A 56,230-nucleotide genomic window follows, 5' to 3' on the forward strand; every position below is an offset into this window, starting at 1 on the left:
CTGAACTTCACGGTGACCCGCTCGGCGCGCAGCAAGATCCGCCACCACTTCCGCGCGCAGGAACGCAGCGAGGCCCTCCAGCACGGGCACGACCTGCTCGAACGCTACCTGCGCAAGCGGCAGCTGGCCGTGCGGCAGCTCATGCGCACCAAGCTGCTGGAGGACGCCGCGCAGAAACTCATGGGCTCGCGCAACCCGGACGACCTGTATCTGGCGCTGCACGCCGGGAAACTCACGCCCAGCGCCGTGGGCAAGGTCCTGTCCCCGCAACTGGCGCAGGAACAGGCGTCCGGCCCCAGCCGCCGCGCGCCCGTCCCCAGGGCGCCCGAACCGGGCGGCGTGTACGTGGAGGGCTTCAGCACGAACACCAAGCTCAGCCAATGCTGCACGCCCATCCGGGGCGATCAGGTCATGGGCTACCTGACGCGCGGGCGCGGTGTGAGCGTGCACCGCATCGACTGCCCGAACATGATCCGCCTGCTGAAGGACGAGCCGGAACGCTGCGTGGCCGCCTCGTGGGAGGCCGGCACGCCGGGCAGCGTCCTGGTGGACGTGGACGTCATCGCGCCCGACCGCGCCGGGCTGCTCGCGGACGTGCTGGGCATCCTGGCGCGCGAGAAACGCAGCCCCACCAAGGTGGAGGCCGTGGTGGGCCAGGAGGAGATCGCCGTGATCCACCTGCGCCTGAACGTCGCCGGGCACGGCGACCTGGAGGGCATCCGCCGCGCGATTCTCACGGTGAAGGGCGTGCAGGACGTGATCCGCGTGGGCGGACGCAAACGCAACGGCGCCAGCGCGTAACCCGCCTCTGTCCCTGGAGGGCCGCCGGATACGACCGGGGGTCCTCCCCTCCGCGCCCTGACCTGCTGCTCTAGACTGCGCGCATGCCTCAATCCACGCCCGGCCCGCGCCCGGCCCCGCTGCTCCTCCTGCCGGACCTGGGCGACCTGCTGCGGCTGCACCCGCAGGTCAACGCGGCCACCGTCACGGAACTTCTCGCGCACCTGGGGGCCCGTGAGGTGCGCTGGGCGTCCGGCGCGGACGCGGACCACCCGCTGCGGGACGCCCTGCCCGCCGCCGGGATCACCCTGGACGACCTCCCGCTGCCCGACTGGGCCTGGGCGGACGCCGAGCATGAGCAGCTGCTGGGCTTCCTGAATCAGTACCCGCAGGGCCGCGAGCGGCTGCGCCGGGCGCAGGCGGCGGAACAGGCGCTGGCCGCCCTCGTCACCGCGCCGCTCGACCCGGCCCGGCTGCTGTCCCGAGCGTTCCTGGCCGAGGTGGAGGCCACCCGCGCGGAGGTCCGCGCCGCGCTGGACGAGGGCCCCGGCACCCGCTGGCGTCAGCGCCGCCTGGACGACCTTGCCGCGAGTCTGGACGGGCAGAGCGGCGTGACGCTGGTCCCGCTGGATGACCTGCCCGCGCTGCTGGAGCGCCTGCCCGGCGCGGCCCTGCCCGACCTCACCGGCTTCCAGCCGGGCGAGGCGAGCCGCCTGCGCGCCCTGGCTGACCGGGCGTGGCAGCTGCGCGACGAGGACGACCTGAACGCGCTGCTCGCCGCGCTGGACCGCGAGGCAGGCGACCGGGTCACGCCCCGCGCGGAACTGGACGCCGCCGCCGCCAACATTCACCTCGCGGTGGGTGACCTGCCCGGCGCGCGCGGGCGGCTGGAACGCGCCGCGCACGCCCTGGCCGACGGCCAGCCCCGCAGCCTCGCCGGTCTGGTGCTGGCCCGGCTGGGTCAGGTGCGCGACGCGCTGGGAGACCGGGAGCTCGCGCAGCGCACCTACCGCGCCGTGCTGGCCCTGAGCTACGCCCCGCAGGTGGCCCGCGCCGCCGCCGAGGACGGCCTGCGCGAGCCCTTCGCGCTGCACCTGACCTGAGTCGGTCAGCGCACGCGCTCCAGCCACCAGGCGGTCACGTCCAGCCGCCCGGCGTGCAGCAGGTGCGGCGCTCCGCTCAGGTCAAAGTGCTGGGCGGCGCCCAGGGTGTTCACGCGGATCTCGGCCTGCGCGCGCCGCAGCGGCCACGGCCGGTGGTGGATCTGTCCCCGGTACACCCGGCCGGCCGGATCGGCGCTGAACAGCCGCAGGCGATCCGTGAGCCACGCTTCCAGGCTGTCCGGGGCGGGGGAGAGGGGCGGCCCGACCGGGCGGTACGCGCCCGCGAACGCGCCGGGCCCGGTGCGCAGGTCGGTGCGGACGCTGGCGTAGCGCGTCACGCCCCCCTGCCGGTCCACCCACATGCGCGCCTGCCGGTAGGGCAGGTGGAAGAACGTGCGGGCCAGCGCCGCCGCCAGCGGCTGAGTCACGTCCAGCGAGTAGAACCACACGCCGCTTTCCCCGTTCACGCGGACATAGGTGCGCAGGTTCAGCTCCGGAAAGGCACTCAGGCCCGGCACGGCAGGCACCAGCCGGGGGGCCACGTCCGCCATCCGGAAGGGCACGACCCCCACGTACGCCTGCCCGTCACGGGTGTCGACCTCCACCCCGGGGGGCAGCGTGGCCTGCACCAGCGCCGGCGGCACCGGCCAGTGCATGAAACAGAGGTCCAGCCATTGCATCCGCAGTACCCAGGGCGTCATCCGGCCCAGTGCACCACAGCGGGCCCGCGCTGACCAGGGCCGCGCGGCCCGCATGTGAACTCCCGCAAGGGCAGCCCAACCCTGCGTGAATGCCGCCTTGGCCCTGCTATCAGGTGCCGCCTGTCTGCCTCTTCTAACCTGACGGCGTTCACCCCACGAGACGGTCCCCCGGCGTCCTGCCGGCACCCCGTGGGTCCACAGGAGGCACCACCATGACCATGAGCAACGAGAACGTCCTCGACAAACTGCAGTACCTCCTCGGTACCCTGCGCGACGGCCAGAAGGGATTCGCTGACGCTGCCGAGCACGCCACCGATCCCAGCCTCAAGAGCCTCTTCTCCGAGCGCAGCGCCCAGCGTGCCCAGCTTGCCAGTGAAGTCGAGGCCCACATTGGCCGCCTGGGCGACAAGCCCCGCGAGGGCGGCAGTGTCGGCGCCGCGCTGCACCGCACCTGGCTGAACGTCCGTGACGCCCTGACCGGCCGTGATGACACGGCTGTCGTCGCCGAGGCCGAGCGCGGCGAGGACGTGGCTGTCGAGAACTACCAGGACGTGCTGAAGGCCGAGGGGCTGCCCGCCGACGTGCGCAGCTTCGTCGAGGGTCAGTACGCCAAGGTCAAGGCCAGCCACGACCAGATCCGCGACATGAAGCGCAGCATGGAAGCCCGCTGATCGAGCGGCCCTGAATCCCAAGGAGGTCGCCCCCCGCGCTGCATGCGGGGGGCGACCTCCTTGGGGCTGCCTCAGTTGGTACGGCGGCGACGGCGCAGGCGCTCCATCGCGGAATCCAGGCTCAGGCGCATGCGCTCCAGGGCCTGCGCGAGGTCACCGATCTCGTCGTTGCGCTCGGCGCGCACCGGGCGGCTCAGGTCACCCATGCTGATGGCGTCGGCCACGCGCACGAGTTCCTCGATGGGCTGCACGACCGCGCGCGCGGCGCGCAGGGCCAGATAGGCCGCGATGGCCAGTGCCAGCAGCGACACGAACATCACCAGGAACAGCGTGCGTCGCAGCGCCGCCTGCGGCTGCCCGTTCTCCACGCCCACCGCGACGGTGTACAGGACGTTGTCCGCGTCGGCCTCGCTGGCCCGCTCGCTGCTCACGACGCGCCGGCCGTCCTTGCTCATCACCGTGATCTGCTGGACGATGTAGTTCACGTTCGTGACGGCCTGGTTGCTGGGATCGGCGGCCAGCTTCTCCAGCTTGTCCACGTCGTTGGCGGTGCCGCCCATGGTGCGCATCTCGGTGGCCTGATCGCGGTACAGCTTGGCGGGCGAGATGCTGTCCCTGAACACCGCGCTGTTGGGGTTCTCAACCAGCCAGTTGCTGACCTGCGCGTTCAGCAGGTCGCCCACCTTGGGCGTCTGGCTGGAGAAGTAACGGGAGCCGTCGCGGAGTTCCACCTGCACGAAGCCCACGCTGGAGTTGTTCACGAGGGCCTGCAGCTGCGGGTCGATGCTCTGGCTCCCGCGCGTCGGGTCAATGTTGCTGGCGACGGCCACCGCCACCGCCTGCGCGTTGCGCTGCACCAGATTCTGTTGCAGGTTCGGCAGGGTCAGGGCCAGCACGCCCAGCGTGAGCAGGCTGGAGACGCCCAGCGGCACCAGGGCGCCGACGGTCATGCGGTTGCGCAGGCTGCTGCGGCGCAGCTTGGGCTGCGTGTCCGTATCGGGCAGGGGCGACACGATCGGGCCCAGGCCGGCGCTGCTGGGCACGGCGGCGACCTCCGGGGTGGTGGGGGCGGGCGTGGCGTCGGTCAGGGTCAGGGCGCCGGTGAAGTCGGACCAGACGTCCGCCTGCTCGGCCGGTTTGTCCGGCGTGACCAGCGGCGCCCCGAAGGCCGCGGCGAAGGGGTCGGCCGGTTCCGGTGGGGGCATCAGGGCCGTGGCGGTCTCCGCGGCGAACGGCGAGGGGGTGCCGCTCGCCGTGGGGGGCGGCGCGCCGCCCCAGGCCGGGGGCATGAACTCGCCCGGCAGCGAGCTGGAGGGCGGCGCGGCGAACGGATCGGGCAGCGCGCTGCCCAGATCGACGTCCGGCCAGATGCCCGAGACCGACATGGGCGCGTCCGTCTGACTGGGCGCCAGGGGCGCGTCGTCCAGCCCGCTCTGCGGGGCCGGTCGGGTGGGCCCCAGGCCCTGGAAGGGCTCGCTGATCACGCTGGTTTCCTCGCGTACCTCTTCCAGGAGCACGTCGGCCCCGACCGACTGGAACAGGCCCAGCAGCAGTTCGGCCCGCGCCCGGCCGGTGGGTTTCATCAGGCGGCCGGTGCGGCGGTCGCTGAGGCGCTGCGCCTGCTCGCCGGTCAGGCCGAACCGGTCACGCAGCTGCTGCTCCAGTTCCGCTTTGCGTTCGGGGTTGACGGGCTGTCGAATGAGAACCGTGTACTTCATGGCTGTGCTCCAGGGGTCAGTGCGTCCAGGGACTGTGAGGGGGCAGGAAGAGGCGGGCGGACAGCGGGGGCGCGGCTCACGTCACGCCCCGCTCGCGCAGCAGCCGGGCGAACAGCTGCACGCGTTCAGGGGTCAGCTGACGGGCCAGGGCCGACAGGGTGGCGTTCAGGGTGGCGTGGTCACCCAGGTCGTCGAGGACCTCGTCGACCATGACGGCCGCCATGGGGCCCACCACGCCCGTCAGGCACTGGCTGATGCGCTCAGCCAGGTCGTCGCTGATGGGCAGGTCGCGCTGCGTGGCGCGCGCGATCCACGCGGCGGCGGCGTTCAGGCGTTCCTGGACGTCCGGGACGGTCATGCCGGCCAGCCGGGCCACCTCGGAGATGTCGCGCTGGCCGTCCACGTGGTGCATGACGCGCCACACGCTGAAGGGCAGCGGGGTGCCGTCCTGCAGTCCGTCCGGCCAGACCGGTGCGCTCACGGGGTCTCCAGGCCGGCCGCGGCCCACTCGGGCCGGTCACGCAGGTTCGTGATCGGCAGGTCCACCAGCCGCACGCCCAGCCGCGCGAGCACGCCACGCAGCGCGGCGCTCAGCGCGGGGCGGAATTCCTCCACGGGCACGTCGTCCTGCACGGTCAGGTGCCCGCCCTGCAGGGTCACGTCCTGCGCGAAGGGGTCCAGGCAGGGGTGCTGTTCGGCCAGACGGACCGTGACCTCCTGCCACGTGGCGTCCAGCGGGTGCGCGCCGTGCGTGGCGGCCAGCAGGTCCTGCCAGAACCGGAGCAGCCCGGCGCGGTTCGCTTCCGAATTCGGGGCGAACAGCCATGCGCCCGCGCCCTCGGCGGGGAGGTCGCCGGACACGTGCCGCCCGGCCAGCCAGTAACTGCAGGCCGCGCCGCTGAGCATCAGGCCGTGGTAGTGCTGGGCCTCGAGCACCGGGCGCGCGGCGGGCCACGCGGCCGGTGCGGGGCGGCCGTCCACGTCGCGGGTCGTCCAGAGCAGGTCGACCATGCGGGCCGAGAGCTCCGTGAGGCTGACGCGCGCGCGGGGCAGGCCCTGCATGACCGTGGCCCAGTTCACGGCCTGACCGGCGTGCGTGTAGCCGCCGAGCAGGCTGCCCTGATGCCACAGGAAGCGCGCCCAGCGTGGTCCCTGCCAGGCGTCGAAGGCGCCGGTGAAGCCCTGGCCCTGCCGGAGGGCGAGGTCGGCGGTGACTTCCGTCCAGGGGTAATGATCGGTGCTCAGGGCGCTGTAGACGGCGGCGTCCTGCGGGATGGGGACAGGATGCGTCAGTTTCGGGGGCGCGGTCGGGACAGTTGAATCAGGCATGCGACTTCCGGGTGAGGTCAGGACGAGGTGGCGATCCGAGTTCTGGCTGGACTCCTTTAGGGATACCCCATCATGACACCCGCTGGCGTCTTACGTGCCGCTTACAGCTGTAAAAAACCTCACTTGAGGGTCGCGCCGGGTACGCGGTGCGACGGCGGCGCCGGGGCCCGCCGAGGTCAGCGTGGGAGGACGCAGCAGGACGGAGGCCCGCTGGATGAGCAGCGGGCCTCCGGGAGCGGCAGATCAGTTCAGTTCGGTCAGCAGGTCCTGCACGCGGGCTTTCAGGTCCCCGCGGCCCTGGGGAGCGCCCAGCTGGTGCAGCCCGCCGTGGTACGCGTCGGGATCGCCGAACAGGCGCGAGAGCAGCTCGAATTCACGCTGGCTGCGCAGGCTGGCGTCGTCGCGGAACATGTTGACGTACTGGTCCTGGAAGGCCCAGTCGCTCAGCTGCCCGTCAAGGTAGGCGCGCATCAGGCGGCGGTAGGGTTCCACGTTGTCGTCGGTGGCGACGTTCGCCACGCCCTCACGGACCGGCACCTGGGCCTCGAACACCGGGGCCAGCGCCTGCGGGGTGATGTCCCAGTTGTTCACCTCGAACTGCGGCTCTCCGTCGCGGAACAGGATCAGCTGCGGGCTGTGGTGCTGGATGCCGGTGAGCTGCGCGACGTGGTTGCTTGCGGGGCGCCAGTCCACCACGCGGATGAAGCCCACGGGCAGGTCGTGGCGCTGCAGGAAGGTTTCCAGCACCCCGAAACCCTGCATGGTCTTGTGGCAGGTCCCGGCCTTGAACACGGCGGCCAGCGGGTACTCGCTGAGGAACTGATCCACTTCCTCGGGGGTGGTCAGGGGCACGAGCACCTGCGCTTCGTTCTGAGCGGCTTGCGTCATGCACCCAGCATAGCGCCCGCTTTAGAAAACGAAGTGAGGTGAGGCACAAGGCCCCCGCCCTCCTGCTGGGCGCCCCACGTCAGTCCAGCTGCCAGGCGTGCACCTTGAGGTGCCGCGCGCCCGGGTAGTCCTCGCCCGCGCCAAAGCGAGTCTGCGCCGCGCCGCGCCGCCCGGCCGCGTCCAGGCCCGCCGCCGCCATGCGCCCGAACGTCGCGCCGTTCACGCCTGCGTGGTTCAGCAGGGCGAGCACCTGTCCGCCCGGCGCCGTGACCCGCGCCGCCTGCGCCATCAGCCGCGCGTAGTCCCGCTCCGAGCGCCACACACCGGCCTTGCCGCGCGCGAAACTGGGTGGGTCGAGCACCACCAGATCGAACGTGTCCCCCCGGCGCTCCAGCCGCGCGAGCCACTCGAACACGTCCCCGAACAGGAAATCCGTGTCCGGGGCGCCCAGGCCACTCAGGGCGTAGTTCTCCTGACCCCACGCCAGCACCTTGCGCGACAGGTCCACGTTCTTCACGGCCGCCGCCCCGCCCAGCGCCGCGCTCAGGCCGAAGCCGCAGGTGTACGCGAAGGTGTTCAGCACCCGCCGCCCCCCCGCGTTCGCGCGCACCCAGGCCCGCGCCGGGCGGGCGTCCGTGAACACCCCGATGCTCAGGTCCGCCCCGGGGCGGATCAGGAGCGGCACCCCGGCCTCCAGCGCCGTCAGCTCGGGCCGCGCCTCGCCCCACACCGGGTCCGGGGGGGACAGGTCCTCGCGGGCCACGTTCGCCGCGTGCCGGGCCTCCACGGGCCGCCGCTTCAGGTACACCCCGGCCAGCCCCGCCGCCTCGCCGCAGGCCGCCGCCAGCGCCGCCTCGTCCGGCGGGCTCAGCGGCACGTACAGGCTGAGCACCCCGGCGTCCCCGGCGACGTCCAGCGTGAACTGCCCGCCCGTCTCGGTCAGGTGCGCGGCGCGGTACACGGTCGTGCCCGACGCGGGCAGCGCGGCGCGCGCCGCAAACAGGCGAGTCAGGTCAGGCAGGTGCAGGGGGTGGTACTCGGTCACACCCGAGTCTAGCGGCCTCACTCCTGAAACGGGCGCGGGCGGGGGAGAGGTCGTCCCCTCGCCCCGCCCGATCTCGGCGCCCCGCTGCCGGTCCTACGGCCGCCCGCCGAGCAGCCACCACACCAGCGCCGTCGCGACCGCCGTGACCATCCAGAAGCGCACCGTGACGTGCGTCTCGGGCCAGCCCACGTCGGGATGCTCGAAGTGGTGCTGGATCGGGGACATCTTGAACACCCGCTTGCCGCGCAGCCGGAACGACGCCACCTGAATGACCACGCTGAGGACCGCCACCACCGGGATGATCGCCGCGACCGGCAGCAGCCACACGTCCGCGTACAGCACGTACGCGCCCGCCGCGACCGCCCCGATCGCGTGGCTGCCCATGTCCCCCATGAACACCCGCGCCGGGTGCGCGTTGAACCACAGGAAGCCCAGCAGCGCCGCGACCAGCAGCGCACTGACCGGGGACAGCGCCAGCAGCGGCAGCAGCACGATGATCGCCACGCCGCCCAGCAGGCCGTCCAGGCCGTCGGTGAAGTTGAAGGCGTTCACGCTGCCCACCATGACCAGCGTGAGCAGGATCACGTCCCCCACCGGCCCCAGCCCGGGCACCAGTTCGTGCGAGGCGAGCGGCGCGGCGAAGTACGCGAAGACCAGCCCCACGATGAACTGCAGCGGGAACTTCTCGCGGGCCAGCAGTTCCTTCTTGCCACCCACCATGCGCGAGCGGACCTTGAGCAGGTCGTCCACCCCGCCGATCACGCCCATCGCCAGCGCCGCGAGCATGATGAGCAGTTCCCGGGGGCCGCCCGCGTGCCCGGTGAAGTACAGCGGGAAGAACACGGCCGTCATCGCCAGCACGAACGGCACCCCGCCCGCCGTGGGCGTGCCTTCCTTCTGCTGGTGCGCGGGGCCGTCCTTGCGGATCGGCTGCCCCCAGCCCCGCGCCTTGCTGGCACGGATGAACAGCCCCACCAGGAACCACGACAGCAGCGCCGTGACGACCATCATGGCCGCACCGCCCGGAACGCACTCAGTCTCGACATCTCAACCGGGGAGCCTACCACGCGCGTCCAGCGCCGCCGGCCCTGCCAGGGCCGCGCCGGCCTCCCGCCGCACCTGCCCGGCCAGGGGGAGGGCGCCGGCCCACTCCGGGAGGCGCAGCTCCTCCAGCAGATTCAGCAGGCCCAGCGCGGCGCCGGGCGTGCCGTCCAGACCGGGCAGGCACGCGCCCAGGTGCGCCGCGAGACCCGGGTAGCGCGCCTCGAAGCGGCGTTCCAATCCGAACGCGTCCGCCCAGCCCGGCGCGGGCGGGGTCGCGTCGGCCGCCAGCGCCAGCGCGTGCCCCAGCGCGTACACCTGCGTGAACTGCCACGCCGAGAGCCGCTCCCCGCGCCGGAAGCGCCGCACGCCCACGAGCAGGTTCGTCAGCGCCTCGCCCAGATGATGCGTCCGCGCCGCCGCGTCCAGCCGGGCCGTGGCTGTCGCCGCCGGCCGCCGGCGCAGCGGAAGGTCGCGCGGGGCGTCCGGCGCCAGCCAGACCACCCGCGCGTTCACGAACGACGCCCCCCGCAGCGCCGCCTCGTCGAACACCGCGAACTCGCCGTACACGCCACCCTCGAACAGCACCTTGAACCCGTCCGGCGTGTTCCGGAACGCCTGGACCAGCCCGTCCCCCAGCCAGCCCAGGTCCTCCAGGAGCGCCCGCACCTGACCGTCCCGGGCCACCACGAAGAAATCCAGGTCCGAGAACTGATCCATCCGGTCCAGTTCCGCCCCCACCGAGCCCAGCCCGAGCAGCGCCAGCGCCCGTCCGGACGCGGCCAGGCCGCCGGCGATGAGGTCCAGTCGGTGCAGCAGGGCGGCCACGGCGTCGGGCGAGGTCATGCCCCGTTGTAGCGCACCGTGGGCCTGCCCCCACCGCCGGATCAGTTCGCCAGGTAGCGGATGAAGTCCCGCATCTCGTTCACGCACGCTCCCGCGTCCTTCAGGGCGGCGCTGCCCGTCACGGTGCGCAGCACGCCCCGGTCGCTGAGGTACAGCTGACTGATGCGGTAGGTCTGGCCGGCCTGCTGGTAGTCGTAGGCGGCCAGCACGCCCCAGGCGCCGGCCCGGTCGACCGGCTGAGTCACCACGGCCCTGACGCTGCGGCCCAGGCTGCCCTGCAGTTTCAGGGCGAACGCGCGGGCGTCCTCGGCGTTCGTGAAGGTGGGAAAGGCCTGCCCGGAGCGCTCCTCGCGCATCAGGCAGGCGCCGCTGGCATCCGTCCAGTAGTTCGCGTCGCCATTCACGGGCGTCCAGCCGGTCAGGGGGACGATCAGGGCCTGCGCCGGGCACAGCAGCGCGGCCAGCACGGCAGCCAGTCGGGCGGGGAGGCGGCGGGTCACGCGGGTCAGTGTACCGAACACTTTATGGCAATCTTGCGGCATTTCTCATGCCATCAGCTGCCCATCAGATCAGTTCGGGGGCGGTGTAAGCAGCGGCTGACGGGATTCCAGACAGAAGACGCTCCGGGCACAGGAGAGGTGCTCCGTGCGCCAGCGTCAGGGCAGCCGCGCGCGGAGCCCCGCCCGCACCGCCGGCCACTCCGCGCGCAGCACGCTGAACATCACCGAATCCCGCGCCGATCCATCCGGCAGCACCTGATAGGCCCGCAGCACCCCCTCCTCGGTGGCCCCCAGGCGCCGCATGGCCCGCAGGCTGCGCTCGTTGCGGGCGTCCACCTTGAAGTGCACGCGGTTGGCGCCCAGCACCTCGAAGGCCCGCGCCATGACCAGTTCCTTGGCGTCGGCATTCACGCCGGTTCCCTGCGCCTCGGGCAGCAGCATCGTGCCGACCTCCACCCAGCGGTCGGCCACGTTCACCTCGCTGTAACTGACGCGCCCCACCACCCGCCCGGACGAGAGCGACCGCACCGCGAAGTTCACGCGGCGCGGCAGGGCGTTCAGCCGCGTCACGTACTCCCCCCACGCCGCCGGGGTGTTGGCCGCCGGGCCGCCGCGCGCCAGGAACCGGATGGTGTCGTCGGTGGCCCCGGCGCTCAGGTCGGCCCCGTGCTCGGGGTGCAGGCCCTCCAGGGTCACCAGCCGCCCGCGCAGGCTCGGGGTCTCGAACCACTCGGCGTCCGGGGCCGGCAGGGTGGGGGGAGTCGCGTCGCTCATGGTCCCACCCTACCCCTCAGCCCCGGTGGTAGGGTTCGCCCGCGCTGATCGTGCTCGCCCGGTACAGCGCCTCGGCCAGCACCACCATCGCCAGATCGTGCGGGAGGGTCAGCTGCCCCAGGCCCCACAGCAGGTGCGCCCCGGCCCGCAGGTCGTCGGTGTGCCCGTCCGGCCCGCCGATGGCGAAGGCCAGTTCGCCCACGCCCGCCACGCCCTGCGCGTCCAGGTACGCGCTCAGGCCCTCGGACGTGAACTGTCGCCCGCGCGGGTCGAGCAGCACCAGCGGCGCGCGCCCGGCGGCGCGGCGCACCGCCTCGCTCTCCAGGGCCTGGGTTTTGCCGGTCACGCGCGTCACCTGCACCTTGTGGTAGCGGCGCAGGCGCTTCTCGTACTCGTCCCAGCCGGCGCGCGCGTACGCCAGTTTCGGTTCTCCCACGGTGATCAGGTGGATTCTCAACTTGCCCTCTCCCTGCGGCGCGCGTCCTGATGCCGGACGTCCCGCCCGTACCAGTGTGCACCGAAGGCGCCCCGGTGCGCTTCAGGGCGCACCCCTCCACTCGCGCAGCCGGCGGCCGGCGGCCCGGTTCAGGCCCGGCGCCGCCGCTGTCCCCGGCTGGCCTGAAGGCCATTCAGGGCAAGGCCCGGCGCGAAGGCCAGGATGCCCAGGAGTCCCAGCGCTTTCAGGACCTCAGTAGAGGCATGTGGAAGGTGCCAGTGCGGGTGCCGGCCCGCTGCTCTCCCGGGCAGGTACCCACCAGGACGCGGACGCTGGAGGGGCGACGGTCTCCTCGGTGCCTCCGGCGCGGCCGGGCGGCGGGGTCTGCTATGCTCCGTTCTTGCGGGGGAATGTTCGGCCGCGCCTGGGCGTGAGTCCGGGTGAGGAAAGTCCGGGCACCGCAGGGCAGGATGCCAGCTAACGGCTGGTCGGCGAGTCAAGCGCCCACTGCGCGCGCCTGCGCGGGGGTGGCGGCGAAGCCGAAGGACAGTGCCACAGAAACCAGACCGCCACCTGCTGGCGTGCAGAACGTGAAGCCCCGGCGCGGGCGGGCAGGTGGTCAGGGTGAAACGGTGCGGTAAGAGCGCACCAGGCCCCCGGGAGACCGGGAGCGCTGGTAAACCCCATCCGGTGCAAGACCCGACAGCGCGCGAGGGCGGCCCGCCCGTTGACCGCCAGGATGGTCGCTTGAGGCGCGCGGCGACGCGCGTCCCAGAGAGATGGCCGAACAGCCACGTCAGTGGCGGACAGAACCCGGCTTACAGTTCCCCCGCACCACACGAACAGGCCGCCTCCGGGAAACCGGGGCGGCCTGCTTCCTGACGGGTTACTGCTCCTTCTTCACGTCCAGCGCCGCCAGCACGAACCCGGCGATCATCAGCGCGCCGCCGAGGGGCGTGACCGCGCCCAGCACCTTCACGCCGCTCAGGGCCAGCACGTACAGGCTGCCGCTGAAGACGGCGGCCCCGGCGAGCAGGAAGCCGGGCGCGCGGCGCTGACCGGGCTGGGTGCCCAGCGCGAGCAGCGCCAGCGCGGCGTACATCTGGTAGCGGGCGCCGGTCTCGAAGTTGGCGAGCATCGCGGCGTCCAGGCGGGGTTTCAGGCCGTGCGCGGCAAAAGCGCCCAGGGCGACGGCCAGCGCGGCCAGGATCGCGCCGCTTCTCAGGGTGCGGGAGGGGGTCATGCGGGCAGCGTAGCGGGTGGGCGCCGGGGTGGGTGTCCTGTCCGGCTGTGGGGCCCCAGTGGGAATCCGGGACCACCTGTGGGGGGAAGCGGGGGAGACGGTGGGAATCGGTGGTAAATCGTGGTGGTGGCTGTTACACTCGCCGCATCAACCGAAATGCGTTTAGCTCGTGTTCACGGTTGACCGTGACCGCCTGTCCGGCCACCTGGCGTGGTGGGAACGGGTGGGGACAAGAGGAGACGTGTGCCGTTTGGAGAGTACCCCTATACCATCGACGACAAGGGCCGAGTGGTCATGCCACCCGCGTTCCGTGACTTCGTGGAGGACGGGATGATCCTGACGCGCGGCATGGAGGGCTGCCTGTACGTGTTTCCGCTGTCAAGCTGGAAGCGCGTGGAGGAGCAGCTCGAGGGCCTGCCGCTCACGGACGCGCAGTCGCGCGCGTTCGTGCGGTTCTTCTACTCCGGCGCGAACAAGGCGCGACTGGACAACCAGAGCCGCGTGTCGGTCCCGCAGACCCTGCGGGCCTTCGCGGGTCTGGACAGCGAGGTGATCGTGGCCGGCGCGCCCGGCCGCCTCGAACTGTGGAATCCGGCGCGCTGGGAAGCGGCCATCACGGCCGTGCAGGACAACCCACCCCAATCCGACCTTCTCACGAACTTCGTGGCGTGATCCCCATGACTGACCCTGATTTTCCCACTGACCTCCCCGCCTCCCCCCACGGGGACGCGATGCAATCCGCCGCCGACCCGTTTGACCCCGACCTGACGCCCGGCGCCGCCGGGGACACCCTCTCACACGTGCCGGTCCTGGCCGCCGAGGTGCTGGAGATGCTCCAGCCCGCGCCCGGTAAGGTCTTCGTGGACGGCACGCTGGGCGGCGCCGGGCACACCGGGCTGCTGCTCGCCGCGGGCGCGACCGTGTACGGCATCGACCAGGACCCCTACGCGCTCAGCCGCGCGCGTGCCGCGAACCCGCAGGGCCTGACCGTCCTGGAAGGCAACTACCGCGACATGGCCCAGCTGCTCGCCGGGGTGGGCGTGACGCAGGTGGACGGCGTCCTGCTCGATATCGGCGTCAGTTCCTTCCAGCTGGACGACACGGGACGCGGCTTCTCGTACCACACCGAGGCGCCGCTGGACATGCGCATGAGCCAGTCCGGCGAGAGCGCCGCCGACGTGGTGAACGAGTACGACGCCGAGGAACTGGCGTCCATCATCTACGAGTACGGCGAGGACCGCCTGTCGCGCCGCATCGCGCGCGCCATCGTGGCCGCCCGTGAGCAGGCGCCCATCGAGACGACCGTGCAGCTCGCCGACATCGTCAAGCGCGCCTACCCCGGCTTCTCGAAAGGCATCCACCCGGCGCGGCGCACGTTCCAGGCGCTGCGCATTCACGTCAACGACGAACTGGGCGCCCTGCGCGACGGGCTCGCGGCGGCCGAGACGCTGCTGGCGCCCGGTGGGCGGCTGGCCGTCATCAGCTTCCACTCGCTTGAGGACCGCATCGTCAAGCGCTTCCTGCTGGGCAGCGAGGGGCTCGAAGCCCTCACGAAACGGCCCGTGGTGGCCAGTGAGGAGGAACAGTCCGGCAATCCCCGCGCGCGCAGCGCGAAACTGCGCGGGGCCCGGCGGGTGACGGCGTGAGGGCCTGGCCGAAGTTCGATCCGGACCTCACCCTGCCCACCTGGCGGGCTCGCGCCGTGCGGTACCTGCTGATCTACGTGGCGCTCGTCGTGGCGCTCGTCAGCGTGCGCGCCTCGACGAGTAACGTCCGCAGCCTGCTGCGCGAGGCCCAGGGCCAGGAACAGACCCTGATCACCCAGCGCGACAACCTGGCGCTGCAACTGCAGGAACTCGAGGCCCCGCAGCGGATTGGGGCGTGGGCGAAGGCCAACGGCATGCAGCTCTTCGCGGTGGCGCCCAAGGACACGGCGGACATCGCCGGGGTGCAGGCCGCGCCGGTCAGGTCGGCCCAGCCCCGCAAGGTGGAGGTGAGGACGCAGTGGAAGTGAAGATCCGGACCCGCTCGGCGCTGATGCGCCTGATCGCGCTCGCCATGTTCCTGACCCTGGTGTGGGCCTACGCGCAGCTGGAATGGGGGGCGCCGCAGGGCGTGCGGCAGCGGGCGGTGCAGGCGCGCGGCTCCATTCTCGCGGCGGACGGGCGGGTGCTGGCGACCAGCGTGAACGGCAAGCGGGTGTACCCGCAGGGCACGCTGGCCGGGCAGCTGCTGGGCATGATGGGCGACACCGAGGGTCTGGAGGGCCTAGAGGCGGCGTACAACGGCGCGCTCACCTCGGGGCAGAACCTCAAGCTGACGCTCGACACGCAGATCCAGGCGGCGGCCGAGGCGGCCCTGGCCAAGGCGGTGCCGGAACACGAGGCCGAATACGCCTCGGCGCTGGTACTCGAGACCCGCACGGGCCGCGTGCTGGCGGCCGCCAGCTACCCGCCCTTCAATCCGAACGAGTGGAGGAAATACAGCCAGGAGGCACGCCGGAACCGCCCGTTCCTGGACGTCTTCGAGCCGGGCTCCACCATCAAGGCGCTGGTGGTGGCCGCCGCACTGAACGAGGGGCTGACCACCCCGAACACGCTGTACAGCACCCCCATGAGCCGCTTCGTGGGTGGCCGCTGGGGCAGCCGCATCGGGGACGCGGTCGCTCATCCGTCCACCCTGACCACGCAGGGCATCCTGCGCTACAGCAGCAACGTGGGCATGAGTCACATCGTCGAGCACTTCGAGCCGAAGGACATGCGCGGGTACCTGTCGCGCTACGGCTTCGGGCAGGACGTGCAGATTCCGGTGATTCCCGCCGGCACCGGTCAGCTGCGCCCCCTGTCGGAATGGGGCGATCTGGTGCGCGCCACGAACGCCTTCGGGCAGGGCATGAGCAGCACGAACCTGCAGCTCGTCTCGGCCTTCAACGTGCTCGCCAACGACGGTCAGTACGTGGCGCCCAGACTGGTGGAGGGCGCGGGGGCGTGGAGCGGCGCGAGGTGCTGCGGCCCGAGGTGGCGCGCACCACCCGGCAGCTGCTGCTCAACGTGATCAACGAGGGCATCTTCTCGCAGGCCGGGATCAAGGGCTATGACCTGGCGGGCAAGACCGGGACGGCGCAGGTGGTCGTGGACGGGCGCTATTCCAGCACGGTGTACGACAGTGTGTTCGCGGGCTTCCTGCCCGCCGAGGCGCCGCGCGTGACGATCACGGTGATGGTCCACGGCGCGAAGGTGCGGCACCACGGCTCGCAGCTGGCCGCCCCGATCTTCCGGGAAATCTCGGCGCAGGTGCTTTCCGGGTGGGGCGCCGTCCCACATGCCCAGAACGAAGAATGAGTGTGCAGTGAGAGTCGGTGTGGAGCTGGCTGGCCGGTCAGCTGACATTGATAGCCCTCTCACCCTTTCTCAGTTCAGCAGCGTGATCTGACTTGCTATCTGACGCAGGCGCGACCCCCTGGGGGGTCGCGCCTCACTGTTTGGGTGCCAGGAGGCGACGTATACCGTGAGAAACTAAATGAGAGCATTAGAACTTATCTCATTTTCTATATGCCCATAAATTGAGAGAAAGTAGATTTATTTATACTCAGTCAAGAAAATAAACGTATTTATAATGAGTTAATAAATGTGAATATCTTAGAAAGTGCCCATAAATGGGCCGTACGCTCATGCCCAGGTTAAGCGAAGTCTTTACTCCTGACCCCCAGGTTTCGCAGCAGTGAAGTAGCAGAGAAACCGCGCAGCACAATGCCCCATCACCATCGCCAGGCACGTCCTCTGTCGTGCCTGACAGGAGAGTTCATGTTTCAAGCCATCCAGCGCCGCCTGCACGCCCTGATCATCGCCGCCCTCGGCCTTGCCGGCGCCACCCCCGCCCTGCCTGCCAGCACCGTCGCCACCGACGCTGTCCGCGACGCCCTGACCCAGACCGCCCCCAGCCAGACCAGCGCCCAGCAGGCCGCCCAGAGCCAGGCCGCGCAGAACCGCGCCGCCGGGATCGCCGCCACCCAGCAGGCCAGCGACACCGTCGCCTACACCCCCATCCGTGGCAAGACGGCCATCGCGCGCAGCACCGCCTACAACAGCACCCCCGGTCAGACGGACGCCACCCCCTACATCACCGCGACCGGCACCCGCACCCGCCCCGGCGTGATCGCGCTGTCCCGCGACCTCCTGCGCGTCTTCCCATATGGCACCCGCGTGATCATCGAGGACCTGAGCGGCAAGTACAGCAGCATGCTCAAGAACCGCGTGTTCATCGTCGAGGACACCATGGCCGCCCGCAAGACCAACTCCGTGGACGTGTGGATGCCCACCCGCAGCGAGGCCCTGAACTGGGGCGCGCGGCAGATCCGCATCACTGCCGTCCGCTGACGCGCGCCTCCCGGACCGCCGCTTCCAGCCTCGGGGGCGGCGGTTTCGCGTTGCGGCCCACGCCGGACAGCGGGTGCTATCCTCCCCTGTCATGACCTCCGCCCCCGATCGGACGCTCGCGTGGACGCTGGCGCTCGCGCACCTGCGCCGCCGCCGCACCCAGAACGTCCTGACCATCCTGGGCATCGCCGTGGGCGTCATGGCGCTCATCGCCGCGCTGAGCCTCACCAACGGCTTCACCCGCGCGCTGGTCAGCGCCACCCTGCGCGCCAGCCCGCATCTGAGCGTCACCGCGTACAGCCCCAGTGGCCCCAGCCCGGACCTGGAACAGGCGATCCGCGCCGACGCCCGGGTGCAGGCCTTCACGCCCTTCCTGGCGGACAAGGGCCTCCTGACCCGCCCGGCCAGTGACGGGCGCGCCGCCGGAGTGGACTTCACCACGCTGTTCGGGGTCGGCCGGGACGCCGCGCGGGTGCTGGATCTGCCCCCCGAGGAACGCCTGATCCTGGGCACCCTGAAAGACGGCGAGGTCATGCTGGGCGCCGCCCTGGCCCGCAGCGTCGGCGCGTTCAGCGGCGAGGAGGTGCGCCTCCTGAACAGCAGCCAGCGCCGCACCACCCTGAAGGTCCGGGGCGTGTTCCAGACCGGCAACTACCTGATCGACTCCGCCTACGCCTTCACGAACCTGAAGACCCTGCAGGCCGTGCAGGGCACGGCGAACATCACCGGCTACCAGCTGCGCCTGTTCAACCCGGACCTCGCGCCGCGCGTCGGGGACGACCTGACCCGCACCCGCGCGTACAGCGCGCTGCCCTGGCAGAGCCTGTACGGCACGCTGCTCGACCAGCTGGCCCTGCAGAAGCGGGTCATCGCGTTCGTGGTGCTGCTGATCGTGGTGGTCGCCGCGTTCGGCATCGCGAACGTCCTGACGCTGGCCGTGTTCGAGAAGACCCAGGAGATCGCCATCCTGCGCGCCATCGGCGCCACCCGCCCCCTGATCACCCGCGTGTTCCTGATCGAGGGCCTGATCCTGGGCTTCGGCGGCCTGCTGCTGGGCAACGTCCTGGGACTGGGCATCAGCGCGTACTTCACCGTGCGGCCCTTCACGCTGCCCGGCGACCTGTACTTCATCACCACCCTGCCGGTCGAGGTGAAATTCACCGACATCCTCGCCGTGAACGCCATCGGGCTGACCACCACCCTGCTCGCCGCGCTGATCCCCGCCCGGCGCGCCGCGAGCGTGGAACCCGGCCGGATCATCCGCTGAGCCGCGTCCCCACCGGGCGGATCGTCCGCTGAACCGCGTCCCCGCCCACCACGCGCCCCGCCCCGGGGCCCTAGCATGCAGGACATGGCGTACGACCCCCGCATCAGCTACGACCCCACCCGCAAACTGACCGACGGCGACGTCCTCCAGGCCAAACCCGACGGCTGGTGGGGCGATTCCGGCAAGCTCTACCGCGACTTTCCCTTCCAGCACTTCATGGAGGGCGTGGACTTCGCCGTGCGCGTCGCGCAGCAGGCCGAGGAGCGCGGCCACCACCCCGACATCCACATCCACTACCACTACGTCCGCGTGAACTACTACACGCACGACGCGGGCGGCGTCACCCAGCGCGACCTGGACGCCGCGCAGGCCCTGAACGACCTCGTCGCGGCCGAGGCGCCGGTCGGGAACACACCGGCTGGAGAGCCCTCCGCTTGAAGCTCCGCATTCCCGACGCGGACGTCCTGTGGGCCGACCTGCCCGACACGCGCCGCCACGAACAGGTCGTCACGGTGCAGCCCGGCGACCTGGACGACCTGCACCACGTGAACAACACCGTGTACCTCGCGTGGTGCGAGGACGTCGCCCGCGCCCACGCCCTGCGCCTGGGCATGGGCACCGACGCCCTGAGTGCGCTGGGCGCCGTACCTGTCGCGCGGCAGCACGTCATCACCTACCACCGCCCCGCGCTGCTGGGGGATCAGGTGCGGGTGCGCACCGCCCTGACCCTGCACGCCGGGGTGCGCAGCGTCCGCGCCTACGCCCTGGACCGCGTGAACCCCGGCGACCCGGCTGACGGGGTGCGCCTCGCGGAATGTCAGACCGAATGGGTCTGGGTCGATCCCGGCACCGGCCGCCCCAAACGCGCCCCGGCGCCGGTCAGCGCCGCCTTCGGCTTCGACGGCTGAGCGGCGCCCTCCCTGCGCTTACAGTGTCCCGGCCCGCAGCAGGATCGCGCGGGCCGGCGCGCCATCCACCTCGGCCAGCGGCAGGGGCAGGCACACCAGGTCGTACTCGCCGTCCGGGACCCCCTCCAGCTTCAGGCTCTCCAGGATGAACACCCCGGCGTCCCGGCACGCCGCGTGCCCCGGCAGGTCCTTGCTGGTCAGGGCGTCCACGCTGGGACAGTCCGTGCCGATCAGCCGCACGCCGCGCCGCGCCGCCTCCCGCACGAAGGCCGGGGCGAGGGCCGGGAAATCCTCCGGGAAGGCCGCCCAGTGCGCGGGCTGCCCGGTGCGCAGCAGCAGCCGGGGCGCGAGGGTCTCCGGCAGCCCCGCCAGCACGTCAGCCTGCACGGCTCCGTCCTGCGCCGTCACACCCAGCACCCGGCAGCGGCCCACGTACACGTCCAGCGGGACGTCCTGCAACCTCGCCCCGGCGTCGTCGTAATGCCACGGCGCGTCCACGTGCGTGCCGGTGTGGGTGCTCGTGCACAGCTCGCCGGTGTTCACGCTGTCACCCGCCGCGATCCGCGCGCCGGGACTTACCCGGAACGGCGCGTCTCCCGGCCAGTTCGGATGACCGGGCGTGAGGAGGCGGGAGATGTCGTGCGGGAAGGTCAGCATGCCCCAGGGTACCCGCCCGCCGCTTGTTTCACGCGGCGCTCATCCCTGACAATGCACGCATGACCCTGCGGACCCTCGGCGCCCTGTCCGTGGAGGGCGTCACCTTCCGGCGCGAGAAGGTGCTGCTGCTCCTCGCGTACCTGTGCCTGGAAGGCCCGCAGCCCCGCCGCCGACTGGCCGAGCTGTTCTGGCCCGACGCGACTAACCCCATGAACTCGCTGGCGCAGCACCTCGTGCACCTGCGCGGCCTGCCCGGCGCCCTGGCCGAGGACGGCCAGCGGGTCGCCGCCGCCATGCCCTGCGACGCCGCTCAGCTGCGCGACCTCGTCCGCCGGGGCCGCCACGAGGCCGCCGCCGCGCTGTACGCCGGGCCGTTCCTGGACGCCCTGACCATTCCCCTGGGCGCCGACCTGGAAGAATGGGTGTTCGACACCCGCGACGCCGTCGCGCAGGCGGCCCGCGCCGCCCTGACGACCCTCGGGGCGCAGGCCGCCGCGCACGGCCACGCGCAACAGGCCGGGGACCTCGCCGCGCGCGCCCTGACGCTGCCCGGCGCTCCACCCCCCGATGAACTCGACCTGCCGAAACTCCATCACCTCCTGAGCCTCGCCGGGCACCCGCTGGCCGCGCAGGTCGAACGGGACGCCCGCAGCCTCGGCCTGAACCTGAGCGCCGCGCCTGCCCCGGTCAGCGCCCCCTTCGCCGGACGGGAAGCCGAACTGGCCGCCCTGAACACCCTGACCCCCGGCCAGACCGCCTGGATCAGCGGGCACGCCGGCATGGGCAAAACGGCCCTGCTCGAAGCCCTCGCGCGCAGCGGCGGCTGGACGGTCCTCCCGGGCCGCGCCGAAGCGCCCTACGCCACCCTGAGTCCCCTGAGCGCCGCGCCCCCCACCCACCCGCAGGCCGCGCACGCCGCGCTGCGCGACCCGCACCTGCGCGTCGCCATCGACAGCTGGGACGCGGCGGACCCCGCCACGCAGGCCGCCCTGACCCACGCCGCCGCCGCGCGTCCCGGCGCGGTCATCGTGGTCACGTCCCGCCACCACCCGCCCTTCGACGTGGACCTGCACCTGAACCTCGGGCCGCTGACCCCGGACGACCTGCGCGCCCACCCGGAAGTGCACGCACGCACCGACGGGCACCCCGTCCTCGTCGGGCACGCCCTGCGCGGCCAGCCGCTCGACCTGCGCCTGGGCGCGCGCGTCCGCGCCTACCCCGACCCGGTGCGTGACACCTTCCTGCTCCTCGCCCTGCAGGACCAGCCGAACCTGCGCGCCACCCGCGCCGCCCTGAACCAGGACGCCGGCACCTTCGCCCGCACCCTGGCCTTCCTGACCACCGAGGGCCTGACCAGCGAAACCGGCCGCGTGTACGCCGCCGCCACCACCCGCGAGCACCTCAGCCAGATCCACGTGCACGCCGCGCTGCTGCACCTGCGCCTCGCCCGCGCGCTGCCCGAGGACGCCGCCTGGCCCCACTACGACCGCAGCCGCGACCTCTGGGAGGATCCCGACGAGACCCGCGCCGCCCACGCCGCCCGCCAGCACGCCCACACCCACCTCAGGCGCGGCTACCCCGGCCAGGCCGCCGCGCTGCTCGACACCCTGGCCCACCTGCCCACCCTGGCCGTCCCCCACGCCTGGGCGCTAATCGGCGTGGGCCGCTCCCAGGACGCCCTGACCCGCCTGAGCACCCTGAGCGCTCACGACCAGCAGGTCAGCGACGCCCTGGCCGCCCGCGCCGTTGCCCTGGTGTACCTCGGGCGTGCCGATGAGGCGGTGGCGCTGGCTGGGCAGATCAGCGGCCATGGCCCCGACGCCGCCCACGCCGCGAGTGTCCGCGCCCACGCCGCCCGCATGCGTGAGGAATGGGACGCCGCCCGCCGCCACAGCCAGATCGCCGCCGACCTCTGGAACCTCCACGGGGACGACGAGGCGCACCTCACCGAACTCGGCATGGTCGCCCGCGCCCAGGTCGGCCTCGGCGCAGAGCCCCACGCCGTCTTCACGCCGCTGCTGGACCGCGCCCGGGACATTCCCAGCGCCCGCAGCCGCCTGCTGCTGAACTACGTGATGCTGCTCGGCACCCTCGGCCAGCGCCGTGAGGCCGAGGCGCTGTACCCCGCCCTGATGCAGGCCCTCCACGAGGCCGGGGACACCTTCGGGCTGGCGAACGTCCACATCAACCGGGGTGTGGACGCCCACGAGAGCGGTGATCTCACGGGCGCCGCCGAACACTACCGCGCGGCCATCGCCCACCTGCGCGGCACCGGCAACACCCGCCTGCTGGGCGTCGCCCTGAGCAACCTCAGCGAGATCGACGGTGACCTCAGCGCGTTCGAGGACGCCCTGACCCTCCTGACCGGAGCCGGACAGCACGAGCTGGTCGCGCAGATCCGCCGCAACGCCCAGGTGCAGACCGCCCAGGTGCAGACCGCCCAGGTGCAGACCGCCCCCTGACCACCCCGAGCGCCGATCATGGGCCGGTCACGCCCCACCTGACAAGCTGACCCCGGAGGGACATCCATGCTTCGATCCGCGATCCACACCCGCCTGCCGGCCCTGCTGCTCCTGCTGGGCGCCGCGTACGCCCAGCCCAGTCCAGCTGCCGTCACGGCCGTCCGCCCCGCCGGGGTGTACCCGGCCGCCGCCGCACCCGGCGAGACCGCCTGGATCTTCGGGCTGAGCGGCGTCGCGCCGGAAGGGAAACTGAATGTCGGGGGACAGGCGGCCGAGTACCGCCTGGACCGCGCCAGCGGCTGGCTGGCCTTCCAGGTGCCGCAGCGTGCCGCGGGCGGGCCGCAGAGTCTTACACTGCGCGGCGCCCCGCAGTCCCTGAGCCTGAACGTCCTGACCGTGCCGCCCGGCACCGACGCCCTGGTGTACGTCCGCCCCGACGCCGCCAAGACCGTGCAGGCCGAGTACACCCGCCGCCTCCAGGCGCTGGCCGACGCCTGCGCCAGGACCTGCCCGGCAGAGGTGCAGGCGGTGCTCAACAGGCTGAGTGCCCAGCAGCCGCCCGCGCTGGCGCCCCTGGCGTCCCCCGCGACGGGCCAGGGCGCGCGGGTCGCCCCGCTTCCCACGCTGGCGACCCGCGCCCCCCTGGTCACCCTGACCACCCTGAAAGCGGCGAACCTGACCCAGCTGCTGAACCCGGCCGCGCGCCCCCCGGCCGCGCCCATCGATTCGATCTGCTCGGCCCTGGCCGGCACGGTCCCGACGGCCGGACTGCCGCTGGGTCAGGTCCTCACGCTGCTGGAGCTGATCTTCGCCGGTGACCTGCAGACCGACCCCACCCGCGTCGGCTGGCCCAATCAGGCCACAGACCCTCCGTACGCGAAGATGCCCCCGGCCCAGGTGCTCGCCCGCCTCCTGAACTTCAGGGGAGGCAGCGGCAAGGGCGTCACCATCCACGTCCTCGACACGGCCAGTGCCACCGAGGACCCCTTCACGTACAGCGGGCAGTACTACACCGTGACCTTCACGGACCGCCCCCACCACGGCCGCGCCATCGGGGAGATCGCGCAGGCCGTCGCGCCCGGCGCGGAGCTGGACTACCGGCAGGTGTGCGAGAAGGACGGCACCTGCTCCACCCTGAAGACCGTGCAGGCCCTGTGCGCCGTCGCAGCCGACGCGCGGCGCGGCGGACGGCACGTCGTGAACCTCAGCGTGGGCGGCCCGAACCCCACGCGCGGCCTGAACCTCGCGCTGCGCGAGGTGACGACCCTGGGCGTGCCGGTCGCCGCCAGCTACGGCAACCGTGACGACTGCGCCCGGCTGGTGCCCGGTGACCGCTGCAACCACTACCCCGCCGACTGGACGCGCGCCTACGAGTTCGGCCCGGCAGTCAACCTCGCGGCCCGCAGCCTGCGCGCCACGATGCTGTTCAGCGTCGCCGGGTGGGACGTCGCCACGGGACAGCTGGCCACCTACAACCGGGGCGTGGGCAACCCCGGCGTGCTCACCGAGGCGCCCAGCGTGCAGGCCCCCGGTGAATTCTGGCTGGGCGGGTACCCGTACTTCGGCACCAGCTTCGCCGCGCCGGTCGTGAGCGGCCTCCTCGCCAGCTGGATGAGCTGCCAGCCCGGCGTACCCCTGCTGCCGCTGATCACCACGCCCGGACAGGCGCCCATCGCGCCGAATGTCGTGAACGCCTGCCCCTGACCCAGGCAGGGGCGCCAGCCTCTGCTGATCCCGGATAGGGCCTGCCGGTTCCACTTGACCCCCCCGGCAGGTGTATCGCTACAATGGTCTATGAAACTTCTCACGTTCGGTGGCCTGCGGGTGGACAGCACCACCTACCGGCGCGAGAAACCCCTGCTTCTCCTTGCCTACCTGCTGCTCGAAGGCCCGCAGGCCCGCCGCCGCCTGGCCGACCTGTTCTGGCCGGACGCGGCGAACCCCATGAACTCCCTGGCGCAGAACCTCATCCGCCTGAGGCCCCTGAACGCCATCACGGAAACCGAGCAGAGGGTCGAGGCGCGCCTCCCGTGCGACGCCGCCGAGTTCCGCACCCACCACCGCGCCGCCCGCTGGACGGAGGCCTGCGCCGCCTACACGGGCGAGTTCCTGGCAGGTCTGCGCCTCGACCTTCCCCTGGATCTGGAAGAGTGGCTGCTCGACACCCGTGACACCCTGGGCAGCGAGGCCCGCGCCGCGCAGCTTGCCCTGGCCGACTACCACCACGCCCGCGCCGAACCCCACGCCGCGCACGCCCACGCCGAGCGCGCCTACCGCACCCCCGGCGCGCCCCCCTGCCCACCTGAGGACCTCACGCGGCTGTGGCACATCCTCGGCGGCACCGACCACCCCCTCACCCTGCACCTGCGCCGCGACGCGGACGACATCGGCCTGCGCCTCACCGCCCCGGCCCCACCCACCCCCGACCACACCCTTATCGGACGGCGCGCCGAACTCGACGCTCTGATCCGCCTGCCCACCGGCAGCGTCGCGTGGATCAGTGGCCCGCCCGGCATCGGCAAGACCACGCTGCTACGCGCCCTCACCCGGCACGGCTGGCGACTCCTCCCCGCCCAGGGGCAGGGGGGCCTGCCGCTCGCCACCCTCGAGCCCCTCAGCCCCCACCCGCTGAGCAGCGCCGCCGACGCCCTGAACCTCCTGCGCGACACCCGCCTCAAACTCGCCGTCGACGACTGGGAGGAACTGGATGACACCACACGCGCCACACTCACGCTCGCCGCCCGCCAGACGCCCGGCGCCACCATCGCCATCACCGCCCGCCATTCACCCGCCCTTCCCACCCCGCACCACGTCTCCCTGCAGACCCTCAGCGAACAGGATCTCCTGGCGCACCCCGGCGCGCACGCCGCCACCGCCGGTCACCCCACCCTCCTGGCCGGCTACCTGACTGGCGCCCCACCCCACCACACACTGGACGCCCACCTGAACCTCCTGGGTACCGACCCCCGCCGACTGTTCCTCGCGCTGGCCGCGCAGGAACCACCCAATCTGGCCGCCACCCGCGCCGCACTGAACCTCACGGCCACGGCTCTCACCCGCACCCTGGACACCCTGACGCGCGAGGGCCTGACCACCCCGGACGGCCGGATCCGCGCCCCCACTTCCGCCCTTCACCTCCTGGACGCCCAGCCCACCGAGACGGCCCTCATCCACCTCCACCTCGCGCGGCACCACCCCCGTGAGACCGCCTGGCCTCACTGGCTCGCCGCCCGCGACCTCTGGGAAGACCACGACCAGGCCGCCTGCGCCGCCGCTGCCCACTGGCACGCCGACCAGGACATGAAGAGGGGCTACCCAGCCAGAGCCGCCAGCGTACTGGAAGTCGCGCCGCAGACCGACGAGGTGAGATTGCTGCGGGGATGGGCTATGTTGCGCCTGGGTAAAACTATTATATTGGACGGCCTAGTCTCTTGTTTTGATGAAAAAAAACTTTCAGATTATGCTTATTTATCTCTAAAATCTGCACTTAATTATAAAATGGGAAATTATCACGAAGTGTTAACTCTTTCTGATAGATTGCCGTTTTCTAACTCATTGGATAGGGGCGTAATTTATTTTTATGCCGCCTGTTCCGCATTAAGACTTAATATAAAAGATAAAGCTCGACGTAGCTTGACAATATCACGCTCAATAGTCGAGTGTTCTGGATCTGATATTGATATTATCCGGGTAGATACATTAAATGCAATCTTAGAGAGTGATAAAAATGCTAATATACGAGATTTTTACTCTGAATTGCTTAAAAAATCAGCACTGTTTCCTATTGAGAGAGGGGTTTTATTGATAAATTTTGCTGATTATATATTTGATCATGAAGGGCCGAAGAGCTTTGGCATTGTTGAAGAGTATTATAGAGAAGCGGAGAAAATATTACATGGTTCTGGAAATGAAGAGGGTGCGGCTGCAGCGTTAAATTCATGGGGAGTCAGCGCTCATTTGTCCAATAGGATTACTTTAGCCGAAGAACTTTATAAAAAAGGTATTACCCTAATTAGGGATTCTGGCAATATCAGATTGCTTGGATTGCTAACTGCCAATCTAAGTGAAATAAGCGGAAATATTGAAAAGCTAGATGAAATATTATATTGCCTAAATTCTAGTGGTCATACAGCGGTTGTATCAAAAATTATAAATAATCTTGCCGATATAAGAATAAAGGAGTCGCTCTCGCACTAGGAGATCATATGAAAATTTTAAGAATTTGTGGAATTATACCTACTCTTGTTTTTCTTTTTTTAACAAATGCAAATGCATTTGGAATATATCCAAAAATAGTAAATATTTCAGAGTATACTGACACACCATTCTTTACTATCGCTTTAGAAGGTAATGAGATTGCGAAATTGCAGGATAGTAATTTATGGCTCAGGCTAGGTAACAAGTCGGTAGAATGTACAAAAGATGATCGCTTCTTTAGGTGGCAATGCCCTATACCTTCAAGTTCTGCATACGGTGAACAGGAAATTTTCATCCGCGCTGGAGCAACGGGCGCTGATATTGGAAGTAATAAAGTTACAATATTAGATAGGGCTGGAGTTTATTTATTGCTTTCCCCAGCTAAAGAGGATGATAAAGCTGGTGGCATTTTGAATTTTATTGATACTTTAGAGGCCAGAAAAATGCTATACGATAATGGAATTGGTGATTTCAAGCAGATACTGTCGCTTATGGGAGACACGATTTATGAAGATATAGACATTATTGACACTTATACTCCTAATTCAATTTATTTATATAAAAAATTTCATAACTCAGATAATATTTTTGGCGATCTTCCGCTTGAATGCAAGAGCAATATGACAAAAATAGTTGCAAAAAATCTAGGAAATTGGTTTTTTCAAGATAAAACTCCTGTTATTGATAACAATATACAGGCAGTTCCTACTAGGGAGCCTTGGGTTGGAGATGAAAGCGATATAAATCCTCTTAGAGTTCCTCGAGATGAAGGTAAGAAGTATAATAAAGCCATATTAAATTCTATGAATATTGGATTTGAAAATAAAAAAGATACAATGTATATTGAAAGTGATCCGGTTATAGAATATCCACTTGTTTTTATATTGGATACGTTTGATTCTAAATCAAATAATGATACATTTGATTTCGGCGGTGCCAGACGTCATGGAGAAATAATATACCGAATGATAGCTGAGATTAGCGGACTACCCTATAATAACATAATCGGCATAAATACATGCGATACCCGAGATGGTCAATGCGACATACGAAAAATTATCGATGGCATCTGTCAGGCAAGTATATATGCCGAAATGAACTATAAAGTTTACATAAACATGAGTTTTTCTAGTTATTTAGGAGGGGCTAGTCTGAGAAAAATTATAGACTTTGCTAAATTCCACGGCGTTAATATTATTGCCTCAAACGGAAATAATGATAGGTGTAATGGATATACTTATGAGCAAGTATGTCATCAGTATCCAGCTGATTGGTCTTACGACCAGAACAGTGGATTGGGAGGTAGATTAATCAGCGTAGGTGCTATACAGCCTACATATAATATTGGCGAAGTGAGAAGTTTTGCTCCATTCGATAGATTATTTCCTTCAATCAGGGCGAAATCCAAACCTGCGCTTCTTTACGCGCCTGGAGAGTATTTTGCGGATGATGATCTCACGTATTCAGTAAGGAGAATCGGCACGTCTTTTGCTGCGCCTTATGTTACTGCCATGTTGGTAAAGTGGGATAGTTTGAAGGATCGGCCATATAACTGTGAGCTGGGTAAAATATCTATGAATTTGAGTATAATTCTCGCCAACTATCCGGGAAACACAGAAAGTTGTAAATGATCATTAAAATAAATTGAAAAAATTTATCTAATATTTTATCGTCTGCATTGATATAACTGATACTTCAAAATTTAGATCTTCATCTAGCATTTTAATATTTAAAACCAATCAGTATAATTAGAGGTAACAGAATTGAAGGGGCTCACATCCCTGAGCCCCTTCAATTCTGGATGCTTGATTACACGCTGATTTCGGCGAAGCGCGCGTTTTCCTGGATGAAGGTCTTGCGCGGGGCGACGTCACTACCCATCAGGTTCTCGAAGACTTCGTTGGCGACGATGAGGTCTTCGATGCCCACGCGCTTGAGGGCGCGGGTTTCGGGGTTCATGGTGGTGTCCCAGAGCTGGTCGGCGTTCATCTCGCCGAGGCCCTTGAAGCGCTGGATGTCGTACTTCTTGCCTTCTTTGTTGGCGCGGGCGACGTGTTCCTTGAGGTCCTCGTTGGTGTAGAGGTACGTGCCTTTCTTTTCGCGGCCGATCATGATGCGGTAGAGGGGCGGCTGGGCAATGTACAGGTAGCCGGCCTCGACGACGGGGCGCATGTAGCGGTAGAAGAAGGTCAGGAGGAGGGTGGCGATGTGGCCACCGTCCATGTCCGCGTCGGTCATGATGATGATCTTGTGGTAGCGGAGGTTTGAAAGGTCGAAGTGCATGCGGTCGCCGGTGCCTTCGACGCCGGCGCCGATGGCGCCGATCAGGGCGCGGATCTCGGCGTTCTTGAGGATCTTGTTGAGTTCGGCCTTCTCGACGTTGAGGATCTTGCCGCGCAGCGGGAGGATCGCCTGGAAGCGGCGTTCACGGCCGCCCTTGGCGCTGCCGCCGGCGGAGATACCTTCGACGATGAACAGCTCGCTTTCAGCGGGGTCCTGCGAGGAGCAGTCGGCGAGTTTGCCGGGCAGGTCGTCGTTTTCCAGCGGGTTGCTGCGGCGGACGATGTCGCGGGCCTTGCGGGCGGCTTCTCTGGCGCGGGCGGCTTCGGCGGCCTTCTCGACGATGGTCTTGCCGACCTTGGGGTTCTCCTCGAGGAACTCGGCGAATTTCTCGCCGACGACGGCGTTCACGGCGGTCTGCGCCTCGCTGTTCAGCAGCTTGACCTTTGCCTGGGATTCGAACTGCGGGTCTTCCACCTCGACGCTGACGACGCAGTAGATCCCTTCGAGGAGGTCGTCGCCGCTGGGAACGGGATTGCCGTTCTTGATGAGGTTCTTGTCCTTGGCGTACTTGTTCAGGATGCGGGTGTACGCGGTCTTGAAGCCGGTCAGGGGCGTGCCGCCGTCGCGGGTGCGGATCATGTTCGCGTAGGTGAGGATGTTGTCGCTGGCGTAGGTGTTCGCGTGGATGAACGCGACCTTGACGTTCACGCCGCTGTGCTGGCCGGTCATGACGATGGGCTGGTCGTACAGCAGTTTGCTGTCGTCGGTGACGAGCGCGCGGGCGAAGTTGGCGATGCCGCCCTTCTCGTGGAAGGTCTCTTCCTTGATCTGCCCGGCGTGCAGGTCCACGCGTTCGTCGCGGATGACGATCTTCAGGCCCGTCAGGTACGCCAGTTCGCGCAGGCGGTTGCGGATGCGGTCGTAGTTGAACTGGTTGTCGAATTCCTTGAAGATGCTGGGATCCGGGTGGAAGCTGACGCTGGTGGCCCAGGTGACGTCCTTGGGCGTGGGGCCTTCGTCGCGCAGGGGTTTGACGAGGATGCCCTTTTCGAAGCGGACGTTGTGCAGGTGCCCGTGCTTGTTGACGGTGACGTCGAGGTAGAGGCTCAGGGCGTTCACGACGGTGCTGCCGACGCCGTGCAGGCCGCCGGAGACCTTGTACGCGCCCTGGCCGAATTTGCCGCCGGCGTGCAGTTCGCTGAAGATGACCTCGATGGCGGGGCGGCCCTTGCTCTGCATGATGTCTATGGGGATGCCGCGGCCGTTGTCGGTGACGGTGGCGGCGCCGTCGGCGTGCAGGATGACGTGGATCTCGGTGGCGAAGTTGGCGAGGCCCTCGTCGATGCCGTTGTCGATGATCTCGGTGAGGAGCTGGTGGTAGCCGTCGATGCCGGTGCCGCCCTGCACGTACATGCCGGGGCGTTTGCGTACGGCGTCCATGCCCTCGAGGACGCTGATGTCGGCGGCGGTGTACTCGGCGCTGGGGCCGGCGGTGGTGGCGATGTCTTTCACAGTGTCGTCGGTCTGGGTCATGTCACTCCTGGGGCGCGCCCGGCGGGGTGGCCGGGCGGCGCTGGTGGGTGGGGGAGAGGAGGGAGGCGCGCTGGGCGCGTCTTCTGTGTCTGTTCAGTATACTACCAGTGTTGAAAACGGTCAAATATTTTACGTAAATAGCGGAATAGTGCGCCGGGTATCGCCACGGGCACAACTTCACGAAAACCACGCTCGATACGCAGAAAACCGACCCCCGACCGCATGTGCCTGCGGGCGCGCGCCTCCCAGGCCCGCCTCAGGCGTCACAATGGGAACCCGAATGCTCCGCACCGCTCTCCTGTCCCTTCTGCTGCTGGCGTCTGCCGGGGCTGCGCAGGACGCCCCACCCTGCGCCGTCCCGTCCGGAGACCTGCCCACCCGGTCGCGCGTGGTGTTCGTGCTGGACACCAGTGGCAGCATGCGCGGCGCCGGGGACGGCCGGGCCGACATCTTCGGGCGGGTCAGGGCGCAGCTGAACACCTACGTGCGCGACACCCGCCCGGATCAGGTGACCCTGGTGACCTTCGACGCCGGGCTGCGCTCACGCCGCAGCTTCGAGCAGCCGGCCGGCAGCGCCGCCTGGAACGCCGCGCTGGGCAACCTCACCGCCGACGGCAGCAACACCTTCCTGTACCGCAGCGTCCGCGACGCCCTGAAGCCCCTGAGTGCGCGCGGGGGCGAGGTGACACAGGTGTTCGTCCTCACCGACGGGATCGACAACGACACCCGCGAGCCCGGCCGGGCCGTGAGCGCCGCCGACGCCCTGAACGCCTGGACCGACCGGGGCCCGCTCGACCGGCTGACCTACGTGGCCCTGGGGGCCGAGATCCCGCAGGACGCCCGCGCGGCCCTCCAGGGCAGCTCGTTCGCCAGTGGCCTGGTCCTGCCGGTCAACCGGGTGCCGGCGCTCAGCGGCGAGGGGCTCGAGGGTGGGCTGCGCCGGGTGGACGGGACGACGCTGGCCGCGCCGTTTCCGGCCGGCACGCCGCTCGCCCTGGCGAGCCGCGCGGCCGGGTTGCGCCTGGCGGCCAGCCAGGTGCAGGGCCGGGACGTGACCCTGACCGTCCCCGCCGGTCTGCCCCCGGGGACGGCCGCGCTGCTGTGCGCGCCCCCCGTGACCGGCCAGGGCTGGATCGCGCCCCGCGCCCGGCAGGTGCTGCTGCGACTGACGGGAGAACCGTTCAGGTGGCTCAACCCCGGCGCGGACCGTACCCTGCGGGGCGGTGAGGACGTCGCGCTGCGGCTGCGCCTGGCGCGCGGCGTCAATGCGGCCGGGCTGCGCCTGGGCGCCCTGCCCACCGGCCTCAGCGGCCGCCTGGACGCCCTGCCGGGGTCGCGGGAGGTCACCGTGCGGCTGTGGGCCACCCGCCCCCAGCCGCAGCTGTCGTTCACCCCGACCCTGCTGCTGCCCGGGGTGGGACCGGTGGCGTTGCCAGCGGTGCAGGGGCAGGCGGGCGGCCGGGTCGTGGCGGCCACCGCCGGCGCGGCCTCGTCTGCGGCGCCCTCGCTGGAGCGGCGGCTGCCGGGGCTGTGGTGGCTGGCGCTGCTTCCGCTGGCCGCGCTGCTCGCCTGGGTGGCCCGGCGCCGGCCCGCACCCCGGCCCGCCGTCCGGCCGGCGCCGGCCCGGCCGTTCCTGCCGGGGGTCGAGGGCATCGAGTACCGCGAGGACCGCACCCTGCACCTGGTCACGGCCGACGGCGAGGTCGCGGGCGTGCCCACGCCGCTGGGCGGTCCCTTCGATCTGGGGCAGCTCAGCCGCGTGCCTCACCTGAGCGGCCTGCGGGCCGAGCAGCACCGCGACGGCCTGAAACTTCTGCGCCTGCCGCCGGATCTGGACGTCAGCCAGGGCGCGCGGCTGCTGGCGGCGGGGGACATCGTGCGGCCCGGTACGCTGCTGGGGGTGGCGGTCGCGCGGCAGGTGCGCGCCCCGCAGCTGGAACTGGGTGGCCTGGCGGGCCTGGGGCTGCCGCTGGCGCTGCACGTCACCGGCGCGCACGTGCAGGTGCGCGGGCCGTACGGGGCGCACGCCCTGCACGTGCAGGTGCCGGTGGCGGACCTGGGTGAGCTGCTGGGCGCCCCGGCCCTGGACGGCCTGCGCGTGAGCCTGAGTGGCCGCACGCTGCTGCTGCTGGGCACCCCTGCTGGCGTGCGGCTGCGGGCCGCTGGGGACGCGCAGCCGGTCCGGATCGGCCAGCCCCTCCCCGCGCACGGCGTGCTGGACTTCGCGCCGGACGAGGCGGCGCAGGCCTGATCCGGCGCGGAGTGAGGCCGGGGGGACAGTGACGCCTCAGCCCGGCAGGTGTTCGGCCAGCCGGTCCCAGGTCTCGCTGATGCCCTGGAGCATGCCCATGTCCAGCACGGCCTGGAGGTCTTCCGAGCGGACGTACGTGGAGCGGCTGGTGACGCGGGTGCCGCCGGGGACGGCCTCGAAGGTCAGGTCGGTCAGCGTGGCGGGCATCTGGTCGTTCACGGCGCCCTGCTCGTCGCTGAAGTGGTCGGTGTAGGTCAGGCGGGTGGGGGCCCCGATGTGCTCGTACACGCCCAGGCCCCAGCTGTTCATGCCGTAGAAGTCGCCCTGCGCGGGGTCCTGGCAGGTCATGCAGTAGTGCCAGCGGCCGCCGGGGCGCAGGTCCACCGTGCAGTGGGTGAGGGTCCAGCCCCGCGGCCCCCACCAGTGTTTCAGGTGCTCGGGCTGCGTGAAGGCCGCGAACACCCGCTCGGGCGTGGCGGCGAAGGTGCGGTCCAGCACGAGGGTGCGGGCGTCTTCGATGCGGTGGTCGAGGGTGGCGGCGTGCGTCATGGGGAACCTCCGGGTTCGGTGGGGTCGGGATTGGGCTCTTCAGGGGGGAGGGTGCGCAGGTAGTCGTCGAGCCGGTCGAGCCGCTCCTCCCAGAGGGGGCGGTAGCGGGTCAGCCAGTCGTCGAGGTCGCGAAAGGGCGTGGGGCGCAGGTGGGCGACGCGGCGGTTGGCCTGGGGGTGCAGGTCGATCAGGCCGGCGCCCACGAGGACGCGCAGGTGCTTGGAGGTCTGCGGCTGGCGCAGGCCGAGGCGGTCAGCGATCTCGCCGACGCTGTGAGGCCGTTCGCGCAGGAGCTCGACGATCTGGAACCGGTGCGGGTCGGCCAGGGCGGTGAAGGTGTGGTGGTTCAAGCGGCGCGTGACCTCCTATTGAAGTGTTCTGTTCTGAACGTAGTATGCCTTAATCGGAATATTCCTGTCAAGGCATATAAGGAGCACAGCTGCGGGGCGACTCCACCCCCGTCCGGTGTCAGCTCAGGGATGCAGCTCTCCCGCGCCCGACGCGTGGGCGTCCGGCCCCTCGATTTGCACCGTGCTGTGCGCGACGCCGAAACGGGCCGCCACCGCCTCCACCTCGCGCAGCAGCCCGGCATCTGCCGACGGGGCCACCAGATGGGCGGTCAGGTTGTTAACGCCACCGGTCACGCTCCACACGTGCAGGTCGTGCACGTCCTCCACGCCGGGCAGGGCGCGCAGCTCGGCGCGCAGGGCGTCCAGATCCAGCCCGCGCGGCACGCCTTCGAGCAGGACGTTGACGCTGGCGCGCAGCAGCGCCCAGGTGCGCGGCAGCACCCACAGGCCGATGCCAGCGCCCAGCAGCGGGTCCACCCACGTCCAGCCGGTGAAGCGGATCAGCAGCGCCCCCAGGATCACGGCGACGCTGCCCAGCAGGTCGCCCATGACCTCCAGGTACGCCGAGCGCATGTTCAGGCTCTCACGCTGCCCCCCGGCCAGGATACGGGCGCTGATCAGGTTCACCACCAGCCCCAGCACCGCGACGATCAGCATGGGGGTGGCCTGCACCTCGACCGGCTGCGCGAAGCGCCGCGCGGCCTCCACGAGCACGTAGATGCCCACCGCGAACAGCGCCCCGGCGTTCACGGCGGCGGCCAGCACCTCCGCCCGGCGGTACCCGAAGGTGCGCCGCGCGTCCGCGGGCCGCGCGCCCACCCGCAGGGCCAGCAGGGACAGGCCCAGCGCCGCCGCGTCGGTCAGCATGTGCCCCGCGTCGCTCAGCAGCGCCAGACTGCCGGACAGGACCGCGTACACGACCTCCACGATCAGGAACCCGCCGGTCAGCAGCAGGGCCAGGGTCAGCTGCCGCGCGTTCGCGTTCGCGCCGTGGTTGTGGTCATGCCCACCGTGACCGGACGCGTGGGCGCCGTGATCATGCCCGCTATGGCCGTGCGCGTCATGCGCGTGTTCCGCGTGGTCGTGATCGGTGGCACCGCTCGTCATGACCCGAGGGTCGCACCCATAGGCCCACGGCAGATGCGACCCCCGTTCACGAGACCTGCACGCAGAACAGCCCAACGCCGGTTCAGTCCAGCACGGCCACGCCCCGCGCGGCGAGCGCCTGCGCGAAGGCGTCCGGGTCGGCGGGCGTCAGGTAGTACGGCGTGCCGCCCCGCTCGACGATCAGGCCGCCACGCGTGTTCGACGCGATGGCCTGCACGCTGCGGTACCCGGCCCCCGTGAAGGTGTAGGTCCCGGTGTAGTAGCCGGGCAGGCCCACCCCGCCCATCTTCAGGCCCAGCCCGCCGTCGGTGCGGCGCACGCGCAGCTCGCGGTACGGCCACTCGAAGGTGCCGGAAAAGCGACTGACACGCAGGCCCGTGTCGGTCAGGGTGTACGAGAGCCGCCGGGGCAGCTGCACGAACAGGGCGGCCAGCCCCACGCCCAGCAGGGTCAGCGCCACGCTGCCCGCCACCGGCAGGGGCTTGCCTGCGCCGTCGTCCGGCATCCAGGCGGTCACGATCAGGAGCAGAGGCGCCAGCCACACCAGCGCCCGGAACCAGACGGGCGAGGTGGGCGGCGCGGCCGACAGCGGGGGGGGCATACCGTCAGCTCCGTTCGGCGGCGGCGCGGGGTTTCCGGCCGGACGCCGGGGCGCCGCCCCACACCTGCGCGACGGCCTCCTCGACGCTCTTTACCCCGTTCGGGTGGCCGTCCAGGCCGGGCGGGACGATCAGGCGGGTGTACCCGGCGCGGCGGGCCTCCTCGGCGCGGCGGATGGAGGCGACGGTGGAGCGCACCTCGCCCGCCAGGCCGACCTCGCCGAACACGGCCACACTGTCGGGCAGGGCGCGGCCCACCACGGCGGAGTACACCGCCAGCGCCACCGCGAGATCCAGGCCCGGATCGGGCACCTTCAGGCCGCCCGCGAGGTTCACGTACACGTCCAGGCCGCCCAGCGTGAGGTCCAGGCGGCGTTCCAGCACGGCCAGGACGACGTCCACGCGGCGGGCGTCGAGGCCCACCACGACCCGGCGGGCGTTCGGGTACGGCGTCTTGCTGGCCAGCGCCTGCACCTCCAGCAGCATGGGACGCTGCCCGTCGATGGTGGCCGCGACGACGCTGCCGGGCACCCCGACGGGCCGCTCGGCCAGGAACGCCGCCGACGGGTTCTCGACGGCGATCAGGCCCTCGCCGCGCATCTCGAACACGCCGAGTTCACCGGCCTGCCCGAAGCGGTTCTTCACGCTGCGCAGCAGGCGGTACGACCCGACCGTCTCCAGGAAGACGGTGGTGTCCACGATGTGCTCCATGACCTTCGGTCCGGCGACCGTGCCGTCCTTCGTGACGTGCCCCACCAGAACGGTGGCGGTGCCGGTCTCCTTCGCGGCGCGGGTCAGCAGCGCCGTGCCGTCGCGGACCTGCGCCGCGCCGCCCGGCGCGCCGTCCCCCTCGACCGTCACGGTCTGGATGGAGTCCACGATGCACAGCGCAGGCCTGTGCTCGGCCATCAGCGCGGCGACGTGCTCGGCGCGGGTGTCGCGGGTCAGCTGGATCTCGGCCTTCACGCCCAGCCGGTCGGCGCGCAGGCGGATCTGCTCCAGGGATTCCTCGCCCGCCACGTACAGCACCGTGCCGCCCCCCGCCGCGACCTTATCCGCGACCTGAAGCAGCAGGGTGCTCTTGCCGATGCCGGGCTCCCCGCCGATCAGCGTGACGCCCCCGGCCACCAGCCCGCCGCCCAGCACCCGGTCGAGTTCCGGAATGCCGCTCGGCGTGCGGGGCTCCTCGCGGCGCCCCACCCCGGACAGCGGCGTGAGGCGGCCTCCTGTGATGCCGCCGTACGCCCCGCCACGCGCAGCGGCGGTCGTGACGGCAGGCACCTCTTCCTCGAAGGAGTTCCACGCCTGACAGTTCGGGCAGCGGCCCAGCGGCTTGGCGCTGGTGTACCCGCAACTCGTGCAGACGTAGGTGGTGCGGGCTTTAGCCACGCGCGCCGGGGCGGCCGTCCGCCCGCCAGTAGGTCCCGTCCTGCGTGGCGAGGTAGTCGCCGTCCACGAGTTCGGTCAGCAGGAAGCTGGGGTCTTCCAGGGTGCTGTGGTCAGCCAGGATCTGCTCGGCCTGCCCCTGGTCGTAGGACACGCCGGGCTCGAACAGTCCGGTGAGGTAGTCGAGAATGGCGAGCTGGTGCGCGCGGCGGCGGTCGCTGGGCCACCCGGTGATGCGGCCGTGTTCGTCCTGAAAATCGAGGATGCTCTTCGTCATCCCGCCATCGTAGCGGACGCGCGGCGGGTGGATGGTTCCCGCGCCCCGCATTGACGTGATCACGCCACAGGAGCGCACCCAACCCCTGGATCGGGAATCCGCGTATACCTGCTGCCGGGTAGTCCCCTGATCGGACGGCCACAGACCTCGGAGGCACGAACGTGACTCTCACCCTCATGGACGCCGCGACCACCACAGGCGGGAGTGTCGCCCCGAACCGTGGCGACTGGGACCACGACCGGGCAGTTCTGCGCGCAGGGAACGTGAAGCCCGGCCTGCCGTGGCCTGCCCCTACACCGGCCAGACGTAAATGGGCAGGAGGCCCCGGCCGGCGCCGGAGCCTCCTGCCGGACCCGCTTACGCCAGGATCTGGCGGGTGGCGGCTTCCTCGCCCTTCTCGAACTGGACGCCGTCCTGGCCGAGCACGACGCGGACTTCCTCGCCGTGGTTGCTGGCGAGTTCCAGCGCCAGGGGGTCCTCAATCTCCTCGCGGACCAGGGTGCGCAGCTGGCGGCTGCTGCCGACCGCATGCTTGGGGCTGCGGGACTTGAGTTTGCCGACCAGCCACGCGGCGATGGCGGGGTCGAAGGTGACGGTCAGTTCGCGGCTGGCGAGTTCCTCGCGCATCTCGCCCATGAGCTGCTGCGCGACCCGCACGAGTTCCTCCTCACCGAGGCTCTTGAAGCGGATGACCTCGTCCAGGCGGTCGAGGAACTCCGGGGTGAAGATGTGCCGCAGCGGCTGGTTGTTGTCCGGCGTGACGGGACTGAAGCCCACGGTGGGGTTCACGTTGAAGCCGGTGTTGCTGGTCATGATGATGATCGTGCGGCGGAAGTCCACGGTGCGGCCCAGACCGTCGGTCAGGCGGCCGTCGTCGAGGACCTGCAGGAAGGTGTTGTACACGTCCGGGTGGGCCTTCTCGATCTCGTCGAGGAGGATCACGCTGAACGGCTGGCGGCGCACGGCTTCCGTCAGGCGGCCGCCCTGCTCGAAGCCCACGTAGCCGGGGGGCGAGCCGATCAGTTTGCTGACCGAGTGGCTTTCCTGGAATTCGCTCATGTCCATGCGGATCAGGCTGCGTTCACTGCCGAACAGCGTGCGGGCCAGCGCCTTGGCGAGGTGGGTCTTGCCGACGCCGCTGGAGCCGACGAACAGGAAGCTCGCGGCGACGCGGGTGCGGCCGCCCAGGCCCACGCGGGCGCGGCGCAGCGCGGAACTCAGCGCGCGGATCGCGTCCGGCTGGCCGTACACCTGATCCTGGAGCTGCTGCTCCAGGTCGACCAGTTGCGCGGCGGTTTCCTCTGAGTAGATGCCGCCCATGGAGTTGATGACGCTCTCGATGTCCTCACGGGTCACGTAGGGCTCGCCGTCCTCGGTCTCCGCGACGGGCAGGCCGACACTCATGTTCAGGCGCACGCGGCTGGCGGCCTCGTCGATCAGGTCGATGGCCTTGTCCGGGAAGTTCCGGCCCGGCAGGCTGCGCTCACCGATGCGCACGGCCAGTTCCAGCGCCTGCTCAGGGATCTGCACGCCGTGGTGCTCCTCGTACTTGGGTTTCAGGCCGCGCAGGATCTGGAGGGTCTCGGCGGGGCTGGGTTCGAGCACGATGACCGGCTGGAAGCGGCGTTCCAGGGCGGCGTCCTTCTCGATGTAGCGGTGGTACTCGCCGGTGGTGGTCGCGCCGATCACCTGGATCTCCCCGCGCGAGAGGGCGGGCTTGAGGATGTTCGCGGCGTCCAGCGTTCCCTCGGCGCCGCCCGCGCCGACCAGGGTGTGCAGCTCGTCGATGAAGGCCATGACCTTCGCGTTGCGCAGCTCCTCGATGATCTGCCGCAGGCGTTCCTCGAACTCCCCGCGGTACTTGGTGCCGGCCACGACGCCGCTCAGGTCCAGGCTGACCAGCCGCACGTTGTGGAGGTTGGGCGGGGTGCGCTTCTCATGAATGGCGAGCGCCAGGCCCTCGACGATGGCGGTCTTGCCCACGCCGGGATCCCCGATCAGGACCGGGTTGTTCTTCGTGCGGCGCGTGAGGATCTGCGTGACGCGGCGGATCTCCTCGCTGCGCCCGATCACCGGGTCGAGTTTGCCCTCGCGCGCCCACTTCGTCAGGTCGCGGCCGTACTCGTCGAGGAACGGCGTGGCGACCGGCTTGGCGGGTTTGCTGCCGCTGCCCTCGCCCTGCGCCAGGATGCGCCAGCGGATGGTGTCCACGTCCTTGGTGAGTTCCTGCAGGATGCGGAAGGCCACGCCGTCACCTTCGCGGATGATGCCCAGCAGGATGTGCTCGGTACTCGTCACCTGGGCGCCCAGGGCGCGGGCCTCGCTGGACGCGAGTTCCATGACGCGGCGGGCGCGGGGCGTGATGCTGGGGGCGTCGTTCAGGCGGTTGCCCTCGCCGCGGCCGATGATCTCCTCGACGCGGCGGCGCAGGCCGTCCAGGGACGCGCCGAACTCCCCGAGGATGCTCGCGGCGGTGCCGCCCTCGCGCATCAGGCCCAGCAGGAGGTGCTCGGGGCCGACCATGGCGTGGCCCAGGCGGTTGCCTTCCTCGCGGGCGTAGTGGAACACGAGGCGGGCGCGGTCGTCGTATCGGTTCATGGGAACCCCCTAGGGAAAGCGCGGCAGGGGCGCGGTGAGCGGTGGCAGGGACAGAACGACTGTCGCGGGAGGAAGGAACGCGGAGCGGAACGGGGTGACAGCCTGAGTGTAGGGTAGCGCCGCCCCCTGGCGGAAGGCTGGGGAAACCTTACGATCTGCGCACACCGGATCCACACCCGGGACTGTAGCGCGGCGCCCCTGACGGGGGTCTTTCCTCGTCTGCGCGGCCTTCAGGGGCTGGGCTCCCGCTAGGCTGGCAGGCGTGAGCGACCACGAGCCCCCGACCGACCCCCGCGCCCGTGACGTGATCTTCGGGACGCAGCAGGCGCGCATTCAGCAGCGGCTCGACGAACTGGACCCGGATCTGGGCCGCTACATCCGCGACTTCGCCTACGACACGGTGTACGACCGCCCCGCCCTTGCGCTGAAGACGAAGGAACTGATCGCCTGCGCGCTGCTGGTCTCCCTGGGCAGTCCGCCGGAACTGCGCACCCACATCCGGGGCGCCCTGAACGCCGGCGCGACCGAGGCGGAGGTGCGTGACGCCCTGATGATGTGTGTGCCGTACCTGGGCTTTCCCCGCACGGTGGCGGCCTTCGAGGTGCTGCGTCAGCACCTCCAGGGCAGGGAGAGGGACGGCACGACACGACCGGCCCCCACAGGGGAGGCCGGTCAGGGTGAGGGAGAAGGTCAGTAGCTGGTCTTCAGGCCGACGCGGGCCTTGAAGACGGTGCCGGGGCGCACGAAGGTGTTGTCGAAGGTGCTGTACGAGCCGTCGTTGGTGGCGATGGAGTCGGTGTTGCCGTTGCCGTCGTCCGTGCGGATGGTGGACTTGAAGTAGTGGTCGACGCCCAGGTCGCCCACGAGGCTCAGGCCGCCGGTCAGGGCGTAGCTCACCATGACGCCCGCGCCGATGCCGAAGGCGTTGCTGCTGTAGGTGGTCGAGCCGAGGCTGCCGAAGTCCGCGACGCTGCGGAACATGCCGTAGCGACCGCCGCCGTACAGGGTGGCGTCTACGCCGGGGGTCAGTTCGCCCAGCCCGTAGGTGCCGTCGAGCGAGACGACGGTGTGGCTGCCGGATTCGCTGGCGCGGCCCTCGGCCTTGGCCTTGCCGAAGGTGTCGTTGGGTCCGGAGATGCCGGGCAGTTCGGGGCTGCTGTCGTTGATGGCGTCGGCGGCGCGGGTGTAGGCCACGCCGGCCTTCACGCCGACCGGGCCGGCCACGTTGGGGGCGTGCACGAAGAACTCACCGCTGAGGCCGCTGGCGTAGCCGCCGGTCAGGCCGAGTTCGATGCCGTTGAGGCTCTGGGCGCCCGCCGTGGCGGTGGTGGCGGCGACAGTCAGCAGGATGATGGGCAGCAGCTTCTTCATGAGTGGTAGCGTCGGGCCTGAACGTGAGAAGCTTCCCTGAGCTGCGTGACTGAAGATTAAGACGCCCGGGAGCATGAAGGTCTCATGTCGAAGATGAGAAGGGCGCGGTCGTCCTCCCGGTCGGGTGTGCCGCAGGCGGGCTTGCGGGTGGGGCGTCCCGATCTGCTAAACTTGAACTCAGTCCAATTTGGCATGCTGGGGCGACCGGCGTCAGCCGCCACCGCACCAGCCGTGAGTGCAGAACTCTTCCCGGAGGCTCCATGAACATCCTGATCCTAGTCCGCCAAGTACCCGACGCCGAAGCGCGCGTCAAGATCAACGCCCAGCAGGTCGACCTCGACGGCGCCACCCTCGTCATCGACGGGATGGACGAGTACGGCGTGGAAGAAGCCCTGCGCCTGCGCGAGAGCGGCGCGCCCATCGAGCAGATCATCGCGCTCGCCATCGGCCCCAAGCGCAACGAGGACGCCCTGCGCACCGCCCTGGCGATGGGCGTCGACCGCGCCATCCACGTCGAGACCGACGAGAAGTTCGACGCCGTGACCCTCAGCCGCGTCGTCGCGCAGGTCGCCCAGGCCGAGAACGCCACGCTGATCCTCGCCGGCGGCCAGGAAGCCGACTGGGACTCCCAGGCTCTGGGCGCCGCCAGCGCCGAACGCCTCGGCTGGCCCCAGCTCACCTGGACGAACGAACTGAAACTCGACGGGGACACCATCACCGGCCGCCACGACGTGGACGACGGCAACGAGAGCTTCCGCGCGACCCTGCCCGCGGTGGTGACCACCCAGCAGGGCCTCAACGAGCCCCGCTACCCCACCCTGCCGAACATCATGAAGGCCAAGAAGAAGGAACTCCGCAAGGACGATCCCGCTGGCTACGGCCTGAGCAGCAAGGTGCGCACGGTGAACGCCGAGATCCAGACCCGCGCCCGCCTGAACCGCATGATCGACGGCAAGGACGCCCAGGCCGCCGCCCAGCAGCTTCTCGACCTGCTTCGCAACGAAGCCAAGGTGATCGCATGATTCTGATCGTCGCTGAACACGCCGCCGGGAAACTGGCGAAAGCCACCCTGGAAATGGTCACCGCCGCCCGTGAGTCCGGCCGCGAGGGGCCTGTCACCCTGCTCGTGCTGGGCCAGAACGTCGCTGCTGTCGCCAACGAGGCCGCCGCCGTCGCCGATCAGGTGCTCGTTGCCGACCTGCCCGGGCTCGCCACCTACAACGCCGAGGTCTGGGCCGCCGCCACCACGCAGATCGCCCAAGAAGGCGAGGCGCATACCGTCATCATCGGCGGCAGCCGCTCGGGCCGCGAGTACGCGCCCCGCGTGGCCGTGAAGCTGGACGCCGCTTACCTCGAGGACGCCACCAAGCTCAGCAGCAACGGCGCGGCCCTCCAGGCGCAGCGCTACACCTACCTCGCCCGCGTGACCGAGACGGTCGAGGCCGACGGCACGGTCGTCGTGACCGTCAAACCCGGCTCCTTCGCGCCCGCCGCCCCCGCCGCCGCGGCCGGTGAGCAGTACGACGTCGAACTCACCCTGCCCGCCGCGCGCGTCGAGGTGACTGGCAAGAGCGTCGAGAAGAGCAGCCGCGTCGCCCTGACCGAAGCCGACGTGATCGTCACCGGCGGCCGTGGCGTGGGCAGCCCCGAGAACTTCAGCCGCTACGTCGAGGCCCTCGCGGACAACCTCGGCGCAGGTGTGGGCGCCACGCGCGCCGTCGTGGACGCCGGCTGGCGCCCCTACGCCGAGCAGGTCGGCCAGACCGGCAAGACCGTGCAGCCCAAGGCGTATATCGCGCTGGGCGTCAGCGGCGCCGTGCAGCACCTGAGCGGCATGGGCAAGAGCAAGAACATCATCGCCATCAACAAGGACGCCGAAGCCCCGATCTTCAAGGTCGCGGACTACGGCATCGTCGGCGACATCAACGAGATCGTCCCCGCGCTGATCGAAGCCAGCCGCAAGTAAACGGGCGTGGGCCCTGCGCCCACCGTTCCTGAAAGAAGCCCGCCTGCTGCGGGGGCAGCAGGCGGGCTTCGCGCCGTTCTGCTGACGCCCCACCACACCGCAGGTCACGCCCCGCCCATTGAGCGTGCCTTATGCCTCGGGGCCCCTGGGGCGGGCGTCCGTGACACTGGGGGCATGACGGACGTTTCGAATGGTGTGGTGGTGACGGGTGCGGCGCGGGGAATCGGCCGGGCGATCGCGGAACTGTACGCGGAACGGGGCTGGCGGGTCCTGAGTGCCGACCTGAGCCTCCCGCCGAACCTGCGCGGCCAGCGGCGCGTGAAGGCGGACGTGAGTACCGCCGCCGGGCGGGAACGGATCGTGCGCGCGGCGCGGGAGATGGGCGGCGTGCAGGTGCTCGTGAACAACGCGGCGTTCCAGGGCGCGCACGGCAGCGTGCTGGACGTCAGCGAGCGCGGCTGGGCCCGCACCCTGAACGTGAACCTGACCGCCCCGCTGCTGCTCACGCGGGCGCTGGTGGACCTGCTGCCGCGCGGCGCGGCCGTGGTGAACGTGGCGAGCGTGCAGGGCCTGTTCGCGGAGCCGGGCAACGCGGCGTACAACGCCAGCAAGGGCGGCCTCGTGAACCTGACCCGCGCCATGGCCCTCGATCTCGCGCCGCACGGCCTGCGGGTCAACGCGGTCGCGCCGGGCGCGATCAGCACCGAGGCAGTCCTCCAGAGCATCACGGAGAGCGACGACCCGGAGCAGACCCGGCAGGACTACGAGGACCTGCACGCCCTGCGCCGCCTGGGCACGCCGCGCGAGGTCGCGCAGGTCGTGTACTTCCTGGGCAGCGAGGAGGCCGCGTTCATGACCGGCTCGATCGTGCCGGTGGACGGCGGGATGACCGCGTCGTTCATGATGGCCGGCCGCCCGGTGTGACGGGCGGGCAGCGGGGCACGGCCAACACCGCACCCCCACGCCCCGCTGCCCGCCCTGGTCGTCCGTCAGATCGTGCGGCTGCGCCGCCAGCTCAGCAGGCCGATGATGAGCGTGAAGGCAATCATGCTCAGGACCGGAATGGTGAGGACAGTGTTCAGCGGTGAGTTCATGCCCCACACCGGCCAGGGCGTGCCGCACGACGCGCTGGGGTCGGCGGTGCAGGCGCGCAGGACGGGCACGACACCCCACGTTTCGAGGTTCTGGTACAGCGCGATCAGCACGCCGGTCCCGGCCAGAGGCAGGGCGTAGCGGCGCACGTGCAGGTCGCCGGTCAGGGCCGCGACGCCCAGGATGATGGCCAGCGGGTACATGCAGATGCGCTGGAACCAGCACAGGACGCACGGATTGAAGTGGCGGATCTCGCTGAAGTACAGGCTGCCCAGCGTGGCGATCAGGGACACGACCCACGCGGCGTACAGGCGGTTGTCGCGGCTCACGGCTTACTTCGCGGCGTCGATGGCGGCGCCGATGTCGGCGGCGGTGGCGTTGACCTGCTTGCCGTTCACGAACACGGTGGGCGTGCCGGTCACGCGGGCCTTGACGACCTGCGCTTCCATGGCGTCCACGCGGGCGGCGGTGGCGTCGCTGTCCAGGCACTCGGCGAACTTGCTCTGTTCGAGGGTTTCGAGGTTCCCGGCGAGTTCCTTCAGACGGCTCTTGGTGGCCCAGACGGTGTTCTCGTCGCCCTGCGCGCGGAACAGGATGGGCTTGAAGGCGTTGAAGGCGTCGTTGCCGCCCTGGTCGTACACGCACAGAGCGGCCTGGGCAGCGAGCTTGCTGTCGTCGGTGGGCAGGCCACGCCCCTCGGCCAGGAAGGGCCACAGCAGCGAGTACTGCTTGATCTTGCCGGTATCCACGTACTTCGTCTTCAGTTCGGGCGCGACGGTCGCCTCGAAGTTCTGGCAGACGGGGCACTTGAAGTCCTCGACGACCACGACGTCCACCGGGGCGCTCTCCTGCCCGGCGAAGGGGACGCCCTTGAGGTCGAAGGTGGCGATCCCGGCGGCGGGCTTGCCCTGCACGGCGAACACGGCCAGGCCGATGAGGACGGCGGCGATCAGCGTGCCGATCACCAGGAACATGCGGTTGGGGTTGCTGTTGGCGGTCATGGTTGGGGGCAGTGTAACGCGGGCCACGCGGGGCACGCGCCCTGATCCACATGAGAACGCCCCGGCGCGGGGCTCGGGGCGGCGGACGTGGGGTGCGTGACGTCAGGTCGTCAGGGCGGCGTCCCGTTGGGCGCGGGCGCGCAGGATCAGGCTCACGACGCGCCGCACGGCGCTGACCGTCAGGCCGATGATCATGGCGATCAGGGCAGTGCGCTGGAATTCCTCGGTGGTGGGGAGGGTCAGGCTGCCGTCCAGTTTGGTGGCAAACTTGCCCATGCCGATGATCACGCCCGCGTACAGCGCGGCGGCGAAGGGCAGCACGAACAGCCCGCCGGAGTGCTTGATGAGCAGTACGCCCGCCAGCGCCCCGCCCACCAGCGGCAGGATGACCGACCACTGCTCGGGCGGCGTGACGGGGCTGAAGTACCCCAGCCCGCCCAGCACCAGGGCCGCGTAGCCGTACCAGCCGTCGAACTCGTCCGCGATGATGGTCAGCGCCACCCAGGTCAGCAGGCGCACCGGCCACTCGCCGGGCGTCCACTGGAAGTACGCGAGCGCGGCCAGGGTGATCAGGCCGCCGAGCAGGTGCGCCAGGGCGCGCCCCGGCGTGATGCGGGGCGGTTCGAACTCCGGCAGGCGCGGGCGGCGGGCCCGGCGGGTGCGGGCCGGCGCGGCCGCCGGGGTGGGCTGGGGGGCGGGGGCAGAGTCGGGCGCGGTCATGCGCTTTCTTTCTTAGCACGCCCCTTGCGGGTGGGGGCCGCGCCGACCAGTTCCGGCTCCTCGGCGGCCACCTTCTTCGGGGCGCGTCTGGCCTTCTTCGGGGTCGTCTCAGCCTCGGCTGGCGCAGCGGTGGCGCTCGGCTGAGCCGTTCTGGACTGGGCTGTTCTGGGTTGGGCGGCCACGATGCCGGGCACGCGGCGCAGGTACTCGCCGGTGTGACTGGTGGGGTGCGCGGCCATCTCCTCGGGGGTGCCGGTGGCGACCACGGTGCCGCCGCGCACGCCGCCCTCGGGGCCCAGGTCGATGATGTGGTCGGCGCACTTCATCACGTCGAGGTTGTGCTCGATGATCACCAGGGTGTTGCCGCCCTCCACGAGGCGTTGCAGGACCTCCATGAGCTTGCGGACGTCCTCGAAGTGCAGGCCCGTGGTGGGTTCGTCGAGGATGTAGATGGTCTTCCCGGTGGGCCGCTTGCTGAGTTCGGTGGCGAGCTTGATGCGCTGCGCCTCCCCGCCGGAGAGGGTGGTGCTGGGCTGCCCGATCTTCATGTAGCCCAGGCCGACGTCGCACAGCAGCGTCATCTTGCGCTCGATGGCGGGAATCGCCTCGAAGAAGTTCTGGGCGTCCTCAACGGTCAGGTCCAGCACGTCGGCGATGGTCTTGCCGTTGTACTTGACCTCCAGCGTCTCGCGGTTGTAGCGCGCGCCCTTGCAGACCTCGCACGGGACGTAGATGTCGGGCAGGAAGTTCATCTCGATCTTCATGACGCCGTCGCCCTTGCAGTGCTCGCAGCGCCCGCCCTTCACGTTGAACGAGAAGCGCCCGGCCTGGTAGCCGCGCCGCCGCGCCTCGGGCGTGCGGGTGAACAGGTCGCGGATCTCGGTGAACACGCCCGTGTACGTGGCGGGGTTGCTGCGCGGCGTGCGGCCGATGGGGCTCTGGTCGATCTCGATGACCTTGTCGAGGTGCTCCATGCCCTCGATCCGGTCGTACCGGCCGGGCGTGGTCTTCGCGCCGTTCAGTTCGCGCGCCAGGGTGGCGTGCAGGATGTCGTGGATCAGGGTGCTCTTGCCGCTGCCGGACGGGCCGGTCACGACGGTCATGGTGCCCAGCGGAATGTCGATGGACACGTTCTGGAGGTTGTGTTCGCGCGCGCCGACGACCCGCAGGTCCCTGCCGTTGCCGCGGCGGCGGCTCTTTGGAACCTCGATCTTCAGTTCGCCGCGCAGGTACTTCCCGGTCAGGCTGTTCCGGTCCTTCTTCACCTGCTCGGGCGTGCCGAAGGCCACGACCTGCCCGCCGTGGACGCCGGCGCCGGGCCCCATGTCCACGAGGTAGTCGGCGTCCATCATGGTGTCCTCGTCGTGCTCGACGACGATCAGGGTGTTGCCCAGGTCCCGCAGGTGCTTCAGCGTACCGATCAGGCGGTGGTTGTCCTTGGGATGCAGGCCGATCGAGGGTTCGTCGAGCACGTACAGCACGCCGGTCAGGCCGCTGCCCACCTGCGTGGCGAGGCGGATGCGCTGCGCCTCCCCGCCCGAGAGGGTGTTCGCGGTGCGGTCGAGGCTCAGGTAGTCCAGGCCCACGTCCACCAGGAACTTCAGGCGGGTGCGGATGGCCTTCAGGATGGGCGCGGCGACCGCCGAGCCGAAGTCGTTCAGCACGTACTCGTAGTGGCGCGGGCCATGCGCGCGGGCGGTGCCGCCCAGGTGACCTTTCAGGAACGGCTCGATGCCCGCGTGGTCCAGCCCCCCGCCCTGCAGGGCACGGAAGAAGGTGTCGGCGTCCAGGACGCTCATGCCGCTCGCCTGGCTGATGTTCAGGCCCCCCACGCGCACTGCGAGGATCTCGGGTTTATAACGGGTGCCGCCGCAGGTGGGGCACGGCTGGAGTTCCATGAGCTCTTCGAGTTTTTCGCGCATGAAGTCGCTTTCCGTGTCGGCGTAGCGGCGCTCTAGGTTCGGGATGACGCCCTCGAACTCGGTCATGAAGCGCATGGTTTCCTTGCCCGCGCGGCGGTACACGACTTCGAACGGCGCGCCGGGGCCGCGCAGGATGGCGTCCTGCGCCTTTTTGGGCAGGTCGCGCCAGGGGGTCTTCACGCTGAAGTCCAGGTGCTCGGCTAGGGCCTGGAGTTTGTCCCAGTAGTAGATGCCGCCGCCGGTGCCCTTCTTGCTCCAGGGGAGGATGGCACCCTCGGCGATGGAGAGCTTGTCGTCGATGATCTGGTCGGGGCTGAACTCCTGCTTGCTGCCCAGGCCCGCGCAGTCCCCGCACGCGCCGTACGGCGAGTTGAAGGAGAACGAGCGGGGTTCGAGTTCCTCCAGCACGCTGCCGTGTTCGGGGCAGGCGAACTTCTCGGAGTACAGTTCCTCGTGCGCGCCGCCGTCCTCACCGGCATCCGGCAGCAGGACGCGCAGCAGGCTCTCGCCGCGGCGCAGGCCCAGTTCGACGCTCTCGGCGATGCGGCTGCGGTCGCCCTCGCGCAGGGTCACGCGGTCGATGACGACGTCCACGTCGTGCTTCTCGAACTTTTCCAGCTTCAGCTTCTCGGCTTCTTCCAGTTCGTACAGCGTGCCGTCCACGCGGACGCGCGCGAAGCCCTCGCGGCGCAGGTCGGCGAACAGCTTGCGGTACTCGCCCTTGCGGCCGCGCACGACCGGGGCCAGCAGGATGGCGCGCTTGTCGGGAAAGCCGGCCAGCAGGCGGTCGGTGATCTCGCTGGGGCTCTGCTTCTCGATCTTGCGGCCGCACACCGGGCAGTACGGCGTGCCGACACGGGCGTACAGCAGGCGGAGGTAGTCGTGGATCTCGGTGACGGTGCCCACTGTGCTGCGTGGGTTGTGGCTGGTGGTCTTCTGGTCGATGGAGATGGCCGGGGAGAGGCCCGTGATGCTCTCCACGTCGGGTTTCTCCATCAGGCCCAGGAACTGGCGGGCGTACGCGGAGAGGCTCTCGACGTAGCGGCGCTGGCCCTCGGCGTAGATGGTGTCGAAGGCCAGGGTGCTCTTGCCGCTGCCGGACACGCCGGTGATCACCACGAACTGGTCGCGGGGGAGTTCCACCGTGATGTCCTTGAGGTTGTGGGCCTTCGCGCCCTTCACGATCAGGTTGTTCTGCAAGGTGTGGCTCCTCGTGCGCGGCCTGGCATGGGTGCGGCGGGCCGCCGGAAAGTTACGTTGCGTGCGTAAGGTCGCCCCTGCGCTTCGGAAACGAGACAGTGTAGCAGGTCACCCCGGTATTCTGCTATGACCCTCGGCCTCATCCTTCATTACGGCAAGGTCAGCACGCGCACGTTCCCGTCGCGCGCACTCAGGTAGTTCAGCAGGCGGCCATCCGGGCTGACCGACCAGTCCGCCAGTCTCACCTGATCGCCCAGATCGCCCAGGGTCTTCCAGGCGTTCGCGGTCACGTCGTACTGCCGCAGCGTGTGCGGGCCCCCCGACGTGCTCAGCGGGATCAGCAGCAGGCGCGTGGCGTCCCGCCAGCGGTAAGAGCCGAACACGCTCAGTTCGCGTGGGCTGCCGCTGGCGGTCCCCTGCACCCACAGGCCGTTGCGGGCGGCACTGTCGAAAGCCACGGTATAAGCGACCTGCCGCCCGTCTGCACTGAGCGTCACCGAGCGGAAGCCCAGCGCGGTCCTGAGGGTGCGGCGCGCCCCTGTCCGGGTGTTCAGGGTGAACAGGTCGCGGTCGCGCGCGGCGGCAGTGGCCTTGCCGCTCAGGAGCAGGGTGGTGTCGTCCAGCCAGCCGTGAATGCTGCCGCCGGGTAAGGTCGCCACCAGCCGGGGTGCGCCGAATACGTCCGCGACGAACACCCGCGTGACCCGGCGGTCGTAGTTGCCGCTCGTGTCGCTGCGGGCGTAGGCCAGCCGCGTCTCGGCGCGGGTCCACACGACGTCCGCGCCGTAGGTGGGCAGCGTGAACCGCCGCCCGTCCGCGAGGCGTTCCAGGGTGGTCGCCTCGCCCGCGCCGGGCCGCACCGCCCACCGCAGGGCTGGGGAGAAGAACGCCACGCTGGAGAAGCGCCGCGTCACCGCCCCGCCGGTCGCCGCCACCTGATAGATACCGGTCGAGCCGCGCGCCGGGGGACCATCCAGAAACAGTAGAGATCGCGAGTCCGGCGTCCACACCACGCCGGGGCAGCACTCGCCCCCCAGGACCACGCGGGACGGCAGCGTGGCGGCCTCCACCGCACCGGACAGCAGGGCCGCGAGGGCCAGCGCGGCGCGCCTCACCTCGCTCCTCCTGGGGCGGGCGGCCAGGGCTGGCGGTACTCGTTCAGCAGCGCCCCGCCCCGCAGCGCGGCGGGCTGCGAGTCCGGCGTCTGCCAGCGCCGGGGACGCTCCAGGTCGTACTCATAGCCGCGCCCGAAACTCCCGGCCAGCGCCAGCGAATTCCAGTCCGCCGCGATGAACGGCAGCGGGTTGAAGAAGCGCTGGTGCGAGCGGTCGCGCAGTTCCAGGTGCAGGTGCGGGGCGCTCACGCAGGTGCCCTGCGAGTCGCCGCTCTCCCCGATGACCTGCCCGCGCGCCACCCGCTGCCCCACCCGCAGGCTGGAGCGCACCCGCAGATGACCGTACAGGCTGGACAGGTTCCCGGCGTGATCCACGACCACGTTGTGCGGCGGGCTGCCGTGCGGGCCGTCCACCTCGGCCACCACGCCGTCCCCGATGGCCCGCACGGGCGTGCCGCACGGCGCGCTGAAATCCAGGCCCGCGTGGATGCCCTGGAGGTTCCCGTACGTGCTGCGCCGCTGCCGGTACGCACCGGTCGTGTTCCCGTAGCCCTGCCCCAGCATCCAGGTGTCCGGACCCGGCGGCCCTGAAAAGGGCAGGCTGAACTGCGCCCTCGCAGGCGCGACGGCACTCAGGGGCAGCGGCGCGGCGTAATGGGCGAGGGCCACGCCGGTCAGCGCGGCAGCCAGGAGCAGGAATCGGCGGGCAGCCATACCCGATGCTGCCCGCCGCACCCGCGCATCAGGGTAGGCGCGCCCACCTTCTGCCCTGCCCGTTCCTTCAGGCTTTGCGCAGCAGGATGCTCTTGAGGTACAGGCTCTCGGGGACGCTCAGGAGGTGCGGGTGATCGGCGGGCTGATAGGTCACGTCGAGGACCTCGGCGTCGGTGTTCGCCTCGGCGGCGGCCACGCGGGCGGCGTCAAGGAGGTCGTCCACGCGGATGTAGTGCGCGCAGGTGCTGATCAGCAGGTGCCCGCCGCCCTCCAGCATCCGCAGGGCGCGGGCGGCGCCGTCGGTGAAGATGCGTTTGGTGCGGGGCACGTCGTCGCGCCGTTTGGCGAGGGTGGGCGGGTCGAGGACGATCGCGCCGAAGGTGCGCTTCTCCTTGACCAGCGCGTCGAGCTGTTCGATGGCGTCGCCCCAGCGCACGCCGACCTGCACGCCGTTGCCGCGCGCCGCACCCTCCAGCGCGCCCAGCGCGACGCTGTCCTTGTCGATAGCCACCGCTTTTGCGCCCGCCTTCGCGGCGTGCAGGCTGAAGCCTCCGGTGTACGAGTACACGTCGAGGAAGCCCGCGCCGGGCTGCACGAACGTGCGCATCAGGCGGCGGTTGTCGCGCTGATCGAGGAAGAACCCGGTCTTCTGCGCGTCCATCGGATTGAAGTGCAGCTTCAGGTCGTCCTCGAAGAACTCCACGCGCTCCGGCACGTCGCCCCAGAGGGTGCCGGTCACGAGGTCCAGGCCCTCCTTGCGGCGCTCGCCGGTATCGCTGCGCTCGTAGGCACTGGTGGCGCCGGTCTCCTCGCGCAGGGCCCTGACGATCAGGTCGCGGTGCCGCTCGACACCCGCGTTGCGCAGCTGCACGCCCAGCGTCCCGGCGAACTGGTCGGCGATCACGCCGGGCAACCCGTCCGCCTCGGCGTGCAGGACGCGCATGGCGTCGGTGTTCACGATGCGTCCGGCGCGGCGGGCCAGGGCGGCCTTCACGCGGGCGCGGTAGAACTTCAGGTCGATGTCCTCGTCATTCCAGGTCAGCAGGCGCAGGGGGGTCCCTCCCTGCGGGTTGAAGTAGCCGCGCGCGATCACCTTGCTGGAGTCCGGGCCCTTGACGTTCACGACCTCGCCGGGCTGGATACCGTCGTCGGCGCGGGCGATATCGCCGCTGTGGCCGAAGGGATAGCGGCCCGCGATGCGGCGCACCGCCTGGGGTTGCAGGGTCACGGTGGGAGACTTCTTCATCAGGGCAGGGTACCAGAGGCCCGCCAGCGCATGACCGCCGCCCGGCCCGTTCCCTCACCCCCCGGCGTGGCCGCGCGGGCCATACTGCCCGGCGTGATGCCCCGCGCTGCCCGTCCGCTGCTCGCCCTGCTGTCCTGCACCCTGATCGCCGGGTGCGGCCTGATTCCCACGCCCAGCGTGGACGTGAAGGATGCCCGCCTCGACCTGCCGTCCAGCGGCGCGCTGAGCGGGAAGGTCGTGTACCTGCAACGGGACAGTCTGGCGGGCAGCAGCGTCCCGGCGGCGCTGCAGCAGATCACGGTGCGCGGGGTCGCCACGTACCGTACGGGCGGACTGGGCACGCTGCGCGCGGTGGACATGTACGTGCGGACCGACCTGACGACGCTGCCCGCGACCTGCACGAGGTACGCGGCGACGCCCACCGCGCCGGGCATGGTGGTGTGCGAGGCGGCAGGCGAGTCGGTGCAGGCGATCGGGCAGCTGACCCTGACCGCCGGGCAGGGCGCGCCGTTCACGCTGGGCGGCCCGGCGCTGGACGCGGCCGCGAAGGCCGGGCACGGGTTCTTCGGGATGCGCTTCGGTGACGGGCAGAGTGTCTTCGGCGACACGCTGGACCTGACCGGGATGAAGGCCAGCGCGCGCCTGTAACGCGCCGCAGGGGTGGGCGGCCCCCGCTTCATGAAGGGGGATGGTGACCGGCACCCCGAACCTTGCCCGTCCTTTGCCGTAGCTTCAGGCGTGCCTCACAATGTCCGCGTTCGCCTGCTGGGCCTGGGCGTGGCCCTGCTCCTCTCCCCGGCCGCGCACGGCAGTCCCGCCACCGACCTGTTCGACGCGGCGACCCGGCAGGTGCAGCGCAACTACTTCGGCTGGGCGACCGGCGACCTGAACGGCCTGACCCGCCAGTATGCCGATGCCCTGACGCAGCGCTGTGCGCCGCAGGGCGACAGCTGCTCCTTCGACACCGGCCGCGCGGTGCTGGGTGACCTGTTCAAGGCCTTCGGGGACGCCCACACGAACGTCCGTGACGCCGAGGGCGCCGAGCGCCTGCGCGAGCAGCAGCTGAACCTGGCGGTGCCCCGCACCGGGGCCCGGGTCGTGCGGGTCGAGGGCGGCCTGCTCGTCGCCGGGGTGACGCCCGGTAGTCCGGCCGAGGGGGCGGGCCTGCGCGAATTCGACCTGATCACCACCGTGCAGGGCGAGGCGGCCGGAAAACGCGGCGGTGAGGACGCCCCGGTCGGGCCGAAGGAATTCGTGCGGCTGGAACGCGCCGCGCAGCCCATCCAGGTGACGGTGCGCCGCGCGGGCAGTCCGGAGCTGGCCCTCACGCTGGGCAGCGCCGAGTTGCAGGCCCGGGACGAACCCACGCTGTCCTGGGTGGGCCCGCAGAACCGCACGGCGCTGATCCGCTACCCGACGTTCCTCCCGGCCGACGCGGCGGCGCTGTTCGTCAAGCGGGTGCAGGAGGCCCGCGCGGGCGGCGCGCAGGCGCTGGTCGTGGACCTGCGCTTCAACGGCGGCGGAAGCCTCGCGCAGTGCGTGGCGGCGGCCAGTGTGTTCACGCCCGTCGAGTACCGCATGCAGTCGCGCGGGGGCGGCAGCGTGTACCGGGGCGCGGACGGTCAGCTGGTCCTCATGAACACCCCGCGCCGCCCGCCGGGGCCGCCGCCCCCGCCGCTGTGGGCCGGGCCGACGGCGCTGCTGGTCGGGCCGAACACCGCGTCCTGCGCGGAGGTCTTCACGTTCTACGCGCAGCGCGCCGGGGCACTCGCGGTGGGCGAGGCGACCAAGGGCGTGCAGAACAGCGGGGTGAACTTCATGCCCCTCCCGGACGGGGGGGTGGTGTCGGTCACGATCCTGCGGGCCTTCGGGCCGGACGGCGCGCCGCTGCCCGAACGGATCACCCCTGACGTCACGGCCCCCACCGACCTCGACCTGCTGACGACGGCGGGCCGCGACAGCACCCTGGAGGCGGCGCTGCTGCGTCTGCGGGACGCGCAGGGGCTGCACCCGGCCGAGCGGTAGGTCAGTGCAGCATGAGGGCGGGACCGCGCCTGGACGCTGCCCCGGCGCGGCCCCTGGCGGGCGGGTGCCTCAGCGGCTCCAGCGTTTCATCAGGGTCACGAGGCGCTGCGGGGTGACGTTGCGGTACTCTACGTCGCCCATCCGCACGAGCGGCGCGTCCTCCGGGGCGACGGCAGGGCCGCACTGCGAGAGGCTCAGTTCCACGTTGCCGTCGGCCGTGACCATGCCGGGACTGATACGCAGGGCGGCCCAGACGGCGTCGAGCAGGTCTTCGCGTTGGTCGATACTCAGGTGTTCGGTGCAGATTTCCAGGCGGGTGACGGGCACAGCGGGGGGCCTCCTTCAGGCCGGGTCACTCTAGAGCATTTCCGCGCTGCCCGGAGAGGCCCCGCCGGCCCAGCGGCGCTCCGCAGCGCACCCCTGTCATTCGGCTGTTCCGGGGGAGGCGGGCGGCGCGGCCAGGGCCAGGAAGTTCCGGACGATCACCGACCGCTCCAGCCGCTGCGACGCCAGGGACAGCGTCACGTGCGGCCCCCCGCCCAGCAGGTCGCGGTACACGCAGCCACGCAGGTGCAGGTGCCGCATCGCGGCAGGCACCAGCGACACCCCCAGGCCCGCCGCGACCAGACTGACCACCGACATCATCTGCGGGGCGGTCTGCCCGGGCCGCGCCTCGAAGCCCGCCGCGCGGCAGGCCGCCAGCACCGCGTCGTGCAGCGCCGGGCCCACCGCGCGCGGCGTGAGGATGAACGGATCGTTCCGCAACGCCGCCAACGCAATGGGGTCGGCGGTCGCCGCCGGGTGATCCTCGGGCAGCACCGCGACCAGCTCACTCCAGGCCACCTCGGTCACGCGGAACTCCTGCGCGTAGTCCGGGGTGGCCCGCACGAACGCCGCGTCCAGCACGTGCGCGCGCAGGTCCGCCACCAGCGCCTCGGTGTTCTTCTCCGTCAGGGTCAGGCTCACCTGCGGGTACGCGCGCCGGAACGCGCGGATCACGTCCTGCACCGCCGGATCGATCCCCGCCGCGCCCGTGAAACCCACGCGCAGCGCGCCCGTCTCGCCCCGCGCGGCCCGCCCGGTCTCGACGGCGGCGCGGTCGAGCTGCGCGGGAATGTCCGCCACCGCGGCCCGGAAGGCGTGGCCCGCCTCGGTCAGCTCCACGCCGCGCGGCGTCCGGTGAAACAGGGTCGCGCCCAGGTCGCGTTCCAGCGCGCGGATCTGTGCGCTCAGGGGGGGCTGCGCCATGCCCAGCCGAGCGGCGGCCCGCGTGACGTTCCCCTCCTCCGCGACGGTCAGGAAGTAGCGCAGCTGCCGCAGTTCCATACGCGCAGCATATGGCGACGCCCCGCCGCGCGTATTAGAAGTCTGACGGGAAGCGGCCTACAGTCGGTGGCATGACCGTCCTGAGCCCCGCCCACCCAGCCCCGACCCCGACGGGCGCGCAGGTGCGGCGCGGCACACCCGAGTACCGCCGGATCGGCGCGGCGCTGTTCCTCACGGGGTTCAGCGCCTTCTCACTGATCTACTGCGCGCAGCCGCTGCTGACCGCCTTCACCCGCGATTTCCACGTGACACCCGCCCAGAGCGCCCTGAGCCTGTCCCTGACGACCGGGTGCCTCGCCGTGTCCATCCTGATCATGAGCGCCGTCGCGGACTCCTTCAGCCGCCGCCGCGTCATGCTGACCTCGCTGCTGGCCGCCGCGCTGCTGAACGGCCTAGCGGCACTCGCCCCCACCTGGAACCTGCTGCTGCTGTGCCGCGCGCTGGAGGGCCTCGCGCTGGGCGGCGTGCCCGCCGTCGCCATGGCCTACGTCGCCGAGGAGATCCACCCCCGGGACCTCGGCGTGGCCATGGGGCAGTACGTGGGCGGCACCGCGTTCGGCGGGATGATGGGCCGCGTCTGCATCGGCCTGCTGGCGGGCGTCACCTCCTGGCACGCGGCGCTGCTCGTCATGGGTGGGCTGGGCCTGCTCAGCGCCGC

At 69.8% G+C, this 56,230-nt stretch carries 53 protein-coding genes, 1 other RNA gene and 1 pseudogene (2 of these 55 cut by a window edge); 24 read left to right on the forward strand and 31 right to left on the reverse strand.

Annotation, left to right across the window (positions count from 1 at the left end):
- Together AUC44_RS05360 and AUC44_RS05365 are read left to right on the forward strand one after the other, a co-directional pair.
- Positions 1-801 carry the 3' end of a RelA/SpoT family protein gene (locus tag AUC44_RS05360; RefSeq protein WP_062159698.1) on the forward strand. The gene continues 1,464 nt to the left of window position 1, outside the view, so only the last 801 of its 2,265 coding nucleotides appear in the window; its start codon lies off the left edge, out of view; the stop codon is at positions 799-801.
- Between the two features lie 83 nt (positions 802-884).
- Positions 885-1,883 (forward strand): hypothetical protein, encoded by a 999-nt coding sequence (locus AUC44_RS05365; RefSeq protein WP_062157719.1) that lies wholly within the window; start codon positions 885-887, stop codon positions 1,881-1,883.
- A gap of 5 nt (positions 1,884-1,888) precedes the next feature.
- Here AUC44_RS05365 and AUC44_RS05370 read toward each other — a convergent pair whose 3' ends face one another.
- The gene (locus tag AUC44_RS05370; protein ID WP_231724542.1) at positions 1,889-2,539 is read right to left on the reverse strand and encodes a YqjF family protein; all 651 of its coding nucleotides are present in this window, start codon (positions 2,537-2,539) and stop codon (positions 1,889-1,891) included.
- 257 nt (positions 2,540-2,796) lie between these two features.
- Here AUC44_RS05370 and AUC44_RS05375 point away from each other — a divergent pair, with 257 nt between their 5' ends.
- On the forward strand, positions 2,797-3,255 hold the full coding sequence (locus AUC44_RS05375) for a PA2169 family four-helix-bundle protein (RefSeq protein ID WP_062157720.1): 459 nt from the start codon (positions 2,797-2,799) through the stop codon (positions 3,253-3,255).
- Positions 3,256-3,326: 71 nt separating this feature from the next.
- Here AUC44_RS05375 and AUC44_RS05380 read toward each other — a convergent pair whose 3' ends face one another.
- The 10 genes from AUC44_RS05380 to AUC44_RS05425 form a co-directional block, all read right to left on the reverse strand.
- The gene (locus AUC44_RS05380) at positions 3,327-4,973 is read right to left on the reverse strand and encodes a HAMP domain-containing protein (RefSeq protein ID WP_062157721.1); all 1,647 of its coding nucleotides are present in this window, start codon (positions 4,971-4,973) and stop codon (positions 3,327-3,329) included.
- Positions 4,974-5,049: 76 nt separating this feature from the next.
- Complete coding sequence (locus tag AUC44_RS05385) at positions 5,050-5,454, reverse strand: DUF8082 domain-containing protein (protein WP_062159700.1); 405 nt, start codon at positions 5,452-5,454, stop codon at positions 5,050-5,052.
- Positions 5,451-6,302 (reverse strand): hypothetical protein, encoded by an 852-nt coding sequence (locus AUC44_RS05390; protein WP_062157722.1) that lies wholly within the window; start codon positions 6,300-6,302, stop codon positions 5,451-5,453. Before AUC44_RS05390 ends, AUC44_RS05385 begins: the two co-directional genes overlap by 4 nt.
- A gap of 243 nt (positions 6,303-6,545) precedes the next feature.
- Positions 6,546-7,190 (reverse strand): monothiol bacilliredoxin AbxC, encoded by a 645-nt coding sequence (gene abxC, locus AUC44_RS05395; RefSeq protein WP_062157723.1) that lies wholly within the window; start codon positions 7,188-7,190, stop codon positions 6,546-6,548.
- A 79-nt stretch (positions 7,191-7,269) separates the two neighbouring features.
- The gene (locus AUC44_RS05400) at positions 7,270-8,235 is read right to left on the reverse strand and encodes a class I SAM-dependent methyltransferase (RefSeq protein WP_231724543.1); all 966 of its coding nucleotides are present in this window, start codon (positions 8,233-8,235) and stop codon (positions 7,270-7,272) included.
- 93 nt (positions 8,236-8,328) lie between these two features.
- Positions 8,329-9,246: a phospho-N-acetylmuramoyl-pentapeptide-transferase gene (locus tag AUC44_RS05405; RefSeq protein WP_062157724.1), complete on the reverse strand. Its 918-nt coding sequence runs from the start codon at positions 9,244-9,246 to the stop codon at positions 8,329-8,331.
- Between the two features lie 36 nt (positions 9,247-9,282).
- Positions 9,283-10,122: a hypothetical protein gene (locus tag AUC44_RS05410; RefSeq protein ID WP_062157725.1), complete on the reverse strand. Its 840-nt coding sequence runs from the start codon at positions 10,120-10,122 to the stop codon at positions 9,283-9,285.
- Positions 10,123-10,163: 41 nt separating this feature from the next.
- On the reverse strand, positions 10,164-10,622 hold the full coding sequence (locus AUC44_RS05415; protein ID WP_110829143.1) for a hypothetical protein: 459 nt from the start codon (positions 10,620-10,622) through the stop codon (positions 10,164-10,166).
- A gap of 156 nt (positions 10,623-10,778) precedes the next feature.
- On the reverse strand, positions 10,779-11,396 hold the full coding sequence (locus tag AUC44_RS05420; protein ID WP_062157727.1) for a GNAT family N-acetyltransferase: 618 nt from the start codon (positions 11,394-11,396) through the stop codon (positions 10,779-10,781).
- 16 nt (positions 11,397-11,412) lie between these two features.
- Positions 11,413-11,853 carry a 23S rRNA (pseudouridine(1915)-N(3))-methyltransferase RlmH gene (locus AUC44_RS05425; RefSeq protein WP_062157728.1) on the reverse strand — a complete coding sequence of 147 codons (441 nt, stop codon included), beginning with the start codon at positions 11,851-11,853 and terminating at the stop codon, positions 11,413-11,415.
- 381 nt (positions 11,854-12,234) lie between these two features.
- Here AUC44_RS05425 and rnpB point away from each other — a divergent pair.
- An RNA gene (gene rnpB / locus AUC44_RS05430) (RNase P RNA component class A) lies at positions 12,235-12,669 on the forward strand.
- A 49-nt stretch (positions 12,670-12,718) separates the two neighbouring features.
- Here the strand turns inward: rnpB and AUC44_RS05435 are convergent.
- Complete coding sequence (locus AUC44_RS05435; RefSeq protein ID WP_062157729.1) at positions 12,719-13,075, reverse strand: DUF423 domain-containing protein; 357 nt, start codon at positions 13,073-13,075, stop codon at positions 12,719-12,721.
- Between the two features lie 243 nt (positions 13,076-13,318).
- Here AUC44_RS05435 and mraZ point away from each other — a divergent pair, with 243 nt between their 5' ends.
- From mraZ to AUC44_RS05475, 8 genes and pseudogenes are all read left to right on the forward strand, one after another.
- Positions 13,319-13,747, forward strand: coding sequence for a division/cell wall cluster transcriptional repressor MraZ (mraZ, locus tag AUC44_RS05440; RefSeq protein ID WP_062157730.1), 429 nt, complete (start codon positions 13,319-13,321; stop codon positions 13,745-13,747).
- Between the two features lie 59 nt (positions 13,748-13,806).
- The gene (gene rsmH, locus AUC44_RS05445) at positions 13,807-14,721 is read left to right on the forward strand and encodes a 16S rRNA (cytosine(1402)-N(4))-methyltransferase RsmH (RefSeq protein ID WP_062157731.1); all 915 of its coding nucleotides are present in this window, start codon (positions 13,807-13,809) and stop codon (positions 14,719-14,721) included.
- On the forward strand, positions 14,718-15,089 hold the full coding sequence (locus AUC44_RS05450) for a hypothetical protein (RefSeq protein ID WP_062157732.1): 372 nt from the start codon (positions 14,718-14,720) through the stop codon (positions 15,087-15,089). Before rsmH ends, AUC44_RS05450 begins: the two co-directional genes overlap by 4 nt.
- A pseudogene (locus AUC44_RS05455) lies at positions 15,080-16,416 on the forward strand (peptidoglycan D,D-transpeptidase FtsI family protein). The gene AUC44_RS05450 and the pseudogene AUC44_RS05455 overlap by 10 nt, the downstream one beginning before the upstream one ends.
- 462 nt (positions 16,417-16,878) lie before the next feature.
- On the forward strand, positions 16,879-17,451 hold the full coding sequence (locus tag AUC44_RS05460; RefSeq protein WP_062157733.1) for a 3D domain-containing protein: 573 nt from the start codon (positions 16,879-16,881) through the stop codon (positions 17,449-17,451).
- Positions 17,452-17,542: 91 nt separating this feature from the next.
- Positions 17,543-18,718, forward strand: a complete 1,176-nt coding sequence (locus AUC44_RS05465; protein ID WP_062157734.1) for an ABC transporter permease — start codon at positions 17,543-17,545, stop codon at positions 18,716-18,718.
- 84 nt (positions 18,719-18,802) lie between these two features.
- Complete coding sequence (locus AUC44_RS05470; protein ID WP_157445182.1) at positions 18,803-19,156, forward strand: 4a-hydroxytetrahydrobiopterin dehydratase; 354 nt, start codon at positions 18,803-18,805, stop codon at positions 19,154-19,156.
- Positions 19,153-19,626: an acyl-CoA thioesterase gene (locus AUC44_RS05475; RefSeq protein WP_062157736.1), complete on the forward strand. Its 474-nt coding sequence runs from the start codon at positions 19,153-19,155 to the stop codon at positions 19,624-19,626. Before AUC44_RS05470 ends, AUC44_RS05475 begins: the two co-directional genes overlap by 4 nt.
- Before the next feature lie 18 nt (positions 19,627-19,644).
- Here the strand turns inward: AUC44_RS05475 and AUC44_RS05480 are convergent, their stop codons facing one another.
- Positions 19,645-20,283, reverse strand: a complete 639-nt coding sequence (locus AUC44_RS05480; protein WP_062157737.1) for a cyclase family protein — start codon at positions 20,281-20,283, stop codon at positions 19,645-19,647.
- Positions 20,284-20,342: 59 nt separating this feature from the next.
- Here AUC44_RS05480 and AUC44_RS05485 point away from each other — a divergent pair, with 59 nt between their 5' ends.
- From AUC44_RS05485 to AUC44_RS16140, 4 genes are all read left to right on the forward strand, one after another.
- Positions 20,343-22,745 (forward strand): ATP-binding protein, encoded by a 2,403-nt coding sequence (locus AUC44_RS05485; RefSeq protein ID WP_062157738.1) that lies wholly within the window; start codon positions 20,343-20,345, stop codon positions 22,743-22,745.
- 66 nt (positions 22,746-22,811) lie between these two features.
- Positions 22,812-24,449, forward strand: coding sequence for a S8/S53 family peptidase (locus AUC44_RS05490; protein WP_062157739.1), 1,638 nt, complete (start codon positions 22,812-22,814; stop codon positions 24,447-24,449).
- A 90-nt stretch (positions 24,450-24,539) separates the two neighbouring features.
- Positions 24,540-26,942: a hypothetical protein gene (locus AUC44_RS16445; protein WP_157445184.1), complete on the forward strand. Its 2,403-nt coding sequence runs from the start codon at positions 24,540-24,542 to the stop codon at positions 26,940-26,942.
- Positions 26,943-26,950: 8 nt separating this feature from the next.
- Positions 26,951-28,573, forward strand: a complete 1,623-nt coding sequence (locus tag AUC44_RS16140; protein WP_082689146.1) for a S8/S53 family peptidase — start codon at positions 26,951-26,953, stop codon at positions 28,571-28,573.
- A 178-nt stretch (positions 28,574-28,751) separates the two neighbouring features.
- Here the strand turns inward: AUC44_RS16140 and AUC44_RS05510 are convergent, their stop codons facing one another.
- Positions 28,752-30,758 (reverse strand): DNA gyrase subunit B, encoded by a 2,007-nt coding sequence (locus tag AUC44_RS05510; RefSeq protein ID WP_062157743.1) that lies wholly within the window; start codon positions 30,756-30,758, stop codon positions 28,752-28,754.
- Between the two features lie 280 nt (positions 30,759-31,038).
- Here AUC44_RS05510 and AUC44_RS17230 point away from each other — a divergent pair, with 280 nt between their 5' ends.
- Entirely contained in the window at positions 31,039-33,009 is a 1,971-nt protein-coding gene (locus AUC44_RS17230; RefSeq protein WP_062157744.1) for a vWA domain-containing protein, read from the forward strand.
- Positions 33,010-33,045: 36 nt separating this feature from the next.
- Here AUC44_RS17230 and AUC44_RS05520 read toward each other — a convergent pair whose 3' ends face one another.
- From AUC44_RS05520 to AUC44_RS05550, 7 genes are all read right to left on the reverse strand, one after another.
- Complete coding sequence (locus tag AUC44_RS05520; RefSeq protein ID WP_062157745.1) at positions 33,046-33,558, reverse strand: SRPBCC family protein; 513 nt, start codon at positions 33,556-33,558, stop codon at positions 33,046-33,048.
- Entirely contained in the window at positions 33,555-33,908 is a 354-nt protein-coding gene (locus AUC44_RS05525) for an ArsR/SmtB family transcription factor (protein WP_062157746.1), read from the reverse strand. Before AUC44_RS05525 ends, AUC44_RS05520 begins: the two co-directional genes overlap by 4 nt.
- Positions 33,909-34,031: 123 nt before the next feature.
- Entirely contained in the window at positions 34,032-35,015 is a 984-nt protein-coding gene (locus AUC44_RS05530; RefSeq protein WP_082688961.1) for a cation diffusion facilitator family transporter, read from the reverse strand.
- An 82-nt stretch (positions 35,016-35,097) separates the two neighbouring features.
- Positions 35,098-35,616 (reverse strand): PH domain-containing protein, encoded by a 519-nt coding sequence (locus AUC44_RS05535; protein WP_062157747.1) that lies wholly within the window; start codon positions 35,614-35,616, stop codon positions 35,098-35,100.
- 4 nt (positions 35,617-35,620) lie between these two features.
- Positions 35,621-37,003 (reverse strand): DNA repair protein RadA, encoded by a 1,383-nt coding sequence (radA, locus tag AUC44_RS05540; RefSeq protein WP_062157748.1) that lies wholly within the window; start codon positions 37,001-37,003, stop codon positions 35,621-35,623.
- Positions 36,996-37,277 carry a DUF2087 domain-containing protein gene (locus tag AUC44_RS05545; protein WP_058977178.1) on the reverse strand — a complete coding sequence of 94 codons (282 nt, stop codon included), beginning with the start codon at positions 37,275-37,277 and terminating at the stop codon, positions 36,996-36,998. The genes radA and AUC44_RS05545 overlap by 8 nt, the downstream gene beginning before the upstream one ends.
- A gap of 357 nt (positions 37,278-37,634) precedes the next feature.
- A complete protein-coding gene (locus tag AUC44_RS05550; protein ID WP_062157749.1) occupies positions 37,635-39,875 on the reverse strand; it encodes an ATP-dependent Clp protease ATP-binding subunit in 2,241 nt (746 codons plus the stop codon).
- A 262-nt stretch (positions 39,876-40,137) separates the two neighbouring features.
- On the opposite strand from AUC44_RS05550, the gene AUC44_RS05555 reads away from it, so the two are divergent.
- The gene (locus AUC44_RS05555) at positions 40,138-40,572 is read left to right on the forward strand and encodes a carboxymuconolactone decarboxylase family protein (RefSeq protein ID WP_062157750.1); all 435 of its coding nucleotides are present in this window, start codon (positions 40,138-40,140) and stop codon (positions 40,570-40,572) included.
- On the opposite strand, the gene AUC44_RS05560 is transcribed toward AUC44_RS05555, so the two are convergent.
- Complete coding sequence (locus tag AUC44_RS05560; protein WP_062157751.1) at positions 40,566-41,246, reverse strand: hypothetical protein; 681 nt, start codon at positions 41,244-41,246, stop codon at positions 40,566-40,568. The genes AUC44_RS05555 and AUC44_RS05560 overlap by 7 nt on opposite strands.
- Before the next feature lie 260 nt (positions 41,247-41,506).
- Here AUC44_RS05560 and AUC44_RS05565 point away from each other — a divergent pair, with 260 nt between their 5' ends.
- The 3 genes from AUC44_RS05565 to AUC44_RS05575 all read left to right on the forward strand — a co-directional run bounded on the left by AUC44_RS05565 (position 41,507) and on the right by AUC44_RS05575 (position 44,136).
- Positions 41,507-42,268 carry an electron transfer flavoprotein subunit beta/FixA family protein gene (locus AUC44_RS05565; RefSeq protein ID WP_062157752.1) on the forward strand — a complete coding sequence of 254 codons (762 nt, stop codon included), beginning with the start codon at positions 41,507-41,509 and terminating at the stop codon, positions 42,266-42,268.
- Positions 42,265-43,212 carry an electron transfer flavoprotein subunit alpha/FixB family protein gene (locus AUC44_RS05570; RefSeq protein WP_062157753.1) on the forward strand — a complete coding sequence of 316 codons (948 nt, stop codon included), beginning with the start codon at positions 42,265-42,267 and terminating at the stop codon, positions 43,210-43,212. Before AUC44_RS05565 ends, AUC44_RS05570 begins: the two co-directional genes overlap by 4 nt.
- A 174-nt stretch (positions 43,213-43,386) precedes the next feature.
- The gene (locus AUC44_RS05575; protein WP_062157754.1) at positions 43,387-44,136 is read left to right on the forward strand and encodes an SDR family NAD(P)-dependent oxidoreductase; all 750 of its coding nucleotides are present in this window, start codon (positions 43,387-43,389) and stop codon (positions 44,134-44,136) included.
- 65 nt (positions 44,137-44,201) lie between these two features.
- Here AUC44_RS05575 and AUC44_RS05580 read toward each other — a convergent pair whose 3' ends face one another.
- The 7 genes from AUC44_RS05580 to AUC44_RS05610 form a co-directional block, all read right to left on the reverse strand.
- Complete coding sequence (locus tag AUC44_RS05580; RefSeq protein WP_062157755.1) at positions 44,202-44,633, reverse strand: disulfide bond formation protein B; 432 nt, start codon at positions 44,631-44,633, stop codon at positions 44,202-44,204.
- Positions 44,634-44,636: 3 nt separating this feature from the next.
- Positions 44,637-45,305: a DsbA family protein gene (locus tag AUC44_RS05585; protein ID WP_062157756.1), complete on the reverse strand. Its 669-nt coding sequence runs from the start codon at positions 45,303-45,305 to the stop codon at positions 44,637-44,639.
- Between the two features lie 102 nt (positions 45,306-45,407).
- Positions 45,408-46,025 (reverse strand): hypothetical protein, encoded by a 618-nt coding sequence (locus tag AUC44_RS05590; RefSeq protein ID WP_062157757.1) that lies wholly within the window; start codon positions 46,023-46,025, stop codon positions 45,408-45,410.
- A complete protein-coding gene (gene uvrA / locus AUC44_RS05595; RefSeq protein WP_062157758.1) occupies positions 46,022-49,147 on the reverse strand; it encodes an excinuclease ABC subunit UvrA in 3,126 nt (1,041 codons plus the stop codon). Before uvrA ends, AUC44_RS05590 begins: the two co-directional genes overlap by 4 nt.
- A gap of 149 nt (positions 49,148-49,296) precedes the next feature.
- The gene (locus AUC44_RS05600) at positions 49,297-50,262 is read right to left on the reverse strand and encodes a TolB family protein (protein WP_231724544.1); all 966 of its coding nucleotides are present in this window, start codon (positions 50,260-50,262) and stop codon (positions 49,297-49,299) included.
- Entirely contained in the window at positions 50,259-50,975 is a 717-nt protein-coding gene (locus tag AUC44_RS05605; protein WP_062157759.1) for a M23 family metallopeptidase, read from the reverse strand. The genes AUC44_RS05600 and AUC44_RS05605 overlap by 4 nt, the downstream gene beginning before the upstream one ends.
- A 67-nt stretch (positions 50,976-51,042) precedes the next feature.
- On the reverse strand, positions 51,043-52,221 hold the full coding sequence (locus AUC44_RS05610) for a class I SAM-dependent rRNA methyltransferase (protein ID WP_062157760.1): 1,179 nt from the start codon (positions 52,219-52,221) through the stop codon (positions 51,043-51,045).
- A 93-nt stretch (positions 52,222-52,314) separates the two neighbouring features.
- Between AUC44_RS05610 and AUC44_RS05615 the strand changes: the two genes are divergently transcribed.
- Together AUC44_RS05615 and AUC44_RS05620 are read left to right on the forward strand one after the other, a co-directional pair.
- The gene (locus AUC44_RS05615) at positions 52,315-52,869 is read left to right on the forward strand and encodes a hypothetical protein (RefSeq protein WP_062157761.1); all 555 of its coding nucleotides are present in this window, start codon (positions 52,315-52,317) and stop codon (positions 52,867-52,869) included.
- Positions 52,870-52,959: 90 nt separating this feature from the next.
- Positions 52,960-54,246, forward strand: a complete 1,287-nt coding sequence (locus AUC44_RS05620) for a S41 family peptidase (protein WP_231724545.1) — start codon at positions 52,960-52,962, stop codon at positions 54,244-54,246.
- Positions 54,247-54,315: 69 nt separating this feature from the next.
- On the opposite strand, the gene AUC44_RS05625 is transcribed toward AUC44_RS05620, so the two are convergent.
- Complete coding sequence (locus AUC44_RS05625; RefSeq protein ID WP_062157762.1) at positions 54,316-54,573, reverse strand: NAD(P)H-dependent oxidoreductase subunit E; 258 nt, start codon at positions 54,571-54,573, stop codon at positions 54,316-54,318.
- A 96-nt stretch (positions 54,574-54,669) separates the two neighbouring features.
- Positions 54,670-55,572: a LysR family transcriptional regulator gene (locus AUC44_RS05630; protein WP_062157763.1), complete on the reverse strand. Its 903-nt coding sequence runs from the start codon at positions 55,570-55,572 to the stop codon at positions 54,670-54,672.
- A 71-nt stretch (positions 55,573-55,643) separates the two neighbouring features.
- On the opposite strand from AUC44_RS05630, the gene AUC44_RS05635 reads away from it, so the two are divergent.
- Positions 55,644-56,230 carry the 5' end (the start) of an MFS transporter gene (locus AUC44_RS05635; RefSeq protein ID WP_062157764.1) on the forward strand. The gene runs 634 nt beyond the window's last position, so the window shows 587 of its 1,221 coding nt (coding positions 1-587); it begins with the start codon at positions 55,644-55,646; the stop codon falls past the right edge of the window.

This window comes from Deinococcus actinosclerus (assembly GCF_001507665.1).
In the GTDB taxonomy this organism is placed as follows: domain Bacteria; phylum Deinococcota; class Deinococci; order Deinococcales; family Deinococcaceae; genus Deinococcus; species Deinococcus actinosclerus.

What these genes read in the sequence shown, in the direction of transcription:
- AUC44_RS05365 (WP_062157719.1), top strand. Translation starts at nt 885, where the DNA reads ATGCCTCAATCCACGCCCGGCCCGCGCCCGGCCCCGCTGCTCCTCCTG.
- AUC44_RS05370 (WP_231724542.1), bottom strand. Translation starts at nt 2,539, where the DNA reads ATGCACTGGCCGGTGCCGCCGGCGCTGGTGCAGGCCACGCTGCCCCCC.
- AUC44_RS05375 (WP_062157720.1), top strand. Translation starts at nt 2,797, where the DNA reads ATGACCATGAGCAACGAGAACGTCCTCGACAAACTGCAGTACCTCCTC.
- AUC44_RS05380 (WP_062157721.1), bottom strand. Translation starts at nt 4,973, where the DNA reads ATGAAGTACACGGTTCTCATTCGACAGCCCGTCAACCCCGAACGCAAA.
- AUC44_RS05390 (WP_062157722.1), bottom strand. Translation starts at nt 6,302, where the DNA reads ATGCCTGATTCAACTGTCCCGACCGCGCCCCCGAAACTGACGCATCCT.
- abxC (WP_062157723.1), bottom strand. Translation starts at nt 7,190, where the DNA reads ATGACGCAAGCCGCTCAGAACGAAGCGCAGGTGCTCGTGCCCCTGACC.
- AUC44_RS05405 (WP_062157724.1), bottom strand. Translation starts at nt 9,246, where the DNA reads ATGATGGTCGTCACGGCGCTGCTGTCGTGGTTCCTGGTGGGGCTGTTC.
- AUC44_RS05410 (WP_062157725.1), bottom strand. Translation starts at nt 10,122, where the DNA reads ATGACCTCGCCCGACGCCGTGGCCGCCCTGCTGCACCGACTGGACCTC.
- AUC44_RS05420 (WP_062157727.1), bottom strand. Translation starts at nt 11,396, where the DNA reads ATGAGCGACGCGACTCCCCCCACCCTGCCGGCCCCGGACGCCGAGTGG.
- AUC44_RS05435 (WP_062157729.1), bottom strand. Translation starts at nt 13,075, where the DNA reads ATGACCCCCTCCCGCACCCTGAGAAGCGGCGCGATCCTGGCCGCGCTG.
- rsmH (WP_062157731.1), top strand. Translation starts at nt 13,807, where the DNA reads ATGCAATCCGCCGCCGACCCGTTTGACCCCGACCTGACGCCCGGCGCC.
- AUC44_RS05460 (WP_062157733.1), top strand. Translation starts at nt 16,879, where the DNA reads ATGTTTCAAGCCATCCAGCGCCGCCTGCACGCCCTGATCATCGCCGCC.
- AUC44_RS05465 (WP_062157734.1), top strand. Translation starts at nt 17,543, where the DNA reads ATGACCTCCGCCCCCGATCGGACGCTCGCGTGGACGCTGGCGCTCGCG.
- AUC44_RS05470 (WP_157445182.1), top strand. Translation starts at nt 18,803, where the DNA reads ATGGCGTACGACCCCCGCATCAGCTACGACCCCACCCGCAAACTGACC.
- AUC44_RS05480 (WP_062157737.1), bottom strand. Translation starts at nt 20,283, where the DNA reads ATGCTGACCTTCCCGCACGACATCTCCCGCCTCCTCACGCCCGGTCAT.
- AUC44_RS05485 (WP_062157738.1), top strand. Translation starts at nt 20,343, where the DNA reads ATGACCCTGCGGACCCTCGGCGCCCTGTCCGTGGAGGGCGTCACCTTC.
- AUC44_RS05490 (WP_062157739.1), top strand. Translation starts at nt 22,812, where the DNA reads ATGCTTCGATCCGCGATCCACACCCGCCTGCCGGCCCTGCTGCTCCTG.
- AUC44_RS16445 (WP_157445184.1), top strand. Translation starts at nt 24,540, where the DNA reads ATGAAACTTCTCACGTTCGGTGGCCTGCGGGTGGACAGCACCACCTAC.
- AUC44_RS16140 (WP_082689146.1), top strand. Translation starts at nt 26,951, where the DNA reads ATGAAAATTTTAAGAATTTGTGGAATTATACCTACTCTTGTTTTTCTT.
- AUC44_RS05510 (WP_062157743.1), bottom strand. Translation starts at nt 30,758, where the DNA reads ATGACCCAGACCGACGACACTGTGAAAGACATCGCCACCACCGCCGGC.
- AUC44_RS17230 (WP_062157744.1), top strand. Translation starts at nt 31,039, where the DNA reads ATGCTCCGCACCGCTCTCCTGTCCCTTCTGCTGCTGGCGTCTGCCGGG.
- AUC44_RS05520 (WP_062157745.1), bottom strand. Translation starts at nt 33,558, where the DNA reads ATGACGCACGCCGCCACCCTCGACCACCGCATCGAAGACGCCCGCACC.
- AUC44_RS05530 (WP_082688961.1), bottom strand. Translation starts at nt 35,015, where the DNA reads ATGACGAGCGGTGCCACCGATCACGACCACGCGGAACACGCGCATGAC.
- AUC44_RS05535 (WP_062157747.1), bottom strand. Translation starts at nt 35,616, where the DNA reads ATGCCCCCCCCGCTGTCGGCCGCGCCGCCCACCTCGCCCGTCTGGTTC.
- AUC44_RS05545 (WP_058977178.1), bottom strand. Translation starts at nt 37,277, where the DNA reads ATGACGAAGAGCATCCTCGATTTTCAGGACGAACACGGCCGCATCACC.
- AUC44_RS05550 (WP_062157749.1), bottom strand. Translation starts at nt 39,875, where the DNA reads ATGAACCGATACGACGACCGCGCCCGCCTCGTGTTCCACTACGCCCGC.
- AUC44_RS05560 (WP_062157751.1), bottom strand. Translation starts at nt 41,246, where the DNA reads ATGAAGAAGCTGCTGCCCATCATCCTGCTGACTGTCGCCGCCACCACC.
- AUC44_RS05565 (WP_062157752.1), top strand. Translation starts at nt 41,507, where the DNA reads ATGAACATCCTGATCCTAGTCCGCCAAGTACCCGACGCCGAAGCGCGC.
- AUC44_RS05570 (WP_062157753.1), top strand. Translation starts at nt 42,265, where the DNA reads ATGATTCTGATCGTCGCTGAACACGCCGCCGGGAAACTGGCGAAAGCC.
- AUC44_RS05575 (WP_062157754.1), top strand. Translation starts at nt 43,387, where the DNA reads ATGACGGACGTTTCGAATGGTGTGGTGGTGACGGGTGCGGCGCGGGGA.
- AUC44_RS05585 (WP_062157756.1), bottom strand. Translation starts at nt 45,305, where the DNA reads ATGACCGCCAACAGCAACCCCAACCGCATGTTCCTGGTGATCGGCACG.
- AUC44_RS05590 (WP_062157757.1), bottom strand. Translation starts at nt 46,025, where the DNA reads ATGACCGCGCCCGACTCTGCCCCCGCCCCCCAGCCCACCCCGGCGGCC.
- AUC44_RS05605 (WP_062157759.1), bottom strand. Translation starts at nt 50,975, where the DNA reads ATGGCTGCCCGCCGATTCCTGCTCCTGGCTGCCGCGCTGACCGGCGTG.
- AUC44_RS05610 (WP_062157760.1), bottom strand. Translation starts at nt 52,221, where the DNA reads ATGAAGAAGTCTCCCACCGTGACCCTGCAACCCCAGGCGGTGCGCCGC.
- AUC44_RS05630 (WP_062157763.1), bottom strand. Translation starts at nt 55,572, where the DNA reads ATGGAACTGCGGCAGCTGCGCTACTTCCTGACCGTCGCGGAGGAGGGG.